At 64.0% G+C, this 50,157-nt stretch carries 47 protein-coding genes, 2 tRNA genes, 1 pseudogene and 1 riboswitch (1 of these 51 cut by a window edge); of the genes and pseudogenes, 29 read left to right on the plus strand and 21 right to left on the minus strand.

Going from position 1 to position 50,157, the window contains the following annotated elements; genetic code table 11:
* The 3 genes in view from NKI19_RS07445 to NKI19_RS07455 are tightly spaced (at most 2 nt apart) and all read right to left on the minus strand, a layout consistent with a single transcriptional unit that may run on beyond the window.
* Positions 1–653, minus strand: partial view of an ABC transporter permease gene (locus NKI19_RS07445; RefSeq protein WP_352490269.1) — the 5' portion only. 565 nt of this gene lie to the left of the window's left edge; the window shows 653 of its 1,218 coding nt (coding positions 1–653); its start codon is at positions 651–653; its stop codon lies off the left edge, out of view.
* Between the two features lie 2 nt (positions 654–655).
* Positions 656–1,363 (minus strand): ABC transporter ATP-binding protein, encoded by a 708-nt coding sequence (locus NKI19_RS07450; protein ID WP_352490268.1) that lies wholly within the window; start codon positions 1,361–1,363, stop codon positions 656–658.
* A 2-nt stretch (positions 1,364–1,365) separates the two neighbouring features.
* Complete coding sequence (locus tag NKI19_RS07455; protein WP_352490267.1) at positions 1,366–2,658, minus strand: efflux RND transporter periplasmic adaptor subunit; 1,293 nt, start codon at positions 2,656–2,658, stop codon at positions 1,366–1,368.
* A 111-nt stretch (positions 2,659–2,769) separates the two neighbouring features.
* Between NKI19_RS07455 and NKI19_RS07460 the strand changes: the two genes are divergently transcribed.
* Both NKI19_RS07460 and NKI19_RS07465 read left to right on the plus strand, forming a co-directional pair.
* Positions 2,770–3,675, plus strand: coding sequence for a PhzF family phenazine biosynthesis protein (locus NKI19_RS07460; protein ID WP_352490266.1), 906 nt, complete (start codon positions 2,770–2,772; stop codon positions 3,673–3,675).
* A 105-nt stretch (positions 3,676–3,780) separates the two neighbouring features.
* Positions 3,781–3,856 (plus strand) — tRNA-Lys (locus NKI19_RS07465).
* Positions 3,857–3,951: 95 nt separating this feature from the next.
* Here the strand turns inward: NKI19_RS07465 and NKI19_RS07470 are convergent.
* From NKI19_RS07470 to cbiE, 8 genes are read right to left on the minus strand one after another with little or no spacing between them, the layout of a single operon-like run.
* The gene (locus NKI19_RS07470; RefSeq protein ID WP_352564514.1) at positions 3,952–4,692 is read right to left on the minus strand and encodes a hypothetical protein; all 741 of its coding nucleotides are present in this window, start codon (positions 4,690–4,692) and stop codon (positions 3,952–3,954) included.
* 26 nt (positions 4,693–4,718) lie between these two features.
* Positions 4,719–5,729, minus strand: coding sequence for a nicotinate-nucleotide--dimethylbenzimidazole phosphoribosyltransferase (gene cobT, locus NKI19_RS07475; RefSeq protein WP_352490264.1), 1,011 nt, complete (start codon positions 5,727–5,729; stop codon positions 4,719–4,721).
* A 24-nt stretch (positions 5,730–5,753) separates the two neighbouring features.
* Positions 5,754–6,515 carry an adenosylcobinamide-GDP ribazoletransferase gene (locus tag NKI19_RS07480; RefSeq protein ID WP_352490263.1) on the minus strand — a complete coding sequence of 254 codons (762 nt, stop codon included), beginning with the start codon at positions 6,513–6,515 and terminating at the stop codon, positions 5,754–5,756.
* Positions 6,512–7,825, minus strand: a complete 1,314-nt coding sequence (locus tag NKI19_RS07485; protein ID WP_352490262.1) for a cobyrinic acid a,c-diamide synthase CobB — start codon at positions 7,823–7,825, stop codon at positions 6,512–6,514. Before NKI19_RS07485 ends, NKI19_RS07480 begins: the two co-directional genes overlap by 4 nt.
* Positions 7,822–8,628 (minus strand): uroporphyrinogen-III C-methyltransferase, encoded by an 807-nt coding sequence (cobA, locus tag NKI19_RS07490; protein WP_352490261.1) that lies wholly within the window; start codon positions 8,626–8,628, stop codon positions 7,822–7,824. The genes NKI19_RS07485 and cobA overlap by 4 nt, the downstream gene beginning before the upstream one ends.
* A complete protein-coding gene (gene cobM / locus NKI19_RS07495) occupies positions 8,625–9,389 on the minus strand; it encodes a precorrin-4 C(11)-methyltransferase (RefSeq protein WP_352490260.1) in 765 nt (254 codons plus the stop codon). The genes cobA and cobM overlap by 4 nt, the downstream gene beginning before the upstream one ends.
* Positions 9,386–9,766, minus strand: a complete 381-nt coding sequence (locus NKI19_RS07500; RefSeq protein ID WP_352490360.1) for a cobalamin biosynthesis protein — start codon at positions 9,764–9,766, stop codon at positions 9,386–9,388. The genes cobM and NKI19_RS07500 overlap by 4 nt, the downstream gene beginning before the upstream one ends.
* Positions 9,763–11,004, minus strand: coding sequence for a precorrin-6y C5,15-methyltransferase (decarboxylating) subunit CbiE (gene cbiE / locus NKI19_RS07505; protein WP_352490259.1), 1,242 nt, complete (start codon positions 11,002–11,004; stop codon positions 9,763–9,765). The genes NKI19_RS07500 and cbiE overlap by 4 nt, the downstream gene beginning before the upstream one ends.
* A gap of 1 nt (position 11,005) precedes the next feature.
* Here cbiE and NKI19_RS07510 point away from each other — a divergent pair, with 1 nt between their 5' ends.
* Positions 11,006–11,788 carry a cobalt-precorrin-6A reductase gene (locus NKI19_RS07510; RefSeq protein WP_352490258.1) on the plus strand — a complete coding sequence of 261 codons (783 nt, stop codon included), beginning with the start codon at positions 11,006–11,008 and terminating at the stop codon, positions 11,786–11,788.
* On the opposite strand, the gene NKI19_RS07515 is transcribed toward NKI19_RS07510, so the two are convergent.
* The 8 genes from NKI19_RS07515 to NKI19_RS07550 all read right to left on the minus strand — a co-directional run bounded on the left by NKI19_RS07515 (position 11,752) and on the right by NKI19_RS07550 (position 21,929).
* On the minus strand, positions 11,752–12,516 hold the full coding sequence (locus NKI19_RS07515; RefSeq protein WP_352490257.1) for a precorrin-3B C(17)-methyltransferase: 765 nt from the start codon (positions 12,514–12,516) through the stop codon (positions 11,752–11,754). The genes NKI19_RS07510 and NKI19_RS07515 overlap by 37 nt on opposite strands.
* The gene (locus NKI19_RS07520; RefSeq protein ID WP_352490256.1) at positions 12,513–13,271 is read right to left on the minus strand and encodes a precorrin-2 C(20)-methyltransferase; all 759 of its coding nucleotides are present in this window, start codon (positions 13,269–13,271) and stop codon (positions 12,513–12,515) included. The genes NKI19_RS07515 and NKI19_RS07520 overlap by 4 nt, the downstream gene beginning before the upstream one ends.
* Positions 13,268–13,915 carry a precorrin-8X methylmutase gene (locus tag NKI19_RS07525; RefSeq protein ID WP_352490255.1) on the minus strand — a complete coding sequence of 216 codons (648 nt, stop codon included), beginning with the start codon at positions 13,913–13,915 and terminating at the stop codon, positions 13,268–13,270. Before NKI19_RS07525 ends, NKI19_RS07520 begins: the two co-directional genes overlap by 4 nt.
* Positions 13,912–15,381 carry a precorrin-3B synthase gene (gene cobG, locus NKI19_RS07530; protein ID WP_352564515.1) on the minus strand — a complete coding sequence of 490 codons (1,470 nt, stop codon included), beginning with the start codon at positions 15,379–15,381 and terminating at the stop codon, positions 13,912–13,914. Before cobG ends, NKI19_RS07525 begins: the two co-directional genes overlap by 4 nt.
* A complete protein-coding gene (gene cobN / locus NKI19_RS07535) occupies positions 15,378–18,968 on the minus strand; it encodes a cobaltochelatase subunit CobN (protein ID WP_352564517.1) in 3,591 nt (1,196 codons plus the stop codon). Before cobN ends, cobG begins: the two co-directional genes overlap by 4 nt.
* 18 nt (positions 18,969–18,986) lie before the next feature.
* Positions 18,987–20,027, minus strand: a complete 1,041-nt coding sequence (gene cobW / locus NKI19_RS07540; protein ID WP_352490252.1) for a cobalamin biosynthesis protein CobW — start codon at positions 20,025–20,027, stop codon at positions 18,987–18,989.
* A complete protein-coding gene (locus NKI19_RS07545) occupies positions 20,024–20,458 on the minus strand; it encodes a DUF1636 family protein (RefSeq protein ID WP_352490251.1) in 435 nt (144 codons plus the stop codon). The genes cobW and NKI19_RS07545 overlap by 4 nt, the downstream gene beginning before the upstream one ends.
* 38 nt (positions 20,459–20,496) lie before the next feature.
* Positions 20,497–20,700: riboswitch (cobalamin riboswitch) on the minus strand.
* A gap of 29 nt (positions 20,701–20,729) precedes the next feature.
* On the minus strand, positions 20,730–21,929 hold the full coding sequence (locus NKI19_RS07550) for a winged helix-turn-helix domain-containing protein (RefSeq protein WP_352564518.1): 1,200 nt from the start codon (positions 21,927–21,929) through the stop codon (positions 20,730–20,732).
* A gap of 335 nt (positions 21,930–22,264) precedes the next feature.
* Between NKI19_RS07550 and NKI19_RS07555 the strand changes: the two genes are divergently transcribed.
* The 23 genes from NKI19_RS07555 (at position 22,265) to NKI19_RS07665 (ending at position 45,881) form a co-directional block, all read left to right on the plus strand.
* Positions 22,265–22,630: an NADH-quinone oxidoreductase subunit A gene (locus NKI19_RS07555; RefSeq protein ID WP_023720750.1), complete on the plus strand. Its 366-nt coding sequence runs from the start codon at positions 22,265–22,267 to the stop codon at positions 22,628–22,630.
* Positions 22,621–23,202, plus strand: a complete 582-nt coding sequence (locus tag NKI19_RS07560; protein WP_292664697.1) for a NuoB/complex I 20 kDa subunit family protein — start codon at positions 22,621–22,623, stop codon at positions 23,200–23,202. Before NKI19_RS07555 ends, NKI19_RS07560 begins: the two co-directional genes overlap by 10 nt.
* 5 nt (positions 23,203–23,207) lie before the next feature.
* Positions 23,208–23,810 (plus strand): NADH-quinone oxidoreductase subunit C, encoded by a 603-nt coding sequence (locus NKI19_RS07565; protein WP_352490249.1) that lies wholly within the window; start codon positions 23,208–23,210, stop codon positions 23,808–23,810.
* Between the two features lie 12 nt (positions 23,811–23,822).
* A complete protein-coding gene (locus tag NKI19_RS07570; RefSeq protein WP_352490248.1) occupies positions 23,823–24,170 on the plus strand; it encodes a hypothetical protein in 348 nt (115 codons plus the stop codon).
* 1 nt (position 24,171) lies between these two features.
* Positions 24,172–25,362 (plus strand): NADH-quinone oxidoreductase subunit D, encoded by a 1,191-nt coding sequence (locus NKI19_RS07575; RefSeq protein WP_352490247.1) that lies wholly within the window; start codon positions 24,172–24,174, stop codon positions 25,360–25,362.
* Positions 25,363–25,799: 437 nt separating this feature from the next.
* Complete coding sequence (gene nuoE, locus NKI19_RS07580; RefSeq protein WP_502899247.1) at positions 25,800–26,858, plus strand: NADH-quinone oxidoreductase subunit NuoE; 1,059 nt, start codon at positions 25,800–25,802, stop codon at positions 26,856–26,858.
* Positions 26,859–26,868: 10 nt separating this feature from the next.
* Entirely contained in the window at positions 26,869–28,173 is a 1,305-nt protein-coding gene (nuoF, locus tag NKI19_RS07585) for an NADH-quinone oxidoreductase subunit NuoF (RefSeq protein ID WP_352490246.1), read from the plus strand.
* A gap of 91 nt (positions 28,174–28,264) precedes the next feature.
* A complete protein-coding gene (locus NKI19_RS07590) occupies positions 28,265–28,960 on the plus strand; it encodes a helix-hairpin-helix domain-containing protein (protein ID WP_352490245.1) in 696 nt (231 codons plus the stop codon).
* Positions 28,961–29,034: 74 nt separating this feature from the next.
* A complete protein-coding gene (nuoG, locus tag NKI19_RS07595; RefSeq protein WP_352710948.1) occupies positions 29,035–31,116 on the plus strand; it encodes an NADH-quinone oxidoreductase subunit NuoG in 2,082 nt (693 codons plus the stop codon).
* 2 nt (positions 31,117–31,118) lie between these two features.
* Positions 31,119–32,162 carry an NADH-quinone oxidoreductase subunit NuoH gene (gene nuoH, locus NKI19_RS07600; protein ID WP_292663045.1) on the plus strand — a complete coding sequence of 348 codons (1,044 nt, stop codon included), beginning with the start codon at positions 31,119–31,121 and terminating at the stop codon, positions 32,160–32,162.
* Entirely contained in the window at positions 32,162–32,653 is a 492-nt protein-coding gene (gene nuoI, locus NKI19_RS07605; RefSeq protein WP_023676622.1) for an NADH-quinone oxidoreductase subunit NuoI, read from the plus strand. Before nuoH ends, nuoI begins: the two co-directional genes overlap by 1 nt.
* A 118-nt stretch (positions 32,654–32,771) precedes the next feature.
* A complete protein-coding gene (locus NKI19_RS07610) occupies positions 32,772–33,392 on the plus strand; it encodes an NADH-quinone oxidoreductase subunit J (RefSeq protein ID WP_023676621.1) in 621 nt (206 codons plus the stop codon).
* A 1-nt stretch (position 33,393) separates the two neighbouring features.
* Positions 33,394–33,702 (plus strand): NADH-quinone oxidoreductase subunit NuoK, encoded by a 309-nt coding sequence (gene nuoK / locus NKI19_RS07615; protein ID WP_023676620.1) that lies wholly within the window; start codon positions 33,394–33,396, stop codon positions 33,700–33,702.
* A 10-nt stretch (positions 33,703–33,712) separates the two neighbouring features.
* Positions 33,713–35,686, plus strand: coding sequence for an NADH-quinone oxidoreductase subunit L (gene nuoL, locus NKI19_RS07620; RefSeq protein WP_352490243.1), 1,974 nt, complete (start codon positions 33,713–33,715; stop codon positions 35,684–35,686).
* Positions 35,686–37,191, plus strand: a complete 1,506-nt coding sequence (locus NKI19_RS07625; RefSeq protein ID WP_352951106.1) for an NADH-quinone oxidoreductase subunit M — start codon at positions 35,686–35,688, stop codon at positions 37,189–37,191. The genes nuoL and NKI19_RS07625 overlap by 1 nt, the downstream gene beginning before the upstream one ends.
* Positions 37,192–37,209: 18 nt before the next feature.
* Positions 37,210–38,646, plus strand: a complete 1,437-nt coding sequence (gene nuoN, locus NKI19_RS07630; protein WP_352490241.1) for an NADH-quinone oxidoreductase subunit NuoN — start codon at positions 37,210–37,212, stop codon at positions 38,644–38,646.
* Between the two features lie 4 nt (positions 38,647–38,650).
* Complete coding sequence (locus NKI19_RS07635; protein WP_352567617.1) at positions 38,651–39,472, plus strand: biotin--[acetyl-CoA-carboxylase] ligase; 822 nt, start codon at positions 38,651–38,653, stop codon at positions 39,470–39,472.
* Between the two features lie 103 nt (positions 39,473–39,575).
* The gene (locus tag NKI19_RS07640; RefSeq protein ID WP_352567618.1) at positions 39,576–41,246 is read left to right on the plus strand and encodes a ribonuclease J; all 1,671 of its coding nucleotides are present in this window, start codon (positions 39,576–39,578) and stop codon (positions 41,244–41,246) included.
* A gap of 97 nt (positions 41,247–41,343) precedes the next feature.
* On the plus strand, positions 41,344–41,748 hold the full coding sequence (gene mce, locus NKI19_RS07645; protein WP_352490238.1) for a methylmalonyl-CoA epimerase: 405 nt from the start codon (positions 41,344–41,346) through the stop codon (positions 41,746–41,748).
* Positions 41,745–42,029, plus strand: a complete 285-nt coding sequence (locus NKI19_RS07650) for a DUF1467 family protein (RefSeq protein ID WP_352490237.1) — start codon at positions 41,745–41,747, stop codon at positions 42,027–42,029. Before mce ends, NKI19_RS07650 begins: the two co-directional genes overlap by 4 nt.
* A gap of 560 nt (positions 42,030–42,589) precedes the next feature.
* Positions 42,590–43,918 carry a proline--tRNA ligase gene (proS, locus tag NKI19_RS07655; RefSeq protein WP_352567619.1) on the plus strand — a complete coding sequence of 443 codons (1,329 nt, stop codon included), beginning with the start codon at positions 42,590–42,592 and terminating at the stop codon, positions 43,916–43,918.
* A complete protein-coding gene (locus NKI19_RS07660) occupies positions 43,915–45,201 on the plus strand; it encodes a lipoprotein-releasing ABC transporter permease subunit (RefSeq protein WP_352490235.1) in 1,287 nt (428 codons plus the stop codon). Before proS ends, NKI19_RS07660 begins: the two co-directional genes overlap by 4 nt.
* Complete coding sequence (locus NKI19_RS07665) at positions 45,198–45,881, plus strand: ABC transporter ATP-binding protein (RefSeq protein WP_254818120.1); 684 nt, start codon at positions 45,198–45,200, stop codon at positions 45,879–45,881. The genes NKI19_RS07660 and NKI19_RS07665 overlap by 4 nt, the downstream gene beginning before the upstream one ends.
* Before the next feature lie 390 nt (positions 45,882–46,271).
* Here NKI19_RS07665 and lipB read toward each other — a convergent pair whose 3' ends face one another.
* Positions 46,272–47,015 carry a lipoyl(octanoyl) transferase LipB gene (gene lipB, locus NKI19_RS07670; RefSeq protein ID WP_352490234.1) on the minus strand — a complete coding sequence of 248 codons (744 nt, stop codon included), beginning with the start codon at positions 47,013–47,015 and terminating at the stop codon, positions 46,272–46,274.
* Between the two features lie 177 nt (positions 47,016–47,192).
* Between lipB and NKI19_RS07675 the strand changes: the two genes are divergently transcribed.
* Positions 47,193–47,277 (plus strand) — tRNA-Leu (locus NKI19_RS07675).
* A gap of 136 nt (positions 47,278–47,413) precedes the next feature.
* A complete protein-coding gene (locus NKI19_RS07680) occupies positions 47,414–48,796 on the plus strand; it encodes a DUF6538 domain-containing protein (RefSeq protein WP_352567620.1) in 1,383 nt (460 codons plus the stop codon).
* Positions 48,797–49,331: 535 nt separating this feature from the next.
* On the opposite strand, the gene NKI19_RS07685 is transcribed toward NKI19_RS07680, so the two are convergent.
* The gene (locus NKI19_RS07685; RefSeq protein WP_352567621.1) at positions 49,332–49,529 is read right to left on the minus strand and encodes a hypothetical protein; all 198 of its coding nucleotides are present in this window, start codon (positions 49,527–49,529) and stop codon (positions 49,332–49,334) included.
* A gap of 54 nt (positions 49,530–49,583) precedes the next feature.
* Between NKI19_RS07685 and NKI19_RS07690 the strand changes: the two are divergent.
* Positions 49,584–50,157 (plus strand): annotated as a pseudogene (locus NKI19_RS07690) (transposase); the annotation flags it as partial.

Consider the following 50,157-nt stretch of genomic DNA (forward strand, 5'->3'; position numbering starts at 1 on the left):
CCGGCAATGCGACGCTGATAGGCGGCGAGCGGCATCAGCACGACATTGTCCTGGTCCTGGCCGAAACCGGTATAGCCCTTCGGTTCGAGCAAGCCGATGATCTTGCAGGAGGTGCGGTTGACGCGGATGATCTCGCCTTCGGGGTCGCCGGCGCCGAAGAACTGCTGGCGCACCGTCTCGCCGATGAGGCAGACGCCGGTGCCCGAGCGGGTTTCCGAATCGCTGAACGGGCGGCCCGAAACCAGCTTCCAGTCGCGAGCATCGAGATAGGCGCTGTCGGTGCCGGTGACGCCGGAAGTCAGGCTTTCGGTGCCGAAAATGACGCGCACCTGCTTTTGCGACGCCGGCGAGATGGCGCGCGAGCCGTCCAGATGCGCGACAAGCGCTGCGAGGTCCTTGTCGCCGAGCGGCCGGACCACCTGATCGAGCCCTCCCGGGCCACCGGGCCCGGCAGGGCGGCCGGAACGGATGACGAGCAGATTGCTGCCGAGCTTGGAAATATCGGACTTGACCTTCTCGGTGGTGCCCGAGCCGATGGTCAGCATGGCGATGACGGCGGCAACGCCGATGACGATGCCGAGCAGTGTCAGGAACGAGCGCAGCACGTTGCGGCGGATGGAGCGGAGCGAGAGGCGAACGGTTTCCCAGATCACGGCTAGGCCATCTCAAGACTGGCTGTGTCCGAGGCGACATGGCCATCGAGGAAACGGATCGTGCGCTGCGCATAACCGGCAACATCGGCTTCGTGCGTGACCATGGCGATAGTCAAGCCGAGCTCGCTGTTCAGCTGCGTCAGGAGCTCCATGATCTCGTGCGTGCGGGCGGTGTCGAGATTGCCGGTCGGCTCGTCGGCGACGAGCAGCGTCGGCCTGGTGACGATGGCGCGGGCAATCGCCACGCGCTGCTGCTGGCCTCCGGACAGCTCGGCCGGCGTATGATGCTCGCGGCCGACAAGGCCGACCTCGGCAAGTGCCTGCATGGCAAGGCCGCGACGCTCGCGGGCACCGACGCCGCGATAGATCAGCGGCAGTTCGACATTCTCGGCCGCCGTGGTGCGCGGCAAGAGATTATAGCCCTGGAAGACGAAGCCGACATAGAGGTTGCGCAGCTGAGCGCGGCGGTTGCGGTCGAGACGGCCGGCGTCGATGCCTTCGAAGCTGTAGGTCCCGGCTGTCGGCGTGTCGAGGCAGCCAATGATGTTCATGGCCGTCGATTTGCCCGAGCCGGACGGGCCCATGATGGCGACGAATTCGCCACGCCTGATGGCGAGGTCGACGCCGGCCAGCGCATGCACCCGGGCCTCGCCCTGGCCATAGCTTTTCCAGACCTTGTCGAAGCCGATGAGGGTCGCGCCCGACGCCACGATCAGCTCCGCTGCTGCGAGGCGGTAATGACTTGCGCGCCTTCTTCCAGGCCGGAGACGATCTCGGTCAGTTCGCCATCTGTCGAGCCGACCCTGACGTTGACCGGGTGCGGCCGGCCATTCTCCAGCACGTAGAGCGTGCGCGAGCCGTCGGCGGGCTTCGTCGCCGCCTGGCGCTGGCGGTTGCCTCCGGGGCGTCCCATGCGGCCGGTGAACACGTCGGTGAGGCTCCAGCCGCGCTCCGCCGTCTGCGCCGGCCGATAGCGGAAGGCGATGGACGGCACGGTGAGCACGTTCTTGGCCTGCTTGGTGACGACCGAGACGGTGGCAGTCATGCCGGGCCGCAACAAAAGCTCGCTATTGTCGACATCCAGCCTTGCATCGTAAGTGACGACGCCGTCGGTGGTGACCGAAGCGTAGGAGATGTCGCGGATCTCGGCGTCGAACGGCCGTTCCGGGAAGGCATCGACGGTGAAGCGCGCATGCTGGCCGGGTTTGACGGCGCCGATGTCGGCCTCGTCGACCGCAGCTTTCAGCTCCATGTTCTTCAGATCGGCGGCGATGACGAACAGCACCGGCGCCTGCAGCGACGAGGCGACCGTCTGGCCGGGATCGACCGAGCGCGTCAGTATGATGCCGTCGATCGGAGCGTAGATGGCGCTCTTGGCAAGATCCGTCTGCTGCGCCTTGAGATCGGCATTGGCCATGGCGAGGTTGGCTTTGGCGATATCGAGCGCCGCCTTCGAGCGGTCGCGCGTGGCGGTTGCCGCTTCAAGCGACTGGTCCGTCGCCATGCCGCGCTTGGTCAGTTGCGCCGCGCGCGCCAGCGCCTTTTCGCTTTCGGCCAGGGTCACGGTGGCGTCCTCGACACTCGCCGCCGCTGCTTTGGCGGAGGCCTGGGCGCGCTCGATCTGCACCTCCAGCTTGGCGGTGTCGAGCGCGGCCAGCACATCGCCCTTCTTCACCAGTTGGTTCTCGTTGACCGAGACCGAGCGGACGACGCCGGAGAGTTCGCTGGAAATATCGACCTGGGTGAGGGGCTGCAGCGTGCCGGTAGCCGAAACCGCGACGGTAAGGTCGGCCATGGCGGCCAGTGTCGTGGTATACTCGATCTTGGCGGGCGAGCCCGCATACCACTGGTAGCCGACGACACTCGCGGCGACGGCAAGCAGTGCGAACACTGCGTAAAGCCAACCGCGACGGCGTTTTGTCTTCAGGCCCTGGTGGTCGAGCCCGAGCGCCGTCTCGATGGCGGAAGCGGATTCCGTCTTTGGCAGATTGACAATCTGGTCCACGCCGGACCCCTATGTTCAGTGATATCCCATCAGTGCACAAATCAGGCCTTATGGTTCAAAATTCAAATTAAATTTCGCTCATGTTGGGAATGAGGCAGAGGACTTACTGAGATGCAGCCGCGGAATTACTTGTTTTACGACGTATTCACCACCAACCGGCTGGCCGGCAATCCGCTGGCCGTGGTGCTCGACTGTGACGGGCTGGACGTTGCGGCGATGCAGGCGGTGGCGCGCGAGTTCAACCTGTCCGAAACCGTCTTCGTGCTGCCGCCGGATAATCCGAAGCACCGGGCCCGCGTCCGTATCTTCACGCCCGACTATGAAATGCCGTTCGCCGGCCACCCAACCGTCGGCTCGGCGATAGCGCTCGCCGAAATGGCGGGAGAGGCCGCCGGCATCTTCGTGCTCGAGGAGAATATCGGCCCGGTGCGCTGCGCTGTCAGCAAGCACGATGGTTCGACCTTTGCCGAGTTCGACCTGGCGAAACTGCCGGCGCAGCTGGAATTGTCGGCCGATCCCGAGGCGATCGGCGCGGCCCTTGGCCTTGGGCCGCACGAGATCGGCTTCGAGAACCACCGCGTTTCATTCTGGTCGGCTGGAGTGCCTTACGTGACCATCCCCGTCGCCAATCTGGAGGCGGCTGCCCGGATCAGGCTGGACAACCAGGCGTGGTCGGAGCTCGCACCACGCAAAAGCGAATGGGCCTTCGCCAGCCCCTATGTCTATTGCCGCGAGACCGTGCACCACGACAGTGCCTTCCATGTCCGCATGATGGTGCCCGGCAATCCGTCCTACGAAGACCCGGCGACCGGCTCGGCGGCGGCCGCGTTCGCTGGCGCGATCATGCATTTCGACGGCCCGACCGACGGCGTTTCACAACTGTGGATCGAGCAGGGGCTGGAGATGGGCCGGCCTTCGCGCATTCGCCTCGAACTGAATGTCGAAGGTGGCAAACTGACGGCCGCCCGCATCGGCGGCCATGCGGTCAAGGTGGCGGAAGGCAGGCTTTTCATCTGACCATGTGCGGCACTTGGGCAATTTGTCGGGAAATGAATCGGCAGGGCTGGACATGGCGGATGTCGGCGGCTATATGCCCGCCAACGCCGGTTTTGCCGGCCGAGTGGGTGCGTAGCTCAGTTGGTAGAGCAGCTGACTCTTAATCAGCGGGTCCACAGTTCAATCCTGTGCGCACCCACCAAAAATCTTCAGGATTTGGTGGAAAGACCCTAGAACGTGTGACGGCGTTTTTGCACGTTGCACCTATCAGCCGGTTGCAGTCGGCGAGCCTGATTTCTATTGGATGGTGGGCCGTAGATAGGTGAGGGTTGCCCGCGTTATGGCCAGCACGCTTTCGACTTCTGTGAAGCTTGTTTTGCTTTTGCTGGCAATCCATTCGAGTTCAGGAACCCTTGGCAACCGAAGCGCGTCACATATTCCCGAACCCGACAGAATTGGGTGGTGGAAGGACGTCGGCTCGTCGTTTGCATAGTAGGGGAAGCGAAAATATAACCAGATTGGCCCGCCATACCCCAGCTTGATGGTCATTCCCACTGTAACCCTGTGGCCAAAAACGTCTTCGATGGCTCCATGAAAACTGAGGTCCCGAGCAACATAGTCGTATGATGAGTCCTGCAGCCCCATGGAATTCCACAGCGTCCAGCTGTGTGCTTTCAACTCCTTGTAGTTGGGAAATTTTGTCATCTCGGGAGTTAGGCGTGTAGGCGGGTCGCGGTAGCCTGTCTCCGTTCTCCATTCCTCCGCCGCGCTGCGAAGATCTTCAAAAGTCTGAACGATTTTCGGATTTGTCTTCTCGCCAGTGCAGATTGAAATCCGCCATCGAGAAATCATCTCGCACAGCTCTTCGACCGTATGGCCTGATCGCTCTGCCCAATCCTCCGTGGCCACTATCCACGGCGAATTGTATTTCAGCCCGGCAAAAGCTCCGCTCTTGCTGTCGAAATCTCCGATAATCCGAGCAAGAATATCGCGAAGCCCCTGTTTGGGGTCTCCGAAAATTTGTGAAGGTTGGTTCATCGACGCAGCCCGAACTTTGCGAGCGCTTACTTCTCCGAAACCCCCGCCTCCGCAAAGCTTGCCATGCGGGCATGGCATTCCAATGCCGAGCGGACGATGTTGACGGCGAGGCAGGCGCCGGAGCCTTCGCCGAGCCGCATGCCGAGGTCGAGCAAGGGTGGCAGACCGAGCGCTTCGAGCAGGCGGCGGTGGCCGGATTCGGCTGAGACGTGAGCGGCCATGGTGTGGGCAAGGCCGGCGGGATGCAGCCCGGCCAAGGGTGCCGCGGCGGCGGTGCAGACGAAGCCGTCGAGCAGCACCGGCACGCCGAGATGGCGCGCCGCCAGCGTCGCGCCAAGTATTGCGGCGAGCTCGCGCCCGCCTAGGGCCGCCGCTACCTTCAGCGGATCGGCTAGCGCCGTGGCGTGGCGCTTCAGGCCGGCCTCGATGGCGACGATCTTGCGCACGAGGCCGGCGTCGTCGACGCCGGTGCCGCGTCCGGTCCATCGCTCCGCGCCGCCACCGAACAGCGCGGTCGAGATGGCCGCGGCCGGCGTGGTGTTGCCGATGCCCATTTCGCCGAAGCAGACAAGGTCGAGATCCCTGCTGATCGCGTCGTAGCCGGCCGAGACGGCGGCGAGGAAGGCCTCGTCGTCCATCGCCGGCTCTTGGGTGAAGTCGCCGGTCGGACGGTCGAGGTCGAGCGGGATGACGTCCAGCTCTGCGCCGGCGATACGGGCAAGCTGGTTGATGGCGGCGCCGCCGCCGGCGAAATTCGCCACCATCTGCACGGTGACCTCCGACGGGAAGGCAGACACACCTTGCGCGGTGACGCCGTGGTTGCCGGCAAAGACGAAGACCTTGACGCGGTCGAGCTTTGGCATGTCGCGGCCCTGCCAGCGCGCCAGCCAGGCGGCTATTGCCTCCAGCCGGCCAAGGCTGCCTTGCGGCTTGGTCAGCGTGTCCTGGCGGCGGGCGACGGCATTGGCGGCGGTGTCGCTGCCGCTGGGCAGGTCGAGGCAGGCGGCGCGCAGTTCATCGAGTGATTTGAAAGGCATGGGGGCGAAATCTCCGAAACAGAGTCAGGAAAGGGAAACGGAAGCGACGAGCAGGATTGTGATCTCGCCCAGCTGCTGCAGGGCACCGACGGTGTCGCCGGTCTGGCCGCCGACCTGGTTCAGGCACAGCGCCCGGAAGGCGGCAAACAGAAACGCAAGCAGGACGAGCGCCAAGATGGCAGCGCTGAACCCAAGCGCCAGCAGCGCGGCCGCACCGAGCACAGCACCGGCTATAGCGGTTTCGGCCGTGACTGTGCCTGCATCAACCGAGAGGCCGTCGCTACGGGTCGGCGGCAGCAGGTGCATGAAGGCGCCGAGCAGGCCGCGCGACGCCGCATGCGCGGCAATAAGGGCCCAAAGGACATGAGCCGGGCCGGCGAATCCAGAGAGCACGCTCCAGCGGATCAGCAGCGAGATGCCGAGCGCGCAAGCGCCGTAGGCGCCGATGCGGCTGTCGCGCATGATCTCCAATTTCCTGTCGCGCGTCTTGCCGCCGCCAAAGCCGTCGGCGACATCCGAAAGCCCATCTTCATGCAGGCAGCCAGTGGCAAGCAAGATCGCGGCAAGGGTCAACGCTGCAGCAGGACCCTCGGCAAGGCCGAGCCTCGTCCCGACGGCGTAGACCAGCGCACCGGCCAGAGCGACGGCGAGACCGGCAACGGGTGCAGCCCAGATCGCAGCGGCAAGGCTGCGGCCACGAAACTCGGCTCTCGGCAGCGGCAGCCGGGTGAAGAAGACGAGGCAAAGCGCGACGTCTTCGAGCAGCTGCCGTCGCGAGATGTTCATGCGCCCCTCGCAATGGCATGAAAGAACGTGCCGCTGACAGTGCCGCGCCGGTAGCCGGAGGCGCCGAGCGGATTGCCTTGTCCGTCGGCAAGGTCGGCCAGCGGCTCGTCATTGCCGGTCGCAACCATCTGCGCGTAGTGGAATTCATGGCCGCGGATCAGCGTGCCTTGGCCGCCGAGCGGACACCCGGACCGCAGCCGCGCCTCGCGGTAGCCGAGGTTCATCTTGCGCTTGGCGAAGCTGGTCGAATGGCCGAGCAGGCCGAGCATCCGATGCGTCTCGCCCGATGCGTCCTCGATCGCCTCGCCGAGCACCATGAAGCCGCCGCACTCACCATGGACCGGCCGCGTAGCGGCGAACCGCACCATGCCGGCCCTGAAATTCGCCGCGGCCGCGAGGCGGCCGGCGTGCAGCTCGGGATAGCCGCCGGGCAGCCAGCAGACATCGCAATTGTCGCCAGGCGCCTCATCGGCGAGCGGCGAGAACGGAACGATCTCGGCGCCGACCTTGCGCCAATGCATGGCGACATGCGGATAGAGGAAGGTGAAGGCGGCGTCCTCGGCGAGTGCAATGCGCTGGCCGGGGGGCGGCAGCGCGTCGCCGAAATTGCCGGGCGCCGGCGTAAATGGCGCCGCCAGCGCCATAATCGCGTCGAGGTCGAGCGAGCGCTCGACCATGTCGGCCAGCCGGTCGAGATGCGCCATCAGATTCTCATATTCGCCGGCCTGGACGAGGCCGAGATGGCGCTCGGGCAGGTTGAGCGAGGGATCGCGCAGGATGGCGCCGACGACAGGCAGGCCGAGTGCCTCGATGGCATCGCCGCATAGCCGGCGGTGGCGCTCGCTGCCCAGCCGGTTGAGCACGACGCCGGCCATGCGTACATCCGGGTCATAGGTGGCAAATCCCTTGGCGACGGCCGCTGCCGTGGTCGACTGGCCGGAGACATCGAGCACCAGCAGCACCGGCAGCCCGTAGAGCCGGGCAAGGTCGGCAGCCGAGCCGGACCGTTCTGGAGCAGCGGGAATCCCGTCGAACAGGCCCATGGCGCTTTCGAGGAAGATAAAATCGGCATCTTCGGTCGCTTCGCCGGCCAGTGCGTTGAGCAGGGCGGGCGGCATTGCCCAGCTGTCGAGATTGACGCCGGACAGGCCCGTGGCTGCGGTGTGGAAGCCGGGATCGATATAATCCGGGCCGGATTTGGCGCCGCGCACTTTCAGGCCGCGCCGGGCAAGCGCGCGCAAAATGCCGATGGTGACGCTGGTCTTGCCCGAGCCCGAGCGCGGCGCGCCGATGATGATGGCGCGGGTCATGGCTCACCCGCCAGTGCCGCGCGCATCCCGACGATGCCGCCGACGACGATCAGCGCCGGCGAGGTCAGACCGGCGGCCGCTGCCTCTTCCGCAATGGTGGCGAGCATGGCGACGACGATCCGTTCCTGCGGTGTCGTCGCAGCGACGATTACCGCGGCGGGCGTCGAAGGCGCCAGCCCGCCCTCAAGCAGCGAGGCTGATATCAGCGGCAGATTGGCCATGCCCATATAGATGACCACCGGCTGGCCTGTACGGGCGATTGCCGCCCAGTCGAGATCATCATCGGTGCCGGCGGCATGGCCGGTCGCCAGGATCAGCGCCTTGTTGATGCCGCGCATGGTGCCGGGAATGCCGGTCGCGGCCAGCGCGCTGAGGCCGGACGTCAAGCCGGGCAGGGTGCGGAACGGGATGTTTTCCCTGGTCAACGCCAGCGCCTCTTCGCCGCCACGCCCGAAAATATAAGGGTCGCCGCCCTTCAGTCGGACGACACGCCGGCCCGCGCGCGCCAGCCGGACCAGCAGAGCGGTGATGTCGTCCTGCTTCATCGAGGGCTTGCCACCGCGCTTGCCGGCATAGAACAGTTCCGCGCCGTTGGCCACGGCGACGACTTCCGGCGAGACCAGCGCGTCATAAACCAGCGCGTCGCACTGTCCGAGGGCGGCCAGCACTTCCAGCGTCAGGCAGCCGGGATCGCCGGGACCGGCGCCGGCCAGCCAGACATGACCGGGCTCCAGCTGGCGCGGCTTGAAGTTCAGCCGGGTGAGCGCCTGCTCGACCGTGGTGTTTCCGGTGCTGCCGCTCACAATCCGTTCCGTCCGCGAAAGCGCCGCTGGTAGTGCGCGTCGTACAGTGAACTTTCGCCAAAGCCCTCCGCTGCCAGCGAGCGGCCGACGAAGATGATTGCCGTGCGTTCCATCGGATCGGCGGCCAGTTGCGCTTCAATTGTCGCCAGCGTGCCGGTCAGCACGCGTTCGTCCGGCCAGGAAGCACGGAAGACGACCGCGACCGGGCAGTCGGCGCCGTAATGCGGCGTCAGCTCGGCGACGACGCGGCCGATGGCGTGGATGGCAAGGTGGATGGCGAGCGTGGCGCCGGTGCGGCCGAAGCCGGCCAGGGTTTCGCCGGGAGGCATTTTCGAGGCGCGGCCGGAGATGCGTGTCAGCACCAGGCTTTGCGCGACTTCTGGAATGGTCAGCTCGCGGCGCAGCGCTGCCGCCGCGGCGGCAAAAGACGGCACGCCCGGCGTCAGCGTGTAAGGGATGCCGTGCTTTTCCAACCGGCGGATCTGTTCGGCAACGGCGCTCCAGACCGAAAGATCGCCGGAATGCAGGCGGGCGACGTCATGGCCGGCCGCGTGGGCCGCCAGATATTCGGCCTCGATCTCGTCGAGCGACATCGGTGCGGTGTCGATCAACTGCGTTCCGGGCGCGCAGTGCTGCAACAGCTCCGGCGCAACGATCGATCCCGCATAGAGGCAGACGGGACAACTGCCGAGCAGGCGGCTGCCGCGCAAGGTGATCAGGTCGGCGGCACCCGGACCGGCGCCGATGAAATGGACGGTCATACCGCATCTCCGCTGATGGCGATGGCGCAGGTGACAGCACCGAGCACCGTGCGCGGCCCGAGCAGTTTTGCGCCTTTGCCGGCGGCGGCAAGCGCCGAGGCTTCGGAAACCGACGGCGTGCCGGCATGCTCCTGCGATAGGTCGGAACGGCTGGTCGTAGATGCGGCTTTGAGTTCGTCCTGCTCGACAACGATTACCGGAAGGCGGAGTTCGCGTCCGGCGGCGAAGATTGCCGCTTCATCTTGCTTGAGAGACGCGGTTGCGAGGGCTGAAAGCGCGGGCAGGGCAAGCCCGTGCGCCTCCAGTGCGGTTTCTACCGCGGCAAGCACATCGCGTGCGCTGACGCCTTTGCGGCTGCCGATGCCCGCAACCATCATGGCTTCACCCAGCTCCATTGGGTAACCGGCATAGCTGGCCGCCAGGCCTGCATCGAACCGACCGGCGAAGCACGGGATATAGCGATGCGGGTGAGTTCGCCGCCGAGCTTGGTGTGCTGGGCGAGAAGCCGCGCCTCCATCTCCAGCGTTACTGCGTTGGCAACGAGGCGGCCGCCGGCAGGCAAGGCATCGAGGGCTCCTTCCAGCACGCCGGCATCGCTGCCGCCGCCGCCGATAAAGATCGCCGCCGGCGTTTCCAGCCCGGCAAGAGCTTGCGGTGCCGAACCTTCGACGACGGCGAGACTGGGAACGCCGCAGGCCACGGCGTTGCATCGGATGCGGGCGGTGCGGGCCGGATCGGCCTCAACGGCGATGGCGCGCATGGAAGGATGGGCCAGCATCCATTCGATGCCAATGGAGCCCGAGCCGGCGCCGATGTCCCACAACAGTTCGCCGCGCCTTGGCGCGAGAGCGGACAGGGTGACGGCGCGCACTTCGCGCTTGGTGATCTGGCCGTCATGTTCGAACAAATGATCGGCAAGTCCCGCTGTCAGCGGCAGGATGCGTGCTTGCGGAGTCGAATCAACTTCGATCGCGAGCACGTTGAGCGGATTGATCTTTGCGAGGTCGAAGGTGCCGGCGCTCGCCGAGCGCAGCCTTTCGTTCGGGCCGCCGAGCGCCTCCAGAACGGTCAGCTGCGAGGCGCCGAAGCCAAGCTCTGTCAGCAGACCGGCAATCGCTCCCGGTGCATCGCTGTCCGAGGTCAGCGCGAGAATGCGGGTGCAAGGATGCAGCAACGGCCGGATCAGGTCGAGCGAGCGACCATGCAGCGAAATGGTCTCGACGTCCTGCAGCGCCCAGCCAAGGCGTGAGGCGGCCAGCGAGAAGGCCGAGGGCGCGGGGATCACCCGCATATCCTCCGCCGCGACCTTGCGGGCGAGGGTGACGCCGACACCGTGGTGGAAGGGATCGCCGGAGGCCAGCACGCAGACGCGTCTGCCGGAGAGCGCCAGCACGTCGCGCAGCTCGGCATCGAAGGGCGTCGGCCAGGCGCACGCTTCACCTTTGGCGAGCGACGCGACGAGGGCAAGGTGGCGCTTGCCGCCGAAGACGAATTCGGCCTCCGCGATCAACCGCTTGGCCTCGTCGCCGAGACCAGCTACACCGTCCTCGCCGATGCCGATGATCGTGAGCCACTTTGAGGTGAGCTTGGCGCCGCGCGGAGCTTCAGCAGGCATGATGACCTACCGCATTCTGATCCTCGGCGGAACCACCGAAGCCCGGCAACTGGCCGGAAAGCTGGCCGCGCGCGCGGATATTTCGGTCATGCTGTCGCTGGCCGGCAGCACCGAAAGCCCGGTCGCGCAAGGGGTGCCGGTGCGGGTCGGCGGCTTCGGCGGTGCCGGCGGGCTGGCGGCGTATCTCCGCCAGAACAAGATCGACCTGCTGATCGACGCCACACACCCCTACGCGGCGCGAATCTCCGCCAATGCGGCGGAAGCAGCGCGCATGACCGGCGTGCCTATCGTTGCGCTCAGGCGTCCGGGCTGGGACCCAGCCGAAGGTGACCGCTGGATGTTGGTCGATAGGGTTGCCAGCGCGGTGACGGCTCTGGGATCGGTGCCGCGCCGCGTGTTCCTGGCGCTCGGACGGCAGGAGGTTCCTGCCTTCGAGGCAGCTCCCCAGCATCATTATCTCATCCGCAGTGTCGACCCGGTCGAGCCAAGGCTCGCTGTGCCCGACGCGACGTATCTCTTGGCGCGGGGGCCGTTTCATGAGGCCGATGAGCGCGCGCTGCTCGAAAGCCGTGGCATCGAAGTCGTTGTTTCCAAAAACAGCGGCGGCGAGGCGACCTACGGCAAGATCGCGGCGGCGCGAGCGCTGGGAATCGAGGTTGTGATGATCCGCAGGCCGGCGCTGCCGGACGTCGCGTCGACCGAAACGATCGAATCTCTTGCCGCTATGGTCGATCATTTTCTGGTCAGTCATGTTCTTTGGCCCGATGCCGAACGCGGCGTGTAGACCAGCGCGGCCTTGTCACCCCGCTTGACGATCCTGGTTTCCGCCGAGCCGATGATGATGCAGGTCGCCATGTCGGCCTTCGCGGCATCGGCGTCGGCCAGTAGAAAAACCTCGATGCGCTCGTCGGGACGGCCGGCGGCGCGGCCAAAGATCACCGGCGTGGTGCCGGGCAGGATCGCCGACAGGCATTCGAAGGCGCGGCCAAGCTGCCAGGGGCGTGCCTTGCTGATCGGATTGTAGAGCGCGATGACGAAGCCGGCGCCGGCTGCCGCCAGAAGGCGCAGCTCGATCAGGTCCCACGGCTTCAGATTGTCGGACAGCGAGATGGCGCAGAAATCATGGCCGAGCGGCGCACCGATGCGGGCTGCAACGGCGAGCATGGCGGTGATACCGGGCACGATGGCGATGTCGACCGCGCGCCATTCGACCGGCCCCGCCTCGATCGCCTCGCAGACGGCCGCCGCCATGGCGAAGACGCCGGGATCGCCGCCCGATACGACGGCGACATCGTGGCCTTCCGCGGCCTTCAGCAGCGCGTCCCTGGAGCGGGCGAGTTCCTCGCGATTGTCGGAGGCGATGCGGGTCTGGTCCGCGCGCAGGTCGAGCCGGTCAAGATAAGGCTTGTAGCCGTAGAAGAATTTCGCCTCGGCGACGGCGCGGCTGGCTTCCGGCGTCACCTGGTCGGCGTTGCCTGGCCCCAGGCCGATGACGGTCAGGCGGCCGCTCATGCTTCGGCTCTCAATGCATTTGGCCGGCCCGACCAGCCGGCCACCAGCACGATGGCGAAATAGGGCGCCTGGTCGTCCTTTTTGTCGGCAAGCCGCATCGAGACACCGCCCGGCATGGTGCCGCGCTCGACATAGATTGCCCGCGCCAGCTTGTCGGTTGCCTCCAGCGCGCGCCTGATCTTGGGCAGGTTGCGGCCGACTTTCATGATCACCGCGGCATCGGTGTCGGCAAGGCGGCGCGTCAGCTCGAATTCGCTCATGGTGCCCGGTAGCACCGTCAGCACATCGTCGCCCTGGACGATAGGCAGGCCGGTCGCCGACCAGCAGCCGGACATGGCGGTGACGCCGGGAATGACTTCGGTCGGAAAGCGGTGCGCCAGCCGGACATGAAGATGCATGTAGGAGCCGTAGAAAAGCGGATCGCCTTCCGAAAGCACCGCGACCATCCTGCCGGCGCTGAGGTGCTCGGCGACCTTTTCGGCCGACTGCTCGTAGAAATCCGTTATCTGCGACCGGTAATCGCTGTCGTCCTTGTCGATCTCGGTCGTCACCGGGTAGAGCAGCGGCAGTTCGATCAGATCAGGGCGAAAATGCGCGCCGACAATGGCGCGCGCATTGCTGTTGTTGCCGCGCTTGGCGAAATGCGCAACGACATCGGCCTCGGCCAGCGCGCGCACCGCCTTCAGGGTCAAAAGTTCCGGGTCGCCGGGACCGGTGCCGACGCCGACCAGCCGACCTTTTGCGATCGCATTCATAGGCCTGGCCTCGCCAACGCATTGAGGGCGGCGGCGGTCATGGCGCTGCCGCCCAGCCGGCCGCGCACGATGGCGTAAGGCACGCCATAGGAATTTTCGGCCAGCGCATCCTTCGATTCGGCGGCGCCGACAAACCCGACCGGCATGCCGATGATCGCCGCCGGCTTTGGCGCGCCGGCGCGCAGCTTTTCCAGCAGATAGAAAAGGGCTGTCGGCGCATTGCCGATGGCGACGACCGAACCGGCCACGCGCTCGCCCCACAGGTCGATCGCTGCGGCCGAGCGGGTGTTGCCGATCTTTTTCGCGATGTCGGCGGTCCGCGGATCGCGCAGCGTACAGATCACCTCGTTGCCGGCCGGAAGCCGGGCGCGCGTGACGCCGTGCGAGACCATCTGCGCGTCGCAGAAGATCGGCGCGCCGGCGCCCAGCGCCGTGCGCGCAGCGGCGACGAAATCGCTCGAGAAAACGAAGTGCTGCGCAGCCTCGACCTGACCGCAGGCATGGATCATGCGGATAGCGACATCGGCCTCGGCTTCGGAAAAGCGCGACAGGTCGGCCTCGGCGCGGATAATGGCGAAGGAGCGCTCGTAGATCGCCGTGCCGTCACGGACGTAGTCGTAGGCGTTCTGGGCGGGCATGCTCATTCCTGTCGGTAGATTTCGGTGATGCCGGCCGCGCCGAGCCTTACCAGGCAAGCAGCAGCAGTTTCGCCGGGATGTCGTGCGCTGCGGATCGCCGCTGCAATGCGGCCGATGCCGTGCGCGGCTTCGTAGCCCGGCCTGTATCCGGCGGGCAATGCCTTTGCCGTCCCGTCTACGACAAGTCCGGCTCCGTTTTCGCCACCGACCAGGGTCAACACCGCCGGACCAGGATGGGCGCAACCCTTGGCGCAGCCGGAGATGTGCAGCGTCAGCGAGGAATCGAGGATGTCGCGGTTTTCCACGGCGATGGTCTCGGCGATGTCGCGGGTGGCTATGCGCCCGGAGGCACAGGCGGGTGCGCCGGGGCAGGCGGCGATTTTCGTGCGCGGATCAGCTGCGTCGGTGACAAAGCCGACGGTTGCGGCGGTTTTCTGGAGTGAAAGACATGCGGCTGGGGAGAGGCCAAGCAAAAGCAGCGCGCGACCTGGCGCCAGGCGGATTTCGGTGGCGCCGAGGGTGAGGGCGTATTGGGTGAGATCGATAAGTTCTTGCGCTGGTATGCTGCCGAACGGCAGGCCGATGCCGAGGGCGATTGCGGCTGCGGCCAAGTCGAAAACTCCGATAGGTTGGCGTTCCTTCGCCCCCCCCTCTGTCCTGCCGGACATCTCCCCCTCAAGGGGGGAGATTGCGCTCTCGTTGCTGGTTTCGCCAATCCCCAAAGTTGCAGAGGGAGAGCCGGCCGTGGAATTGCCAATCTCCCCCCTAGAGGGGGAGATGTCCGGCAGGACAGAGGGGGGTGCGAAGGAACGCCAGCTTGCCAGAGATCTCAGCTGTCTCTCCGTCAAATCCCGCGCATGCGCATCGCGGCCCTTTTCAGCAACCATCCTGAGAATAGCGACGGCAATATCACAAGCCGCATCCTCCTCGGCCATAACGAGCGGCATCGCAGTCTGACCGTCGCCGGCGACAGCCACCTGCCACTGCGTTCGCGCCCCGGTCCGCATCGCGACCAGCCTGACATCGGCCGTAACTGCATCCATTGTCAGCTGCCCGCCGCTGTCGACGATCACGGAGACCTTCGGGCCAAGGCGTTGTGTAACACCCGCGTCCTCAATTGCCGCCCGAATCCGCTCGGCAAGCGGGCGCGGGTCGGCGATTTCCTCCGGGTCGAGCCCGGCCAGCGGGCCGGTCTCGACCGGCACGCCGGTGCGCACCGCGATGCCCAGCGCATCGACCTCCATCGCCAGCAGCCGCGCGCTTGCCGGCGTCAGGCCTCGGATCTGCAGGCTGCCGCGGGCGGTCACTTCCATGATGCCGTTGCCATGGCGCAAGGCGGATTCGCAGAGTCCGATCAAGGATTTCGGCAACAGTCCTCCAGCGACCGGATTGAGCCGCACCAGCAGCCCGTCGCCGGTCTGCATCGGCGCGGACAAGGCAGGGCAGGCGCCGCGTCGGGAGAAAGCGTTCATGCCGCCACTCCCAGAGCTTGGGCTTCGGCAATTAGTGCGGCGAGATCGTCATCGATCGAATTGCGCAGCGGATGCCAGAGACCGCGCCGCCGAGCCGAGAGAAACCGCTCGGCAATCACATTCGCCGCCGCCGGGTTCTCGCGCAGGATGAAGGCGCGAACAACGGGGTCGCCGAGATAGGCGTCGTGCACGGCCTCGATCAGCGTGCCTGATATGGCATGGGTGGTCTCGGCGAAGCCGACAAGCCGATCAACCGTCTCGGCGAATTCCGAAGCGCCGCGCGGCCCGTGCCGCATCTGGCCGGCGATGAAGCGCGGGTTAACCGTGCGCGCCCGCACGACCCGGGATACGGCCTCACCAACCGAGCGCGGCTTCGGCTTTTGCGGGTCCGTAGTGTCGAGCACGATCACGTCAGCGTTTTTGCCGAGCGCGGCAAGTGCTGCCGAAAAGCCGCCGATGAAGGCGACGTCGGCCGAGCCTTCGAGGATGTCGCGGCCGGGGTCGTCGCCGGTATGAACCAGAAGGTCGGCCTCAGCGATGCGGCCCTCAAAAGCGCCGGGCGCCGAAACGCCTTCGCCCTCGGCGCCGCCATAGGCGTGCGAGGTGGCATCGAGGTAGGCGCGACCGATCTCTTCGCGCACGGCCCAGGTGCCGCCCGATAACAAATCCTCGACACCGGCGCCGTAAGTGCCGGGCGAGGTGCCGTATATGCGGGGGCTGATCTTCCCGTCTGCACGGGTTCTCGCCGCCAGCGGGTTTTCCGAATCGTCCTCGTCGCGGGTCGCGACGGCGTTGGCGGCGGCATCGATCAGCGCGATCTGGGTTGGGAACATGTCGCGGAACAGGCCGGATATGCGCCAGGTGACGTCGACGCGCGGGCGGCCGAGCGTTGCCGGCGGCAGCACCTCGATGCCGGTGATGCGGCCGGTGGCGCAATCCCATTGCGGCCGGCAGCCCATCAGCGCCAGGCCTTGCGCGATCTCTTCGCCGCCGGTGCGCAGCGAGGCCGAGCCCCAGAGGTCGATAACCAGCGAGCGCGGCCAGTCGCCATGCGATTGCATGTAGCTGCGCAAGACCTCGTCGGCAGCCGCCCTGCCGAGATCGAAGGATGTCGGCGTCGGCATGGTGCGCGGGTCTGCGGTGAACAGATTGCGGCCGGTCGGCAGCACATCGCGCCGGCCACGCGCTGGTGCACCGGCCGGACCGGCAGCGACATGGCGGCCGTCGAGAGCCGCGATGAGTGCTACTTTCTCGGCTGCCGCACTCTGCTCGCGCAAAGGATCGGTTTCGCCCTCAGGTGAGCGGCCGTAAACATGCAGGCCGTCCTTGATGGCGAAATCCTTGAGATCGCAGAGCCAGGCGTCGATGCGGCGCAGCGCTTCGTCGGGAGCGTCGGTTTGGGCAACCCCGGCTTCCGAGGCGAGGCCGGTCTTTTCCGCCGTCTCGACGATCAGCCTCGCCAGGCGGTCGCGGCGGCGGCGGTCGAGCCCGTCGGCCTGGGCATATTCGTCGACCAGTCGTTCAAGCCTATGCTGGTTTTCGTCCAGCCCGGCGCCGGTCAGCGGTGGCGGCAGATGGCCAAGCGTGACGGCGGCAATGCGCCGCTTGGCCTGCGCTGCCTCGCCGGGGTTGGAGACGATGAACGGATAGATGACGGGCAGGGCGCCGGTGACGATTTCGGGAAAGCAGTTTTCGCTGAGCGCGACGGTCTTGCCGGGCAGCCATTCCAGCGTGCCGTGGGCGCCGACATGGACAATTGCATGGATGCCGAGCGACTTGCGCAGCCAGAGGCCAAAGGCGATCAGTGCATGGCGCGGCGGCAGCGTCGGGTCGTGATAGTCGGCGCGGCGGTCAACTGAGCGCCCGCGGTCAGGCGCGAGTGCCACGGTGACGTTGCCGAAGGTGGCTGCGCGGAAAGCGAATTTTGCGGCGGCAGGCGCTTGAACACCCCCCTCAGAGGGGGGTGCCTCGCGCGAAGCCGTCTCATCTGCCGCATTCCCCCATGCGGCCGTCACGGCAGCTGTCGCTTCAGCAGGCAATTCCGCCGAGTACTCGAGATAGTCCTCAAACCCCAACCCTTCACCTCCACGCCCCAGCACCTCCAGCAACTCGCGCGGCGTTTGCGGAATCCCTTCAATGGCGTAGCCCTGTTCGCTCAGGTCGTGCAGCATCGCCAGCACGCTGGACGGCACGTCGAGGCCGACGGCGTAGCCGGTGCGACCGGGGGCGCTGGGATAGTCGGGGATCAGGATGGCGAGCTTGCGTTCCGCGCGGGGCGTCCGCTGCAGGCGCACGAAGGCCTCGACACGGTTCGTCACTTGCGCCACGCGGTCGGGCTCAGGCCGGTTGGCGAAGGCGCGGAAGGCCAGCGCCGGGTCGGTTTCGCTTTCGCCCTTGAAGGAAATGGCGCCGGCCAAAATGCGGCCGTCGAGCTCGGGCAGGACGACATGCATGGCAAGGTCGGCGGGCGCCAGCCCGCGCTGATTGTTTTGCCAGATGTCGCGGCGGGTGGTCGCGACGATGACCTGGAACACCGGCACGCCGGCGCGGTCGAACAGGGTTTCGACGCCAGGCTCGGCACCCGAGGCGAAAGCTGTGGCGGTGATGATGGCGGCAGGCTTCAGGGTTGCAAGCGCGGTTTCGACGAAGGCGAGGGACGTTGGGTCCTTCAGGCTGGAAACGAAGATGGGGACGGGGTTGATGCCGCGTTGGCGCAGGGCTTCGAAAAGCGCGTCGATCGGCGCGACATCACCGGCGAGCAGCATCGAGCGGTAGAACAGAATGGGGATGACGGGGGCGTTGCCTAAGCGGTTTAGGCCGTGTTCCTTCGCGCCCCCCTCTGTCCTGCCGGACATCTCCCCCACATGGGGGGAGATCGCCTGATCATCGGTAGCTTCGCCAACGTCTGACGTTGCAGAAGTCGCGATACGGCCAGTGACGGCCAATCTCCCCCCTTGTGGGGGAGATGTCCGGCAGGACAGAGGGGGGCGCGAAGGAATGCCGACGCTTGATAAGTCCATTCTTTCTATAACACCGCGTCCCGGCTCGTAAAATCCCGCCTTTGGCACGCTGACAGGTCCGGCTACCGCCGCACCCGATCCGGCGAGACTCGCCAGCCTCTGCACCAGCGCCGTCATATTCGCCGGCCCGCCCTCGCGGAAATAGCCAAGCAAGCCATCCAACTCCTCACGCGGCAGCGTTGAGCCTTCGATCAGTCGCAAGTCCGCGTCGTGGCTCTCGCCGGGCAGCAGCGCCAGTTTTATGCCGCGTGCCCGGGCAGTCGAGGCGAGCTGATCGCAGCCATAGCGCCACCAGTCATAGCCGCCGAGGATGCGGACCAGAATGACCTTGGCGTGGCGGGCGACGCTGTCGATCCAGAGATCGACGGACATCGGATGGCGCAGGTCGCGCAAGGCGGCGAGCCGCATCGATGGCAGGCGGGCCGCATCCGCCTTCCACGCCGCCGCCAGCCCGGCCAGGTCGCTGTCGGTGAACGACAGCGCCACGACATCCGCAGGCGTTTGCCTGAGATCGACAGGCTCGGCGAGATCGTCGAGCGAGGCGGATGTGGTGGTGAGGATGTGCATGGCGGCTCGTACCTGGGATCAGCCGGCGAGGATACGCTCGATCGCCGGGCGGTTCAGCCCCTTCAGGCCGATGACGACAAGGCGCGAGCGGCGATCGTCTTCAGCGGTCCAGGCGCGGTCGTAATAGTGGTTGACGCGCGGACCGACGGCCTGCAGCAGGAGCCGCATCGGCTTGCCGCCGACTTCGACGAAACCCTTGACGCGCAACACGTTTTCCTCCTCCGCCGCCGTGGCGACGCGTTGTGCCAGTTCGTCCGGGTTGGACACAGACGCAATGTCGATGACAAAACTATCGAAGTCGTCATGTTCGTGGTCGAGCTCGTCGTCGTGGTGGGTCTTGCGGTTCTCGATGTCGTCCTCGACGGCGAGGCCGAGGCCGAGCAGCACCGACGGGTCGACCTTGCCTTGCGAAGTCGGCACGATCTTCACCGCCCGCGCAACATGCTTGCCGATGACGGCATTGGCACGGGCCGAGCCGGCGGCGTCCAACAGGTCGCTCTTCGACAGGATGATCAGGTCGGCGCAGGCGAGCTGGTCCTCGAATACTTCCTCGACCGGATCGTCGTGGTCGAGCGTCTCGTCCTGCGCGCGCTGCGCCTGCAGGGCATCCATGTCGTTGGCGACGCGGCCATCAGCCAGCGCCGGCCCGTCGACCACGGCGATGACGCCATCGACCGTGACACGGCTTTTCACCGACGGCCACTGGAAGGCCTGGACCAGCGGCTTGGGCAAAGCGAGGCCGGATGTCTCGATCAGGATGTGGTCGACCCTCGGCGTCAGCGACAGGATCTGGTCGAGCGCCGGAACGAAATCGTCGGCGACTGTGCAGCAGATGCAGCCATTGGCCAGCTCGACGATGTTTTCGTCGGGGCAGGTGTCGATGCCGCAGCCCTTCAGGATCTCGCCGTCGATGCCGATGTCGCCGAACTCGTTGACGATGATGGCCAGCCGCTTGCCTTTCGCGTTTTCGAGCAGATGGCGGATCAGCGTCGTCTTGCCGGCGCCGAGAAAGCCGGTGACGACGGTGCAGGGAACGCGCGAAAGGAAGGCAGCGGTCATGTCAGGTCCTTCAAAAGGTCAAGGGGAGGGATGCGGGCAACCAGGCCGCGCTTCAGGCATTCGGGACGGCCGCGCCATGGAATGAGCCCATCCGTCGAGGTGGCGAACAGTTTTGCGCCGGTCACGAGATCGGCGCCGCTGGTCGCAGTCAGGTCGCCGAAGACGTAGCTCCAGCAGCCGTCGCGCAAAATCGCGGCGCTGAGCCGGCGCTTGCAATTGCCGAGGCATTCGACGGTGCGGATTTTAATGTTTTCGCTGGAAGCGGCGCGGCGCGTGTCCTCGGCGAGCAGTTCGCCGGCGCAGGGATGGGCGTCCGAACCGGTCTCGTCACGGCAGGACGAGCAGACGATGACGGTAACGCCGGCCGGGGAATCACCATGGCCGGACAATAAATCCGCTGTCTCAGCCGGAAAACTGCTGTCGCGTTCCAAATCAGGCTCCTTGCCCGGAAAACCCGCCAGGCGATCGGATTCTTATGTCCTAGACGGCAGGTCTCCTGGCTCGCGGGTCATCGCCTGGGTGCCGCCTTCCCGGGAATATCCCAGTGGTTTTCGGCCGAGGCTCGTCGCTTACAGTTGCGGGGACAGCCGCGGATTTGAAATCGAGATTTCGCACCGCATTCCCTCTTGGCCCTTGCCGTTGCGGGCAGGGGACCGTCTGGAATGGATTTAGGCTTGTGGAGGCAGTCGTGTCAACGCACGTCTATGACGCGGCGGTATCTGCGAGCGGCTGGCCAAGGTCGCCCGCAGCCGTCACCTCAATGCGCTCAAGCCCGAGCCAGGCCTGCATCTGCTTCAATTCTTCGAAAAGCTCGGCGGCGGTTTGTGGCGGGGCGCCGGGCTCGGCATAGGCGGCATGGACGCGCAATACGCCGGCCGGGCGGTCTGCCCTGAGGTCGACGCGCCCGACGATGCTGTCGCCGAGCAGGAACGGCAGCACATAATAGCCATACTGGCGCTTTTCTGCCGGCGTGTAGATCTCGATGCGGTAGTGGAAGTCGAACAACCGCTCGGTGCGCGACCGCTCGAAGACGACAGGATCGAACGGCGCGAGCAAGGCGCGCGCCTCGATCCTGCGCGGCAAACGGGCGTCCTTGTGGAGATAGGCTGCTTTGCTCCAGCTTTCGACGCTCACCGGCAACAGCTCGCCGGCCTCGACCAGTTCCTCGATGCGACCCTTGATATCGGCGGGCGAGAGGCGGAAATAGTCGCGCAGATCGCCTGCCGTGGCGACGCCGTGGGCGCGGGCGGAGATACGCAGCAATTCGCGGTGCGCATCCTCGGGGCAGGGAACCGGCAGAGCGAGTACCGCCGGCGGCAGTACGCGCTCCGGCAGATCGTAGAACCGCTCGAAGCCGCGGCGATGCGCTGTGGTGATGCGGCCGGCCCAGAACAGCCATTCGAAGGCGTGCTTGGCATGGCTCCAGCCCCACCAGCCACCATTGCCCTTCTGGCCTTCAAAAGCAGATGCCGCGATCGGGCCTCGTTCGGAGACCTCGCGATAGATCTCCTCGATATAGGCGGCGTGCTCGCGACCCCATTTGGCCAGTCCGCTGTACATTTCGTCGCCGCGCTCGGCCCGCTGCATGCGCCAGCGCATCAGCGGATAGGTCTCGACCGGCAGGAACGAGGCTTCGTGCGCCCAATATTCAAAGACCATGCGCTTGCGCGTTACGGCGGCGTCGTCGAGCAGCGCCAGCTTGTAGGGGCCAAGCCGCGAATAGAGCGGCATATAGTGGGCGCGCACTACGGCGCTGACGGAATCGATCTGCAGCAGGCCGGTACGGGCAAGCACGCGGGCCAGATGTCTGCGGTCGGGCGTACCGGCGGGGCGGGGGTCATTGAATCCCTGTGCCGCCAGCGCGATGCGGCGAGCCATGCGAAGCGAGATTTTTTCCTTCATCAACGCGGTATCCTGATGATGCTGGACAGAGCAGAGAATCTGCGATTCCGTGCCATGCTAGCAGGGTTTTGGCGGCATCCATGTCAGGAGAGAAAAGTGGAGTGAAAAGTGAAAGAAATCAAACAGGAGCGGATCGGACCAGTTTTGCCGGATATGCCGCCCAGCACCGCGATTTGAACAAGGTTTGACTTGCTTCGCCGAAAGCGCTGCGCTAACCCTCGCCGCGTTGCAGCATAGAGCCTCCTTAAAACGGTTCAGTGGTTAAACTGTCACGCTTCCGCAAGTGGGTCCGGTGCTGTAATCAGAGTGGATTGGCCGCTAACGGAAACTGCAGCATGAACGCACTTTTAGGTTCGTACCTGCCCATCGTCCTGTTCATCGGCGTGGCGCTGGTCGTCGGCCTGGCGCTGCTCGCCGCACCGTTCCTGGTGGCCTACCGCAACCCCGATCCGGAAAAGCTTTCCGCCTATGAGTGCGGCTTCAACTCGTTCGACGACGCCCGCATGAAGTTCGACATCCGCTTCTACCTGGTGTCGATCCTGTTCATCATCTTCGACCTGGAGGTGGCCTTCCTGTTCCCTTGGGCGGTGTCGTTCAGCCAGATCGGCATGCTCGGTTTCTGGTCGATGATGGTGTTTTTGGCGGTGCTGACCATCGGCTTTGCCTATGAATGGAAAAAAGGAGCGCTGGAATGGGATTGAGCGACAATTCCGGCACGCTCGTCGCGCCGAAGCCCAAGGGTCTCATCGACCCCAACACCGGCAGGCCGGTGGGGGAGGACGATCCATTCTTCCTGGAGATCAACAACGAACTGGCCGACAAGGGCTTTCTCGTCACCTCGACCGAGGCGCTTATCACGTGGGCGCGCAGCGGCTCGCTGATGTTCATGACCTTCGGTCTCGCCTGCTGCGCCGTCGAGATGATCCATACCTCGATGCCGCGCTACGACTCGGAGAGGTTCGGTGTCGCGCCGCGCGCGTCTCCGCGCCAGTCCGACATCATGATTGTCGCCGGCACGCTGACCAACAAGATGGCGCCGGCGCTGCGCAAGGTCTACGACCAGATGCCCGAACCGCGCTACGTCATTTCGATGGGCTCCTGCGCCAATGGCGGCGGCTATTATCATTATTCCTATTCGGTGGTGCGCGGCTGCGACCGCATCGTGCCGGTCGATATCTACGTGCCCGGCTGCCCGCCGAGCGCCGAAGCGCTGCTCTACGGCATCCTTCTGCTGCAGAAGAAGATCCGCCGCACCGGCACGATCGAGCGGTGAGCGGCATGACCCAGGCGTTGAATGACCTCTCGACCTATCTCGGCGAGAAGCTGACCGGCCGGATCGGCGAGGCGGTGCTCGCCTATGGCGAACTCACTATCTCGGTCGAGCCGCGCGAACTGATCGAGGTGGTGACCTTCCTGCGCGACGACCCGAAATGCCAGTTCATCTCGATCATCGACGTCTGCGGCGCCGATTACCCGTCGCGGGCAAAGCGCTTCGACGTCGTCTATCATTTGCTGTCGCCGAGACAGAATATCCGCATCCGCATCAAGGTCCAGGCCGACGAAGAGACGCTGGTGCCGTCGATCACCGGCATTTATCCCGGCGCCGACTGGTTCGAGCGCGAGACCTACGATCTCTATGGCGTGCTGTTTTCGGGTCATCCCGATCTGCGCCGGATTCTGACCGATTACGGTTTCGAAGGCCATCCGCTGCGCAAGGACTTTCCGCTGACCGGCTTCGTCGAGGTGCGCTACGACGACGAAGCCAAGCGCGTCATCTACGAGCCGGTCGAGCTCAAGCAGGAATTCCGCAATTTCGATTTTCTCTCGCCATGGGAAGGGACGGATTACGTCCTGCCCGGCGATGAGAAGGCGAAACAGTGAGGATATGTGGCGATGATCCGCATAGCACTCCTAGGCCTGTTTTGCTGCAGTGTTGCGCCGAATGCTTTTGCGAACGACTGCAAAGTAGCTGGAGTGGATTGCTATTCGGCGGCGCGAGCTGTCGTGGCGAACGACACGGTGAAGAACTGCCCCACGATATTTCGTATCAAGCCGGCGATGCAGATTGAATTGGACCAGATTTTGAACGCCTTGCGCGATGCTGGAGAACTGGCCGATCTCCAGCCTTCCAATGAGACCGTTGAGCAATGCGAGCAGAGAGCAAAAGAATATGTGGCCGGGCCGCAGACGGTCCGCTTCATGGAACTGACGCCGTCCGCCATGGAAAGGCTTGGAATCTAGCATGACCGAGCACTCCGTCCGCAATTTTAACATCAACTTTGGCCCGCAGCATCCGGCCGCGCACGGCGTTTTGCGCCTCGTGCTGGAGCTTGATGGCGAGGTGGTCGATCGTGTCGATCCGCATATCGGGCTGTTGCATCGCGGCACGGAAAAGCTAATTGAGCACAAGACTTATCTGCAGGCCGTGCCCTATCTCGACCGGCTCGACTATTGCGCGCCGATGAACCAGGAGCATGCCTTCGCGCTTGCCGCCGAGCGGCTGCTCGGCATCGAGGTGCCGAAGCGCGGGCAGCTTATTCGAGTTCTCTACTCCGAGATCGGCCGCATCATGTCGCACATCCTCAATGTGACGACGCAGGCGATGGATGTCGGCGCGCTGACGCCGCCGCTGTGGGGCTTTGTCGAGCGCGAAAAGCTGATGGTGTTTTACGAGCGCGCCTCGGGCTCGCGCATGCACGCGGCCTATTTCCGGCCGGGCGGCGTCCATCAGGACCTGCCGCAGAAGCTGATCGAGGACATCGGCAACTGGATCGACCCGTTCCTGAAGTCGGTCGACGATCTCGACGCGCTTTTGACCGGCAACCGTATCTTCAAGCAGCGCAATGTCGACATTGCCACCGTCTCCCTGGCGGACGCCTGGGCCTGGGGCTTTTCCGGCGTCATGGTGCGCGGCTCGGGTGCGCCGTGGGATCTGCGCAAATCGCAGCCCTACGAATGCTATGCCGAGCTGGACTTCGACATTCCGATCGGCAAGAACGGCGACTGTTTCGATCGTTATCTGGTGCGCATGGAAGAGATGCGGCAGTCGGCGAAAATCATGCGCCAGTGCGTCGACCTGCTGCTCGGCAAGGAGGGCAGCGGGCCGGTGTCCAACCTCGACGGCAAGGTGGTGCCGCCGAAGCGCGCGGCGATGAAGCGCTCGATGGAAGCGCTGATCCATCACTTCAAGCTCTACACCGAAGGCTACCGCGTGCCGGCCGGCGAGGTCTATGCCGCGGTCGAGGCGCCAAAGGGCGAGTTCGGCGTCTATCTCGTCTCCGACGGCACCAACAAGCCCTACCGCTGCAAGTTGCGCGCGCCAGGCTTTGCGCATCTGCAAGCCATGGACTTTTTGTGCCGCGGCCACATGCTGGCCGACGTCACCGCCGTTCTCGGCTCCCTCGACATCGTATTTGGTGAGGTCGATCGGTGACGATGGCACTGGCCCGGACATCCAAATCTTTTCTAGCGGCGGCTTGCCTTGCGGCTTCCGCCGAAGCATCCCTTGCCGGATCCGGTGATGGGCTATCCTCGACGGATCTTCTTAAGGACGGGTTCAAGCTGGTAGCGGAAGGCGATCTGCTCACGGTGCGCGAATTCGGTGGCGATGTGCTTCTGGATTCCGGAATTTTTGTACTCGGTGCGCGGCGAGGCCAACCCTGTAGCAAAAGTGAGAGGACTTTTGTCGCAGAGGTACCGAGCTTGGCACGGCCCCGCGACTGTGGACGCGTAACTTGGTGGAATGACCGTTACGACGAGTACGTTCGCCTAAAGCGTGGGAATGAAGAGTTTGTATGTGTGCTTGGGCAATCCGAGGATTGCTATCGCGCCGATAGCCCTAGCCAGTAGAAACCGAAGAAGCGAAACTCCATGTCAGTCCGCCGTCTCGCAGAAGCCAGCCTCCAGCCAGCCTCCTTCGCCTTCAACCGGGCGAATGCGGCAGCGGCGAAGCAGTGGATCAAGAAATATCCGAAAGGGCGCGAGCAATCCGCGATTATCCCCTTGCTGATGCTGGCGCAGGAGCAGGAAGGCTGGGTGACCAAGGCGGCGATCGAGACGATCTCCGACATGCTCGGCATGCCCTATATCCGTGGGCTCGAAGTCGCCACCTTCTATACGCAATATCAGCTCAATCCGGTCGGCACGCGCGCCCATATCCAGGTCTGCGGCACCACGCCCTGCATGCTGCGCGGCTCCGAAGCGCTGATGGATGTATGCCGCTCGAAGATCCATCACGACCAGTTCCACACCAACGACAAGGGCACGCTTTCTTGGGAAGAGGTCGAGTGCCTCGGCGCCTGCGTCAACGCACCGATGGTGATGATATTCAAAGACACCTATGAGGATCTGACGCCGGAGCGGCTTGCCGAGATCATCGACCTCTATGACGCCGGCAAGGGCGCCACGGTGAAACCGGGACCGCAAAATGGCCGCATCACCTCAGAGCCGGCCAGCGGCCTGACGACCCTTAAGAGCGAAAAGGCGATCCTCAAGGCGACCCGCGACCGGGAAACCAGGGCGGCGGCCAAGGCCGCCAAGGAAGCGGCGCCAGCGGCTGCCGCCGCAGTACCCGCAGCGGCTTCGCCAGTTGCTCCTGCCGCACCGGCGCCAGTTGCGCCCTCGAGTGCCAGCAAGCCGAAGACCGATACGGTCGAGACCAGCCCGGCGCTGAAATCGCCGTCGGCGGCGAAAGTCGCGCCCGCGGCGGAAAAGGCGGCGAGCGTTGCAGCGCCGCTGCATTCGGCCGCCAATGCCAACAAGGCCGAGCCGCAGGTCGAGGACGTCTCGAAACAGCGCAAAGGGCCCAAGAACAAGGCCGAGCCGGCGTCTGCTTTCAAAGCGCCGGAGGCCAAGGTCAACCCGGCTAAGGCTGCGGCCAGGCCGTCGCCCGGAAACAAGAGCCGGCCGACCGGCAAGAAGCCGGTCTGAGGAACGAGCAATGCTTCAGGACAGAGACCGCATCTTCAACAACATCTATGGCCGCTTCGACAAGTCGCTGGCCGGCGCCATGGCGCGCGGCGCCTGGGACAACACTCCCGGCATCGTTGCCAAGGGGCGCGAGTGGATCGTCAACGAGATGAAAGCGAGCGGCCTGCGCGGCCGCGGCGGCGCCGGCTTTCCGACCGGGCTGAAATGGTCGTTCATGCCCAAGCAAAGCGACGGCCGGCCGAGCTATCTCGTCGTCAATGCCGACGAATCCGAGCCCGGTACCTGCAAGGACCGCGACATACTGCGCCACGACCCGCACACGCTGGTCGAAGGCTGCCTGCTTGCCGGCTTCGCCATGGGCGCGGTCGCCGCCTACATCTATGTGCGCGGCGAGTTCATCCGCGAGCGCGAGGCGCTGCAACGCGCCATCGACGAGGCCTATGCGGCCAAGCTGATCGGCAAGAACAACACCTCCGGCTACGACTTCGACATTTACATGCACCATGGCGCCGGCGCTTATATCTGCGGCGAGGAAACGGCGCTGCTCGAAAGCCTCGAGGGCAAGAAGGGCCAGCCGCGGCTGAAGCCGCCGTTTCCGGCCAATGTCGGCCTGTATGGCTGCCCGACGACGGTCAACAATGTCGAGTCCATCGCGGTCGCGCCGACCATCCTGCGCCGCGGGGCCGCCTGGTTCTCGTCCTTCGGCCGGCCCAACAATGTCGGCACCAAGCTGTTCTGCATCTCCGGCCACGTCAACAATCCCTGCACCGTCGAAGAGGCGATGTCGATCCCGTTCCGCGAGCTGATCGAGACGCATTGCGGCGGCATTCGCGGCGGCTGGGACAATCTGCTGGCGGTCATTCCGGGCGGCGCTTCGGTGCCGCTGGTGCCGGCCGGGCAGATCATCGACGCGCCGATGGATTTCGACGCGCTGCGCGACCTGAAATCGGGCCTCGGCACGGCGGCTGTCATCGTCATGGACAAATCGACCGATATCGTGAAGGCGATCGCGCGACTTTCCTATTTCTACAAGCACGAAAGCTGCGGCCAGTGCACGCCGTGCCGTGAAGGCACCGGCTGGATGTGGCGGGTGATGGAACGGCTGGTGCGCGGCGAAGCGCAGAAGCGCGAGATCGACATGCTGCTCGACGTGACCAAGCAGGTCGAGGGCCACACGATCTGCGCGCTGGGCGATGCGGCGGCATGGCCGATCCAGGGCCTGATGCGGCATTTCCGCGGCGAGGTGGAGCGGCGCATCGACGAGTTTTCGCGCAACGCACACCGCGCCGAACCGGTGCTGGTTGCGGCGGAATAGAAGAATTCAGAAATGCGGGCGAATGCCCGAAACGAGGAAACGAGCGCGGGGCAGACGGAAACGACCAGGAGACCACCCCAGGAGACCACCGATGTCGCTGTTTTCGATACCCGACGATTTTACGCCCGATATGGACCCGTTGTTGAAGATGAACCAGGACCGGACCACGATGATGCCGAGGGAGATGGCCAATGCCGTCAATCTCCTGGCGCATCCTGTCGCGGGCGCGGCGGCGATGACGGCACTCGGTATCGGCCTTGCCAACCACGCCTTTGGTATCTGGATGGGCGTGCTTTCAGGCGCGGCCGAGACCTCGCAGCGGCTTTGGCAGCCGGTCGCCGACGATTTCGAGACCCGAACGGAACGCGTTTCCGCGACCGGCAAAAGCTCCTCGACAAAGGCGCGCGCAGCCACCAAAACCCTGATTGCCGAGGCGCAGTCCTTCGCCAACGATGTGACCGACATTGCGACGAGCAGTGCGGCGCGGAGCCTGGCGAATGCCAGCACCGTTGCAGCGGACGCGTCGGCCGGGCTGATGCCGGAGGATTTCAAGCAGCCCAAGCCGATGGACCGGCCAGCCGAGCCCGCCGACCTCAAGGTGATATCGGGCATCGGGCCGAAACTGGAAAAGGTGCTGAACGGCCTTGGCATCTGGACATACGCCCAGATCGCCGCGTGGACGCCGCAAGAGATCGCCTGGGTCGAAGATTACCTGTCGTTGAAGGGCCGCATCGGCCGCGACGGCTGGATCGGTCAGGCGGCCGCATTGGCCGGGGCCAAAAAGTGAATTCAATATCGTGCGCGGTGTCGGCTGCGCCCGGAAGGAAAGATTGCGGAACGTCCGCAGGGGTTTGAGGCGAAATGGCAAAGCTCAAGGTCGACGGGAAAGAGATCACTGTACCCGACCACTACACGCTGCTGCAGGCGGCCGAGGACGCCGGCGCGGAAGTGCCGCGCTTCTGCTTCCATGAGCGGTTGTCGATCGCCGGCAATTGCCGCATGTGCCTGATCGAGGTGAAAGGCGGCCCGCCCAAGCCACAGGCGTCCTGCGCCATGGGCGTGCGCGACCTGCGCCCCGGCCCGAACGGCGAGCCGCCGGAAATCTTCACCAACACGCCGATGGTCAAGAAGGCGCGCGAAGGCGTGATGGAATTCCTTCTGATCAACCATCCGCTGGATTGCCCGATCTGCGACCAGGGCGGCGAGTGCGACCTGCAGGACCAGGCAATGGCGTTCGGTGTCGATTCCTCGCGCTACCACGAGAACAAGCGGGCGGTCGAAGACAAGTATATCGGGCCGCTGGTCAAGACGATCATGAACCGCTGCATCCATTGCACGCGCTGCGTCCGCTTTACCACCGAGATTGCGGGCATATCCGAGCTCGGCCTGATCGGCCGCGGCGAGGATGCCGAGATCACCACCTATCTCGAAAGCGCGATGACGTCGGAACTGCAGGGCAATGTCATCGACCTTTGCCCGGTCGGTGCGCTGACCTCCAAACCCTACGCCTTCCAGGCACGGCCGTGGGAACTGACCAAGACAGAATCCATCGACGTGATGGACGCCGTCGGCTCCGCGATCCGCGTCGATAGCCGGGGCCGCGAAGTGATGCGCATACTGCCGCGTACCAACGAGGCGGTGAACGAGGAATGGATTTCCGACAAGACCCGCTTCATCTGGGACGGCTTGCGCACGCAGCGCCTCGACCGCCCCTATGTGCGCAAGGACGGCAGACTGGCCCCGGCAAGCTGGGCCGAGGCTTTTTCCGCGATCAAGGAAGCGGTGTCGAATGCGGCACCCGAAAAGATCGGTGCCATTGCCGGCGATCTTGCCGCCGTCGAGGAGATCTACGCGCTTAAGCTTCTGATGGCTTCGCTCGGCTCGAAGAACACCGACTGCCGCCAGGACGGTGCCGCACTCGATCCGTCGCTCGGCCGGGCGAGCTATGTCTTCAACCCGACCATCGAAGGCATCGAACAGGCCGATGCGGTGCTGATCATCGGCGCCAATCCGCGCTTCGAGGCGTCCTTGCTCAACGCCCGCATCCGCAAGCGCTGGCGGGCCGGCAATCTGCCGGTCGGCGTCATCGGCGATGTCGGCGATACGCGCTATGACTACGAGCAACTCGGCGCCGGGCCGGAATCGCTGAAGGATCTGGCCGACGGCAACGGCAAGTTCTTCCAGCTGCTGAAGAAGGCGACGCATCCGCTGATCATCGTCGGACAGGGTGCGCTGGCGCGTCCGGACGGCGCGGCCGTGCTTGGCCAGGCGGCGAAGCTCGCCGTCGCCGTCAATGCCGCAAGGGCCGACTGGAACGGCTTTGCCGTGCTGCACACCGCCGCGGCACGCGTCGGCGGCCTCGATGTCGGCTTCGTGCCGGGCGAGGGCGGCAGGAACGTCGCCGGCATGCTGGGCGAGACCGATGTGCTGTTCCTGCTCGGCGCCGACGAAATCGATATGGCGAAGACCGGCGGCGCTTTCGTCGTCTATATCGGCACGCATGGCGACAAGGGCGCGCATCGCGCCAACGTCATCCTGCCGGGCGCCGCCTATACCGAGAAGTCGGGCACCTTCGTCAACACCGAAGGTCGCGTGCAGCAGACCAACCGGGCCGGCTTTGCGCCCGGCGAAGCGCGCGAGGACTGGGCGATCCTTCGGGCACTGTCGGATGTACTGGGCAAGAAGCTGCCGTTCGATTCGTTGCCGCAGCTGCGCGCTAAGCTCTATGCGGAATACCCGCATCTCGCCCGGATCGACCATGTCGTGGCCGGCGATCCGGCCGACATCGCCAGGGTGGCCAAGCTCGGCGGACGGCTGAACAAGGGCACCTTCACCTCGCCGGTCAAGGATTTCTACCTGACCAACCCGATCGCGCGGGCTTCCGCGGTGATGGCCGAGTGCTCGGCTTTGGCGAAGAACGGCTTCAGGCAGGCGGCGGAGTAGACATGGACACCTTCTTCTCCTTCTACGTGCTGCCGGCGCTGCTGATCCTTTTGAAGTCCGTCGTGCTGATTGTCGTTCTGTTGATCTTCGTCGCCTACGTGCTTTACGCCGACCGCAAGATCTGGGCGGCGGTGCAATTGCGCCGCGGACCGAACGTCGTCGGCCCGTGGGGCACGCTGCAGGCATTCGCCGATCTGCTAAAGTTCGTCTTCAAGGAGCCGGTCATTCCGTCGGGCGCCAACAAGGGCGTTTTCCTGCTGGCGCCCTTGGTGTCGGCGGTGCTTGCGATCTCGGCATGGGCGGTTATCCCGGTCAATGAAGGCTGGGCTATCGCCAACGTCAATGTCGGCATCCTCTATGTCTTCGCCATCTCCTCGCTCGAGGTCTATGGCGTGATCATGGGCGGCTGGGCCTCCAATTCGAAATACCCGTTCCTCGGCGCACTGCGCTCGGCGGCGCAGATGGTGTCCTACGAAGTCTCGATCGGCTTCGTCATTGTCACCGTGCTGCTTTGCGTCGGCTCGCTCAACCTATCCGACATCGTCTTGTCGCAACAGGATGGGCTTGGCACGCGGCTCGGCCTGCCCAACACCTTCCTCGACTGGCATTGGCTGTCGCTGTTCCCGATGTTCATCGTCTTCTTCATCTCGGCGCTGGCCGAGACCAACCGTCCGCCGTTCGATCTCGTGGAAGCCGAATCGGAACTCGTCGCCGGCCACATGGTCGAATATTCCTCGACGCCGTTCCTGTTGTTTTTCCTCGGCGAATATGTCGCCGTCGTCCTGATGTGCGCGCTGGCCACCATCCTGTTCCTTGGCGGCTGGCTGCCGCCCTTCAACTTCGCGCCGTTCACCTGGGTGCCGGGGCTGATCTGGTTCGTGCTCAAGGTCTGCCTGGTGTTCTTCATGTTCTCGATGGTGAAGGCGTTCGTGCCGCGCTACCGCTACGATCAGCTGATGCGGCTCGGCTGGAAGGTCTTCCTGCCGATCTCGCTGTTCATGGTGGTCGCCACCGCCGCTTTCCTCAAGATCACGGGGTTTGCCTGATGTCCGCTCTTTCCCAGGCCGCCAAGTCGCTGCTTTTGCAGGATTTCGTCAGCGCTTTCTTCCTGTCGATGCGCCAGTTCTTCGCGCCGAAGGAGACGATCAACTATCCGCATGAGAAGGGGCCGGTCAGCCCGCGCTTCCGCGGCGAACATGCGCTGCGCCGTTATCCGAACGGCGAGGAACGCTGCATCGCCTGCAAATTGTGCGAGGCGATCTGCCCGGCGCAGGCCATCACCATCGAAGCCGGCCCGCGCCGCAATGACGGCACGCGGCGCACCGTGCGCTACGACATCGACATGGTGAAATGCATTTACTGCGGCTTCTGCCAGGAAGCCTGCCCGGTCGACGCCATCGTCGAGGGCCCGAATTTCGAATTCGCGACGGAGACGCGCGAGGAGCTTTATTACGACAAGGATCGGCTTCTGGCCAATGGCGACCGCTGGGAGCGTGAGCTGGCGCGCAACATCTCGCTGGATGCGCCTTACCGCTGATATTTGACGCATGGACGGGGCGAGGGCCCTCGTTTAAGGAACACGCAACTTGCCAGCCGGAGGCGGTGGCAAAAAACAGGACGAGCGTCCTGTTCTGACAGGAAACCCGGGGGAACCCATGCTGAGTGGACTAGAGGCGGCCTTTTTCTACCTCTTCGCCTTTGTCGCGGTGGCATCGGCGTTCATGGTCATATCGGCGCGCAATCCCGTGCACTCGGTGCTGTTCCTGATCCTGACCTTCTTCAACGCCGCCGGCCTGTTCATGCTGACCGGCGCCGAGTTCCTGGCGATGATCCTGCTCGTCGTCTATGTCGGCGCGGTGCTGGTGCTGTTTCTGTTCGTCGTCATGATGCTCGACGTCGACTTCGCCGAAATGAAGGAAGGCGCCCTGCAATATGCACCGATCGGCGCGCTGGTCGGGCTGATCCTGGCGGCGGAGCTGATCGTCGTGCTCGGCGGCTATACATTCGCGCCGAAACTGGCGGCGACGGTCGCGAAACCCATTCCGGACCTGGCCGCGCGCTCGAACACGGCAGCGCTCGGCGACATCCTCTATACGGATTACCTCTATTACTTCCAGGTGGCGGGGCTGGTGCTGCTGGTCGCCATGATCGGCGCCATCGTGCTGACGCTGCGCCACAAGCCGGGCGTCAAGCGGCAGTCGATAGCCGCCCAGGTCGGCCGCACGGCGGCAACCGGAGTGGAAATCCGCAAGGTCAAGACGGGCGAAGGAGTCTGAGATGGTCGTCGGCATCGCGCACTACCTGACCGTATCGGCGATCCTGTTCACGCTCGGCGTGTTCGGCATCTTCCTGAACCGCAGGAACGTCATCGTCATCCTGATGTCGATCGAGCTGATCCTGCTTGCGGTCAACATCAATTTCGTCGCCTTTTCGGCGGCGCTCGGTGATCTGGTCGGCCAGGTGTTCGCACTGTTCGTGCTGACGGTCGCGGCGGCCGAAGCGGCGATCGGCCTTGCCATTCTCGTCGTCTTCTTCCGCAACCGCGGCTCGATCGCGGTCGAAGACGTGAACATGATGAAGGGTTGACGGAACCACCATGTATCAGGCCATCGTCTTCCTTCCGCTGCTTGGCTTTCTGATCGTCGGCCTGTTCGGCACCTCGCTCGGCGCCAAGGCTTCCGAATACATCACATCCGGCTTCCTGGTGATCGCGGCTGTGCTGTCGTGGGTCGCCTTGTTCTCCGTCGGCTTCGGCGGCGGCGAAGTGTTCACCGTGCCGGTGATGCGCTGGATCCAGTCGGGCGGCCTCGAGGCGGCGTGGGCGCTGCGGATCGATACCCTGACCGTGGTGATGCTGGTCGTCGTCAATACGGTGTCGGCGCTGGTCCATATCTACTCGATCGGCTACATGCATCACGACCCGAACCGGCCGCGCTTCTTCGCTTACCTGTCGCTGTTTACCTTCGCCATGCTGATGCTGGTGACGGCCGACAACCTCGTGCAGATGTTCTTCGGCTGGGAAGGCGTCGGCCTTGCCTCGTATCTGCTGATCGGCTTCTGGTACAAGAAGCCGTCGGCCAATGCGGCTGCGATCAAGGCGTTCATCGTCAATCGCGTCGGCGACTTCGGCTTTGCGCTCGGCATATTCGGCGTGTTCGTGCTGTTCGGCTCGGTCAATCTCGGAACCATCTTCGCCAATGCGGCGACGTTCATTCCGGCGGAAGGCGCGCCGCAAGGCGCGGCCGTGCTGACCTTCCTCGGCTATGCACTCGATAAGCAGGCTGCGATGACGGTCGTCTGCCTGCTCCTGTTCATGGGCGCCATGGGCAAGTCGGCGCAGGTGCCGCTGCACACCTGGCTGCCGGATGCCATGGAAGGCCCGACGCCCGTCTCGGCACTGATCCATGCCGCGACCATGGTCACGGCAGGGGTGTTCATGCTGGCGCGGCTGTCGCCGCTGTTCGAGCTGTCGCATTCGGCTCTGACGGTGGTCACCTTCATCGGCGCCTTCACCGCCTTCTTCGCGGCGACAGTCGGTCTCGTCCAGAACGACATCAAGCGCGTCATCGCCTATTCGACCTGTTCGCAGCTCGGCTACATGTTCGTGGCGCTCGGCGTCGGCGCCTATGGCGCGGCGATTTTCCATCTGTTCACCCACGCCTTCTTCAAGGCGCTGCTGTTCCTCGGCTCGGGCTCGGTCATCCACGCCGTCTCCGACGAGCAGGACATGCGCAAGATGGGCGGCCTGAGGACGCTCATCCCGACGACCTACTGGATGATGGTGATCGGCACGCTGGCGCTGACCGGTGTCGGCATCCCGGTAACGATCATCGGCACGGCCGGCTTCTTTTCCAAGGACGCCATCATCGAAGCGGCGTTCGCCGGCCACAATGCGGTCGCCGCGTTTGCCTTCATATTGCTGGTCATTGCCGCCTGCTTCACCTCCTTCTATTCCTGGCGGCTGATCTTCATGACCTTCCATGGCGAGCCGCGGGCCAGCCACGAGGTCATGCACCATGTCCATGAATCGCCGCCCGTCATGCTGGTTCCGCTGTTCATCCTGGCGGCGGGCGCGCTGTTCGCCGGCGTGATCTTCCACGGCGCCTTCATCGGCGAGGGCTATGCCGAATTCTGGAAGGCGTCGCTGTTCACGCTGCCGGACAACCACATCCTGCACGAAATCCACGAAGTGCCTTTGTGGGTCGAGCTGTCGCCGTTCATCGCCATGCTGATCGGCTTTGCGATAGCCTGGCAGTTCTACATTCGCGCGCCGGAAATGCCTCGGAGCGTCGCCGCCAACCATCGCCTGCTCTACGCCTTCCTGCTCAACAAATGGTATTTCGACGAGCTTTACGACTTCCTGTTCGTGCGGCCGGCAAAGCGCCTGGGCCACTTCTTGTGGAAGACCGGCGACGGCACGGTCATCGACGGGCTCGGGCCGGATGGTATTTCGGCGCGCGTCGTCGACGTCACCAACCGGGTCGTCAAGCTGCAGACCGGCTATCTCTACCACTATGCCTTCGCCATGCTGATCGGCGTTGCCGCACTCGTCACCTGGATGATGCTCTGATGACCGCCTGGCCGATCCTATCGCTGGTCACCTTCCTGCCGCTGGTTGGTGTGCTGCTCATCCTTTTCGTGCGCGACGACAGCGAGAACGCGCGCCGCAACATCCGCGCCATCGCGCTGTTCACGACCGCGTTCACGTTTGTGATTTCGCTGTTCATCTGGACCGGCTTCGACAATTCGCAGCCCGGCTTCCAATTCGTCGAGAAGTTTGCCTGGCTGGATTCCGGCATCTCCTACCATATGGGCGTAGACGGCATCTCGATGCTGTTCGTCATCCTGACCACCTTCCTGATGCCGCTCTGCATCCTGGCTTCATGGGAAGCGATCGAGAAGCGCGTCAAAGCCTACATGATCGCCTTCCTGTTGCTGGAGACGCTGATGATCGGCGTGTTTTGCGCGCTCGACATCGTCTTGTTCTACGTCTTCTTCGAAGCCGGGCTGATCCCGATGTTCATCATCATCGGCGTTTGGGGCGGCAAGCGGCGCGTCTATGCCTCGTTCAAGTTCTTCCTCTATACGCTGGCCGGCTCGGTGCTGATGCTGCTCGCCATCATGGCGATGTTCTTCCAGTCCGGCACCACCGACATCCCGACGCTTCTGACGCACAATTTCCCGGCCAATATGCAGACCTGGCTATGGCTTGCCTTCTTCGCCTCCTTTGCGGTGAAGATGCCGATGTGGCCGGTGCATACCTGGCTGCCGGACGCGCATGTCGAGGCGCCGACGGCCGGCTCGGTGATCCTGGCCGCCATCCTGCTCAAGATGGGCGGGTACGGCTTCCTGCGTTTTTCGCTGCCGATGTTTCCGATCGCATCCGAAATGTTCGCGCCGCTGATCTTCACGATCTCCGTCGTTGCCATCATCTACACCTCGCTGGTGGCGCTGATGCAGGAGGACATGAAAAAGCTGATCGCCTATTCGTCGGTCGCTCACATGGGCTTCGTTACCATGGGCATCTTCGCCATGAACCAGGAAGGCGTCCAGGGTTCGATCTTCCAGATGCTGTCGCACGGCCTGGTCTCCGGCGCGCTGTTCCTCTGCGTCGGCGTCGTCTACGACCGCATGCACACGCGTGACATCGACGCGTATGGCGGGCTGGTCAACAACATGCCGAAATATGCAACCGTGTTCATGATCTTCACCATGGCCAATGTCGGCCTGCCCGGCACCAGCGGTTTCGTCGGCGAGTTCCTGACCATGCTCGGCGTGTTCCGGGTCAACACCTGGGTGGCGTTCTTCGCCGCGACCGGCGTCATCCTGTCGGCGGCCTATGCGCTCTGGCTCTATCGCAAGGTGATCTTCGGCGCGCTGACCAAGGAAAGCCTGAAAGGCCTGCTCGACCTGTCGACGCGCGAGAAGGTGATCATCTATCCGCTGGTCGCGCTGGTCATCTTCTTCGGCGTCTATCCGGCGCCGATCTTCGACGCGACGGCCGAATCGGTCAAGGCGCTCGTTACCAATGTCACCGCATCCATCGGCGCCGCGCAGACCGCGGCGGCGAACTGACTGGGGGTTTTGCGAACCATGACGCCGGACCTTCTCTCCAGCCTGTCGCTCTCGACGCCAGAGCTGATCCTCGCCATCGGCGCCTTGGCGCTGTTGATGCTCGGCGCCTATTCGCGCGCCAACACCACCGTCACGGTGAGCGGCCTTGCGGTCGCCGTGCTGGTGATCGCCGGCGCCTGGCTGATCTTTTCGCCGGGGCAGGGCAACGCCTATGGCGAAGCCTTCATCCAGGATCCATTCGCCCGCTTCATGAAGGTGCTGGCGCTGATCGGCTCGGCGGTGACGCTGGTCATGTCGGTCCGCTTTGCCCAGGCGGAGCGTTTCGATAAGTTCGAATATCCGGTGCTGATCCTGCTCTGCACGCTCGGCATGATGCTGATGATCTCGGCCAACGGCATGATCGGGCTCTATCTCGGCCTCGAGCTGCAGTCGCTGGCGATCTACGTGCTGGCGGCGATCAACCGCGACAATCTGCGTTCGACCGAGGCCGGGCTGAAATACTTCGTCCTTGGCGCGCTGTCGTCGGGCATGCTGCTTTACGGCATCTCGCTGGTCTACGGCTACACCGGCAACACCGGCTTCCAGGAGATCGCCGCGGCGCTGAGCGGCGGCGAGCGTCAGCTTGGCCTCGTGTTCGGCCTGGTCTTCGTGCTGGCCGGCCTTGCCTTCAAGATCTCGGCGGTGCCGTTCCATATGTGGACGCCCGACGTCTATGAAGGTGCGCCGACGCCGGTGACGGCTTTTCTGGCGGCGGCACCGAAGATGGCAGCGATGGCGCTGATGGTGCGCGTCACCATGGGCGCCTTCAAGCCGATCGCGGCCGACTGGCAGCAGATCATCGTCTTCATCTCGATCGCCTCGATGGCGCTCGGCGCCTTCGCGGCCATCGGCCAGACCAACATCAAACGGCTGATGGCCTATTCCTCCATCGGCCATATGGGTTATGCACTGGTCGGCCTTGCCGCGAACAGTCAGGACGGCGTGCGCGGCGTCGCCATCTACATGCTGATCTACCTGGTGATGACGCTCGGCACCTTCGCCTTCATCCTCGCCATGCGGCGCAAGGAGGGCAATGTCGAGCAGATCAGCGATCTCGCCGGCCTGTCGGCGACCAATCCGATCATGGCCACGATCCTCACCATCCTGATGTTCTCGCTGGCCGGCATCCCGCCGCTCGCCGGCTTCTGGGGGAAATGGTACGTGTTCCTCGCCGCCATCAATGCCAATCTCTACGCGCTGGCGATCATCGGCGTGCTGGCCTCTGTGGTGGGCGCCTATTATTATCTGCGCATCATCAAAATCATGTGGTTCGACGAACCGGTCGGCGGCTTCGTGCCGATGGCGACCGAGCTGCGCGTCGTGCTCGGTGTCTGCGGCGCCTTCGTGCTGTTCTACGTGCTGATCGGCGGCCTGATCGGAACCTACGCGGCAGCCGCGGCCAAGACTTTCTTCTAACGGAATGACGTTCAGGCTGGCTCCAACCGCGGCTTCGGAAGGGTTCCGGCTCGAGGCGCACGATACGGTCGGCTCCACCAATGCGCTGGCGCTGGAGCACGCGCGGGCCGGCGATCCGGGCAAACTCTGGGTCGTCTCAAAAAAGCAGGAAGCCGGGCGTGGCCGCCGCGGCCGCGCCTGGGCGACGCCCGAGGGCAATCTGGCGGCGACGCTGCTGGTGATCACCAACACCGAGCTTCGACTTGCCGCGACGCTCGGCTTCGTTGCCGGACTGGCGCTGGCCGACGCGCTCGATGCCGTCGTGCCGAAAGGCAGGATCGCGATCGGCCTCGACGGTGCGAGCCAAGGCAAGAACCGTTTCGAACTGAAATGGCCGAACGATGTGCTTGCCTCGGGCGCCAAGCTCGCCGGCATCCTGCTGGAATCGGCGATGCTGGATAGCGACCGTTCGGCAGTGGCTGTCGGCATCGGCGTCAATGTGGTGGCATACCCTGAGGATTTGCCCTATCCAGCGACGTCGCTCAACGCGTTGGGATCTGCTTGCGACGCCGAGACGCTGTTCCTGGCGCTGTCGGATGCTTGGAGCGAGAATGCGCGGCTGTGGAACGAAGGGCGCGGGCTTGCCGCGGTCAGGCGGCGCTGGCTGGCGCGTGCGGCGGGGCTTGGCGGGCAGGTTGCTGTCAGAATTGACGGTAATGTGGTGCGCGGCACCTTCGAGACCATTGACGAGGGCTGCCGTTTCGTGATCCGCGACGATCAAGGTTCGGTTCTGACGATCGCTGCCGGCGACGTGCATTTCGGCGCGGTTGCCTCGGCTGGCGGTTGACCGGCCAATACGCTTGACTGGCCAGGTATTTGACCAGCTTGAATTTGACCGGCCGACAATTTTGACCGGCCCACAATTTTTGACCGGCAAGGAAGGAAAGACCATGGCGACAGCGGAAAACGCCGAACTTGTCTTCGTGCCGCTCGGCGGTGTCGGCGAGATCGGCATGAACTTCGCCCTCTACGGCTATGGGCCGGCCAATGCGCGCGAATGGATCGTCGTCGACGTTGGCGTCACTTTTCCCGATGCAACCCTGCCCGGCGTCGACCTGGTACTGCCCGACACCCGCTTCATCGAGGAGAATGTCGCCAATCTGCGCGGCATCGTCATCACCCATGCGCATGAGGACCATTACGGGGCGCTGCACGACATCTGGCCGAAGCTCAAGGCGCCGGTGTGGATGACGCCGTTCAGCGCCGGCCTGCTGGAAGCCAAGCGGCAGGGCGAGCAAGGGGCGCCGAAGATCCCGGTGACGATCTACCGGGCCGGCGAGAAATTCACCGTCGGCCCGTTCGAGATCGAAGCCATTCCCGTCGCGCACTCCATTCCCGAACCGATGTCGCTGGCGATCACCACGCCGGCCGGCGTCGTCATCCATACCGGCGACTGGAAGATCGATCCGGCGCCGACGGTCGGGCCGATGACCGACGAGGCGCGCTTCCGCGCCTATGGCGACAAGGGCGTTCTGGCGCTGATCTGCGATTCCACCAATGCGATGCGGGAAGGGGAATCGCCGTCCGAAGTGGCGGTGGGCGAGGGCCTCAAGAGCGTCATCCAGAACGCCAAGGGGCGGGTCGCCGTCACCAGCTTCTCCTCCAATGTCGGGCGTATCGTCTCCATCGCCAAGGCGGCGCGCGATGCCGGCCGCCAGTGCCTGGTGCTTGGCCGCTCGATGAAGCGCGTCATCGATGTGGCTGATGAACTCGGCTATATGGACGGCTTGCCGGAATTCATCGCCGAGGAGGATTACGGCTTCATCCCGCGCGAAAACCTCGTCATCATCTGCACCGGCAGCCAGGGCGAGCCGCTTGCCGCACTCGCCAAGCTGTCGCGCGACGAAATGAAATCGGTGGCGCTGACGGCCGGCGACACGGTGGTGTTTTCCTCGCGCACCATTCCCGGCAACGAGAAGGCGATCCTCGAAATCAAGAACCGCCTGATCGATCTCGGCATCAAGATCATCGAGGACGGCGACGCGCTGGTGCATGTCTCCGGCCATCCACGCCGCAGCGAATTGCGCAAGATGTATGAATGGGTGCGGCCGCAGATCGGCGTTCCCGTGCATGGCGAGGCGGCGCACCTAGTGGCGCAGGGCTCGCTGATGTCGACGTCCGGCATCGGCCAGGTGGCGCAGGTGCGCGACGGCGACATGCTCCGGCTGTATCCGGGTGCCGCGGCCATCATCGACCAGGTGCCGTTCGGCCGCATCTACAAAGACGGAAGGCTGGTCGGCAGCGACCAGGCGATGGGCATTCGCCACCGCCGCAAGCTGTCCTTTGCCGGCCATGTCGCCGTCAACGTCGTGCTCGACGACAAATACGAGCTTGCCGGCGATCCCGATCTCGTCGCCATCGGCGTCGCCGAGGCCGACGGCAGCGGCGAGAGCCTGGAAGACCTGATGATCGATGCGGCAATCGGCGCCGTGGACTCCATCCCCCGCCAGCGCCGAAAAGACCTCGACCTGGTCCAGGAGGCGGTGCGGCGCGCGGTGCGCGGCGCGGCCAACGAAGCCTGGGGCAAGAAGCCGCTGGTGACGGTGTTCGTCACGAGGTAAGGGAATAGGGGAGTAGGGCAGTACGGCAGTAGGGGGAGAAAGTAATTTTTCCCTACTCCCATACTGCCCTATTGCCTTACTGCCCTGAGGAAAACCTATGCTCGGACGCCTCAACCATGTTGCGCTTGCCGTGCCGGATCTGGCTGCGGCTGCGGCGGTCTATCGCGATACGCTTGGCGCCCGCGTGACCGCGCCGCAAGCGCTGCCGGAGCATGGCGTTACGGTGGTGTTCGTCGATGTCGGCAACACCACGATCGAGTTGCTGGAGCCGCTCGGCGAAGCCTCGCCGATCGCCGCATTCCTCGAGAAGAATCCATCCGGCGGCATGCACCATGTCTGCTATGAGGTGGACGACATCGTTGCGGCGCGCGACCGTCTCAAGGCCAGCGGCGCGCGCGTGCTGGGCGACGGCAATCCGAAGACCGGCGCGCATGGCAAGCCGGTATTGTTTCTGCACCCCAAGGATTTCTTCGGCACGCTGGTCGAACTGGAGCAAGCATGAGCTGGGTTTCGTTTGTCGCCCTGTTCTTCGCCACATGGTGGGTGGTGTTGTTCGCCGTCCTGCCGTTCAGCATGCGGACGCAGGACGAGGACCGGGACGTGACGCTTGGCACGGTTCCGAGCGCACCGCGCGGGCCGCATATGCTGCGCGCGGCGCTGCGCACGACGATCGCCACGCTGATCCTCATGGGTATCTTCTACGGCATCACGAGAGGGCTTGGTCTCGGTATCGACGACATCCCGCATATCGTGCCGGATTTCAACCAGAGCCCAGCGCATTAGCCGGCTACCTACCGTGTCCGGCTATCCCAGCCTAGCCGACGCCCTGAAATCAAGCTGAGCCAGCAAGGTCAACCCAAAGTAAAGGCCGGGGCGGGTTTGGGCTGACGCAACGTCATGTAGTTTGGTAATCTGTCGTGCTAACCAAATGATTGCACAAAAAAAATGCAAGGCGCGAGGCCTTGCAATTTAAACGCGTCCGATCTGTTTCCGGTGTCCGGCGGCAGCGAGTTACCGCGCCTAGATCGCATCCTCCCAAGACTTTGACCGCGTAGGAGAGCAGATTTTTCTCTACCCTCTCGGTTATGGGGGCACACTAGCCTAAGGCGGGTGAAAATGTCACGAAGAATTTTGCCCGGAAACAGGCAATCTCGTGCTGCAGTGCACAATAGTACGGCAGGCGTTGCTTGCGAAACGCCCAGCAAGCCGTGTGCGGCAATTGCGGCGTCTATGCCGGGCCTGGGCCGGGTTTCCATTCCGCCATGAAATGGCTATGAAGCCGGGGCAAGCAAGCCAGCGCTGCGCCGATTCCGGCGCCGCCATCCTCTCTCACGGACCAGTCCATGCGTTTGTCGCGCTATTTCCTGCCCATCCTCAAAGAAAATCCGCGCGAGGCCGAGATCGTCTCGCATCGGCTGATGCTGCGCGCAGGCATGATCCGCCAGCAGGGGCAGGGCAGCTTTTCCTGGCTGCCGCTCGGCAAACGGGTGCTGGACAAGGTCTGCCGGATCATTCGCGAGGAGCAGAATCGCGCCGGCGCGCTCGAAATCCTGATGCCGACCATCCAATCGGCCGAGCTGTGGCGCGAAAGCGGCCGCTATGAAGATTACGGCAAGGAGATGCTGCGCATCAAGGACCGGCAAGACCGCGATATGCTCTACGGGCCGACCAACGAGGAGATGGTCACCGAGATCTTCCGCTCCTACGTCAAGTCCTACAAGGACCTGCCGCTCAACCTCTATCACATCCAGTGGAAGTTTCGCGACGAGGTGCGCCCGCGCTTCGGCGTCATGCGTTCGCGCGAGTTCCTGATGAAGGACGCCTATTCGTTCGACCTCGATTATGAAGGCGCCAAGGCCGCCTATAATCGCATGTTCGTGTCCTATCTCAGGACGTTTACGCGCATGGGGCTGCAGGCTATCCCGATGCGCGCCGACACCGGGCCGATCGGCGGCGACCTCAGCCATGAGTTCATTATCCTGGCCGACACCGGCGAGAGCCAGGTGTTTTGCCATCGCGACTATCTCTCGCTTGATGTTCCGGGGGCGAATACCGACTTTTCGAATGACGCCGAGATCGCCGAGATCGTCAAGACGTGGACAACGCCCTATGCCGCCACCGACGAAATGCATGACGAGGTGGCATGGGAGAAGGTGCCGACCGGCGACCGGGTCTCGGCGCGCGGCATCGAGGTTGGGCATATCTTCCATTTCGGTGACAAATATTCCAGGCCGATGGGCGCCAAGGTGACCGGGCCGGACGGCAAGGATCATTTCGTCTCTGGCGGTTCCTACGGCATCGGCCCGTCCCGGCTTGTCGCGGCGATCATCGAGGCCAGCCATGACGATAACGGCATCATCTGGTCGGAAGCGGTGGCACCGTTCGATGTCGGCCTGATCAACATGAAGGCTGGCGATGCCGAATGCGACCGCGTCTGCGGCGAACTGAATGCCGCTTTTGCCGCCGCCGGCAAGGACGTGCTCTACGACGACACCGACCAGCGGCCGGGCGGCAAGTTCGCTACCGCCGACCTGATCGGGCTCCCGTGGCAGGTGATCGTCGGGCCGCGCGGCGTCGCCGCCGGTGAGGTCGAGATCAAGAACCGCAGGACCGGCGAGCGCGAGACGCTGCCGATCGGCGACGTGAAAAAGCGTTTCGGTGCCGCCGCATGAACAAAGCGGCAGCAGCCAAACCTTCGGCGGCAGGACCCTTTTCCGGCTTCGAGCGCATGGTGGCGTGGCGTTATCTGCGCTCGCGCCGCAAGGAGACGGTGATCTCGGTGATCGCCTCGATCTCCTTCCTCGGCATCATGCTGGGCGTCGCGACGCTGATCGTCGTCATGGCGGTCATGAACGGCTTTCGCGCCGAACTGCTGACGCGCATCCTCGGCGTCAACGGGCACCTGATCGTGCAGCCGCTCGACATGCCGCTGGAGGATTACGCGCAGCTTGCCGGCCGCATCAACGGCGTGCCCGGCGTCAAATACGCCATCCCGCTGATCGACGGGCAGGTGCTGGCGCAAGGCAATGTCGGCGGCGGCACCGGCGCGCTGGTGCGCGGCATACGCGGCGAGGATCTCGGCAAGATCACAATCGTCGCCAACAACATCAAGGAGGGCTCGATCGTCGGCTTCGACACCGGCGAGGGCGTCGCCATCGGCAGCCGCATGGCCGAGAATCTCGGCCTTGTGCTTGGTGATACGATCACGCTGATCTCGCCCGAGGGCGACGTCACGCCGCTCGGCACGACGCCGCGCATGAAAGGCTATCCGGTCACCGCGATCTTCGAGGTCGGCATGTCGGAATATGACAGCTCCATCGTCTACATGCCGTTTTCGGAAGCGCAGCTTTATTTCAACATGGACGGCCGGGCGCAGACGATCGAGATCTACACCGACAATCCCGACAATATCGACGCGCTGAAGCCGAAGGTCGAAGAGGCGGCGCAGCGGCCGATCAGCCTTGTCGATTGGCGGCAACGCAACAAGACGTTCTTCGACGCGCTGCAGGTCGAGCGCAACGTCATGTTCATGATCCTGACGCTGATCGTGCTGGTGGCGGCCCTCAACATCATTTCGGGGCTGATCATGCTGGTGAAGGACAAGGGCCACGACATCGCCATCCTGCGCACCATGGGAGCGACGCGCAGCGCGATCCTGCGCATCTTCCTGATGACGGGCGCTGCGATCGGCGTTGTCGGCACCATCGCCGGCGTGCTGCTCGGCGTCGTGATCTGCCTCAACGTCGAGCGCATCCGCCAGTTCTTCTCCTGGCTGGCCAACGAGCGGCTGTTCAATCCCGAGCTTTATTTCCTCAGCCAGCTGCCGGCCCGCATGGATGCCAGCGAGACGATCTCGGTCGTTCTCATGGCGCTGGCGCTGTCGTTCCTGGCGACCCTGTTTCCGGCGTGGCGCGCGGCCAGGCTCGATCCGGTCGAAGCGCTGAGGTACGAATGATGGCCGAGGCCATTATCGAGCTGAAGAGCGTCGAGCGGCACTATGTGCAGGGGCCGCGCAAGCTGACCATCCTGAATGGCGCCGATTTTTCGCTGAAGCGTGGTGAGATGGTGGCGTTGGTGGCGCCGTCGGGCACCGGCAAGTCGACGCTGCTCCATACGGCCGGGCTGCTGGAGCGGCCGGACGCCGGCGACGTGATCCTGGCGGGGCGCGCCTGCGGCCGGCTTTCCGACGACGAGCGCACGGCGATCCGTCGCAACGATGTCGGCTTCGTCTACCAGTTCCACCACCTGCTGCCTGAATTCTCGGCGTTGGAAAACATCATGATGCCGCAACTGATAAAAGGGCTGCCGCGCAAGGAGGCGGCCGAGCGGGCGGCGCAATTGCTCGACTATATGCAGATCGGCAAGCGGGCGCAGCATCGGCCTTCTGAGCTCTCCGGCGGCGAGCAGCAGCGGGTCGCCATTGCGCGTGCCGTCGCCAATGCGCCGCTGGTGCTTTTGGCCGACGAGCCGACCGGCAATCTCGACCCGGTGACCGCTTCCTATGTGTTCGAGGCGCTGGCAGCGCTGGTCCGGCAATCGGGCCTGGCGGCACTCATCGCCACCCACAATCACGAGCTCGCCTCGCGCATGGACCGCCGCGTGACGCTCGCCGACGGCAAGGTCGTGCCGCTTTAGGGTGCGCTGCAATTGAGGTGATGACGGCCTGCGAGCTGGCGTGCGCCGTCCCGCCGCTTTCCGCGGGCGCTGTCGGCCCAAAACGGTCGGCATCTCCCTCTCAACCCATTCTTAACCCTGCCGAAAATGACCGAGCCCAATTCCGGCGATGCCGGGATTGGGATCGTTGACATTCGAACAAAATTAGAACAAAATATGAACATACTAACAACAGGAGAGAGTTATGACCGATCTTGTTCAAGATGTCGTCTCGCTGGTGTGCATGAGCACGTTCCTCATTTCCATGGCAATCTGGATCGGTGCGATGTGAGGACTGAGCTCAAGGATGGGGCTCGACGCTGATGAGCGAGGGCCGCCTTCGCACCTTGGCGCAGGCGTTCGACGAGTGCTTCAGCCGGCCCTGCGGGACACTTCGACAGGCGACACCGCGGCGGGCCCGAATACGTCCTCGAAAGCGGATTTCAGCGCCAGGTCGAGGTCGGCCATGGTCACGGGAAGGCCGAGATCGACAAGGCTGGTGACGCCGTGATCCTGGACGCCGCACGGCACGATGCCGCTGAAATGGCTGAGGTCCGGCTCGACATTGATGGCAATGCCGTGAAAGCTCACCCAGCGCCTCAGCCTGATGCCGATGGCGGCGATCTTGTCCTCGGCCGCCGAGCCGTCGGGCAAAGCGGGGCGGTCCGGCCGCACCACCCACACGCCGACACGGTCCTCGCGCCGTTCGCCGCGTACGTTGAAGGAGGCCAGTGTGCCGATGATCCATTGCTCGAGTGCCGCGACGAAGGCGCGTACGTCCTCGCGCCGTCGCTTCAGGTCGAGCATGACATAGGCGACGCGCTGGCCCGGCCCATGATAGGTGTATTCGCCGCCGCGCCCGGCGGCAAAGACCGGGAAACGCTCCGGCTCGATCAGGTCCTCGCTGCGAGCGCTGGTGCCGGCGGTGTAGAGCGGCGGGTGCTCGACCAGCCAGACCATCTCGACGGCGGTGCCGCTGCGGATGGCCTCGGCGCGCGCCTCCATCACGGCGAGTGCATCGGGATAGGCAGTGAGCCCGGGCTCGATGCGCCATTCGACCGGCGCCGAGCCGGGCAAGGGCAGGAACGACGTGGCGATCTGGCTGCGTTCTGTCATGATATCTCGTCTCGCCACTCATATGGCGGCAATCGGTACAAACGTCCAGTTCCGGGTACGCTCGGCCCCTTGAAGAGTTATGCCGATGTCCGGCCGATTATTGCTGGCCGCGCACTTGTTTCACCGGAAACGATTTGCTACACGCCGCGGGCCGGTTGGTTCCGGCTCCTACCACGTGCGGTCGTGGCGGAATTGGTAGACGCGCAGCGTTGAGGTCGCTGTGGGGCAACCCGTGGAAGTTCGAGTCTTCTCGACCGCACCATCAAATTAGTGAACTGGCTCTCCTAACTCGTTGAAATATCATTCCGACAAATCCCCTCTTTCGGGGGAACTTGGAATTCTGGCCGTAATGCGATACAGTCTGCGATACAAACTGAGATACATCGCGAGATTGGCCCATGCGAAAAGAGGCCGTCGCAGAGCCCGCCAGGGACCCGGATCGCTACCTCATCCGGCGCGACGGGATTTTCTATTACCATCGGCGAGTGCCTGCCAAGCTGGCCGGCATCGACGATCGAGGCAGCTTCATTCGCAAGTCTTTGGGAACGGACGAGCGTCGCCTGGCACGTGCAATGCGCGACAGGCTTGAAGACGCGGATAAGACCCTGTGGGCCGTGCTTCTTTGCGGCGGCGAGACAAGATCAGCACTTGATCAGTATCGCGACGCCGTCCGCCGAGCTGAAGCCATGGGGGTCTCCTATCTTTCAAACGGACAAGTGGCAGGCTTTCAGAATGTTGATGCGATCTTGAAGCGTGTCGAAGCGCTGGAGCGCGTTCAAGCGGCCCCCGCCGTGGCCGACGCTCTCCTTGGCGGTGTGCCGGTGCCGCCGGTCAAAATCTCAGACGCTTTTGATCTCTATGCCGATGAGATCATGGCACATGAAATTGCAGGCAAGAGCCAGTCTCAGCGCCGAATGTGGAGGAAAGTAAAGCAGAGGGCCGTCAGCAATTTTGTCGCCCTGGTCGGCGACAAGCCCATCGGTGAAATCACGCGCGAGGATGGACTGGCTTTCTACCGATTTTGGCTCAAGCGCGTTGCGCCGTCGCCTGATGTCGGACCCGCAACACATTCCGCCTCGGCCGGCAATCGAGATCTCGGCAACATGCGCGACCTCTACAGGCGCTATTTCGCTCATCTGGGCGAGGAACAAAAAGGCACCCCATTTGATGACCTCCGCTTTTCGGAGCGTGGCAAGCGCCGTCGTAAACGCCCGTCATTCGAACCCAAATGGATATCCGATCAGATCATGAGGCCAGGCGCTTTAGCATCCCTGGATGCTCAAGCGCGCCGATGCGTTTTGGCGCTGATCGAGACAGGCGCACGGCCAAGCGAGATATGCAATCTCGACGAGACCGTGATCTTCCTTGACACACCGGTTCCCTACATTCGCATCACCCCACGGGAGGACGCCGATGATCCGCGCGAAATCAAGACCGAATGGTCCGTGCGAGATGTGCCGCTGGTAGGCGTCGCCTTGGAAGTTTTTAAGAGAAGTCCACAGGGATTTCCGCGCTACCGCAATCGTGAAGAGGCACTTTCAGCAAACCTGAATAAGTATTTCAAAACCCACAAACTGTTCCCGACTCTGAAGCACAAGATTTACTCGCTTCGGCACAGTTTCGAGGATCGTATGAAAGAGGCAGGCCTCGACAGTGAGCTTCGCAAAATCTTAATGGGCCATACGATCGAGCGGGTAGAGTATGGTTCGGGCGGATCACTGCAATGGCGACGCGACGAGCTCAAAAAAATTGCTTTGCCTTTCGATCCCGAGATCGTTTGAGCCGTTCCTGGACCCGCAGCATTGCGCCCGTCTCTGCCATCAGTTTCTTCCTTTCGCTTTCAAGACGCTCGTAAATTGGGAGATACGCTTGTCCTTTTTTGCCAGCCTTGTGAATAGCAAGCGCCAGTGTATCCAGAGCGCGGTCAATTCGCTCTAACGTCACAGACTCAGGAACCGTGCTGACCCGTGGCAGAGCACAATTCATCCGCGGTTCCCATCTCCGTTTTCGGCTCGGTGATGACACAGAGGAGATAATGGCAGCAGGAGCAGGTGAGAAAAGCGGTTTGGCTCTGGCATAGCGCGGCGGCGCGCTTCGGCGTAGAAATCGGAAAACGGGCCTGCGGCGGCAGCTCTGAAATCGATCGGCGTTAGGCCTTCATCCGCCGGAGATCGGAATCCGAAACCCACCATCTATGGCACGCGACTGCAGATCAGTCGCGGTACGGCACCTCTCGCCGGGGGTGGCGGTCCCGCGTCTCGCCTGTGGCGCCGCTATGCTGACGCTCCTTCGGCACCCGGTTAACCGGTCTCGAGGTCACGAACTGGCTACGTCGACGAAATGAATCCTCCTTAGACCAATGGACATTTCATCGACTGCGCTTTGTACGCCCTTTTTATTGACGAGGCGTTCTTTTGCTACTGTGGGCAAGCGGCCTGACAACAAATCGAAATCGAGTCCCACGAACTCGAAATTGGGAGTCATGACGATGGTTGATGGGTCATGACCTGCCACTGAGTTTTTCCTCCATCTGAGATTAGAGTCCGGCCTCGATTGAAGGACGGACTGATGAAGAGAAAGCGGTTTACGGAAGAGCAGATCATCGCGGTTCTGCGTGAGCACGAAGCGGGGGCAAAGGCGGGCGACCTGGCGCGCAAGCATGGGATCTCCGAGGCGACGCTGTATAACTGGAAGGCGAAGTATGGCGGGATGGACGTCTCCGATGCCAAACGGCTGAAAGCCTTGGAAGACGAGAACGCGAAGCTGAAGAAGCTGCTCGCCGACCAGATGCTGGAAGCGTCGGCACTGCGCGAGCTTCTGTCAAAAAAATGGTAGGGCCGGCCGCCAAGCGCGAAGCCGTCGCGCATCTGCAGGCCTCGTGGGCCTGTCGGAGCGGCGGGCCTGTTCCTTTGTGGGCGCTGATCGCAAGATGATCCGGTATCGTTCTTGTCGCCCACCTGAGGCGGCACTGCGCGGCCGGCTACGCGATCTGGCCAACGAGCGCCGGCGCTTCGGCTATCGGCGGCTGTTCATTCTGCCCAGGCGCGAAGGCGAGGCATCGGGTATCAACCGCATCTACCGGCTATACCGCGAAGAAGGACTGGCCGTGCGCAAGCGACGCTCCAGGCGCCGAGCGGTAGGA

The organism is Mesorhizobium sp. M0751 (genome assembly GCF_040320265.1).
Classification (GTDB): Bacteria; Pseudomonadota; Alphaproteobacteria; order Rhizobiales; family Rhizobiaceae; genus Mesorhizobium.

Excerpts from the sequence above, each read along its gene's own strand:
- NKI19_RS07460 (WP_352490266.1), top strand. The coding sequence starts at position 2,770 with ATGCAGCCGCGGAATTACTTGTTTTACGACGTATTCACCACCAACCGG.
- NKI19_RS07470 (WP_352564514.1), bottom strand. The coding sequence starts at position 4,692 with ATGAACCAACCTTCACAAATTTTCGGAGACCCCAAACAGGGGCTTCGC.
- cobT (WP_352490264.1), bottom strand. The coding sequence starts at position 5,729 with ATGCCTTTCAAATCACTCGATGAACTGCGCGCCGCCTGCCTCGACCTG.
- NKI19_RS07480 (WP_352490263.1), bottom strand. The coding sequence starts at position 6,515 with ATGAACATCTCGCGACGGCAGCTGCTCGAAGACGTCGCGCTTTGCCTC.
- NKI19_RS07485 (WP_352490262.1), bottom strand. The coding sequence starts at position 7,825 with ATGACCCGCGCCATCATCATCGGCGCGCCGCGCTCGGGCTCGGGCAAG.
- cobM (WP_352490260.1), bottom strand. The coding sequence starts at position 9,389 with ATGACCGTCCATTTCATCGGCGCCGGTCCGGGTGCCGCCGACCTGATC.
- NKI19_RS07500 (WP_352490360.1), bottom strand. The coding sequence starts at position 9,766 with ATGATGGTTGCGGGCATCGGCAGCCGCAAAGGCGTCAGCGCACGCGAT.
- cbiE (WP_352490259.1), bottom strand. The coding sequence starts at position 11,004 with ATGCCTGCTGAAGCTCCGCGCGGCGCCAAGCTCACCTCAAAGTGGCTC.
- NKI19_RS07510 (WP_352490258.1), top strand. The coding sequence starts at position 11,006 with ATGACCTACCGCATTCTGATCCTCGGCGGAACCACCGAAGCCCGGCAA.
- NKI19_RS07515 (WP_352490257.1), bottom strand. The coding sequence starts at position 12,516 with ATGAGCGGCCGCCTGACCGTCATCGGCCTGGGGCCAGGCAACGCCGAC.
- NKI19_RS07520 (WP_352490256.1), bottom strand. The coding sequence starts at position 13,271 with ATGAATGCGATCGCAAAAGGTCGGCTGGTCGGCGTCGGCACCGGTCCC.
- NKI19_RS07525 (WP_352490255.1), bottom strand. The coding sequence starts at position 13,915 with ATGAGCATGCCCGCCCAGAACGCCTACGACTACGTCCGTGACGGCACG.
- cobG (WP_352564515.1), bottom strand. The coding sequence starts at position 15,381 with ATGAACGCTTTCTCCCGACGCGGCGCCTGCCCTGCCTTGTCCGCGCCG.
- cobN (WP_352564517.1), bottom strand. The coding sequence starts at position 18,968 with ATGCACATCCTCACCACCACATCCGCCTCGCTCGACGATCTCGCCGAG.
- cobW (WP_352490252.1), bottom strand. The coding sequence starts at position 20,027 with ATGACCGCTGCCTTCCTTTCGCGCGTTCCCTGCACCGTCGTCACCGGC.
- NKI19_RS07550 (WP_352564518.1), bottom strand. The coding sequence starts at position 21,929 with ATGAAGGAAAAAATCTCGCTTCGCATGGCTCGCCGCATCGCGCTGGCG.
- NKI19_RS07555 (WP_023720750.1), top strand. The coding sequence starts at position 22,265 with ATGAACGCACTTTTAGGTTCGTACCTGCCCATCGTCCTGTTCATCGGC.
- NKI19_RS07560 (WP_292664697.1), top strand. The coding sequence starts at position 22,621 with ATGGGATTGAGCGACAATTCCGGCACGCTCGTCGCGCCGAAGCCCAAG.
- NKI19_RS07565 (WP_352490249.1), top strand. The coding sequence starts at position 23,208 with ATGACCCAGGCGTTGAATGACCTCTCGACCTATCTCGGCGAGAAGCTG.
- NKI19_RS07570 (WP_352490248.1), top strand. The coding sequence starts at position 23,823 with ATGATCCGCATAGCACTCCTAGGCCTGTTTTGCTGCAGTGTTGCGCCG.
- NKI19_RS07575 (WP_352490247.1), top strand. The coding sequence starts at position 24,172 with ATGACCGAGCACTCCGTCCGCAATTTTAACATCAACTTTGGCCCGCAG.
- nuoE (WP_502899247.1), top strand. The coding sequence starts at position 25,800 with ATGTCAGTCCGCCGTCTCGCAGAAGCCAGCCTCCAGCCAGCCTCCTTC.
- nuoF (WP_352490246.1), top strand. The coding sequence starts at position 26,869 with ATGCTTCAGGACAGAGACCGCATCTTCAACAACATCTATGGCCGCTTC.
- NKI19_RS07590 (WP_352490245.1), top strand. The coding sequence starts at position 28,265 with ATGTCGCTGTTTTCGATACCCGACGATTTTACGCCCGATATGGACCCG.
- nuoG (WP_352710948.1), top strand. The coding sequence starts at position 29,035 with ATGGCAAAGCTCAAGGTCGACGGGAAAGAGATCACTGTACCCGACCAC.
- nuoH (WP_292663045.1), top strand. The coding sequence starts at position 31,119 with ATGGACACCTTCTTCTCCTTCTACGTGCTGCCGGCGCTGCTGATCCTT.
- nuoI (WP_023676622.1), top strand. The coding sequence starts at position 32,162 with ATGTCCGCTCTTTCCCAGGCCGCCAAGTCGCTGCTTTTGCAGGATTTC.
- NKI19_RS07610 (WP_023676621.1), top strand. The coding sequence starts at position 32,772 with ATGCTGAGTGGACTAGAGGCGGCCTTTTTCTACCTCTTCGCCTTTGTC.
- nuoK (WP_023676620.1), top strand. The coding sequence starts at position 33,394 with ATGGTCGTCGGCATCGCGCACTACCTGACCGTATCGGCGATCCTGTTC.
- nuoL (WP_352490243.1), top strand. The coding sequence starts at position 33,713 with ATGTATCAGGCCATCGTCTTCCTTCCGCTGCTTGGCTTTCTGATCGTC.
- NKI19_RS07625 (WP_352951106.1), top strand. The coding sequence starts at position 35,686 with ATGACCGCCTGGCCGATCCTATCGCTGGTCACCTTCCTGCCGCTGGTT.
- nuoN (WP_352490241.1), top strand. The coding sequence starts at position 37,210 with ATGACGCCGGACCTTCTCTCCAGCCTGTCGCTCTCGACGCCAGAGCTG.
- NKI19_RS07635 (WP_352567617.1), top strand. The coding sequence starts at position 38,651 with ATGACGTTCAGGCTGGCTCCAACCGCGGCTTCGGAAGGGTTCCGGCTC.
- NKI19_RS07640 (WP_352567618.1), top strand. The coding sequence starts at position 39,576 with ATGGCGACAGCGGAAAACGCCGAACTTGTCTTCGTGCCGCTCGGCGGT.
- mce (WP_352490238.1), top strand. The coding sequence starts at position 41,344 with ATGCTCGGACGCCTCAACCATGTTGCGCTTGCCGTGCCGGATCTGGCT.
- NKI19_RS07650 (WP_352490237.1), top strand. The coding sequence starts at position 41,745 with ATGAGCTGGGTTTCGTTTGTCGCCCTGTTCTTCGCCACATGGTGGGTG.
- proS (WP_352567619.1), top strand. The coding sequence starts at position 42,590 with ATGCGTTTGTCGCGCTATTTCCTGCCCATCCTCAAAGAAAATCCGCGC.
- NKI19_RS07660 (WP_352490235.1), top strand. The coding sequence starts at position 43,915 with ATGAACAAAGCGGCAGCAGCCAAACCTTCGGCGGCAGGACCCTTTTCC.
- NKI19_RS07665 (WP_254818120.1), top strand. The coding sequence starts at position 45,198 with ATGATGGCCGAGGCCATTATCGAGCTGAAGAGCGTCGAGCGGCACTAT.
- lipB (WP_352490234.1), bottom strand. The coding sequence starts at position 47,015 with ATGACAGAACGCAGCCAGATCGCCACGTCGTTCCTGCCCTTGCCCGGC.
- NKI19_RS07680 (WP_352567620.1), top strand. The coding sequence starts at position 47,414 with ATGCGAAAAGAGGCCGTCGCAGAGCCCGCCAGGGACCCGGATCGCTAC.